At 59.0% G+C, this 57,115-nt stretch carries 52 protein-coding genes (1 of these 52 cut by a window edge); 31 read left to right on the top strand and 21 right to left on the bottom strand.

Going from position 1 to position 57,115, the window contains the following annotated elements:
* The 4 genes from livG to ACOZK9_RS16205 form a co-directional block, all read right to left on the bottom strand.
* Positions 1-27 carry the 5' portion of a high-affinity branched-chain amino acid ABC transporter ATP-binding protein LivG gene (gene livG / locus ACOZK9_RS16220; protein WP_058413612.1) on the bottom strand. It extends 741 nt beyond the left edge of the window, so the window shows 27 of its 768 coding nt (coding positions 1-27); its start codon is at positions 25-27; its stop codon lies beyond the left edge, outside the window.
* Positions 24-1,277, bottom strand: coding sequence for a high-affinity branched-chain amino acid ABC transporter permease LivM (locus tag ACOZK9_RS16215; RefSeq protein ID WP_058413611.1), 1,254 nt, complete (start codon positions 1,275-1,277; stop codon positions 24-26). Before ACOZK9_RS16215 ends, livG begins: the two co-directional genes overlap by 4 nt.
* Positions 1,274-2,197, bottom strand: a complete 924-nt coding sequence (gene livH / locus ACOZK9_RS16210) for a high-affinity branched-chain amino acid ABC transporter permease LivH (protein WP_016970385.1) — start codon at positions 2,195-2,197, stop codon at positions 1,274-1,276. The genes ACOZK9_RS16215 and livH overlap by 4 nt, the downstream gene beginning before the upstream one ends.
* A gap of 226 nt (positions 2,198-2,423) precedes the next feature.
* Positions 2,424-3,551 (bottom strand): branched-chain amino acid ABC transporter substrate-binding protein, encoded by a 1,128-nt coding sequence (locus ACOZK9_RS16205; RefSeq protein ID WP_058413610.1) that lies wholly within the window; start codon positions 3,549-3,551, stop codon positions 2,424-2,426.
* A gap of 353 nt (positions 3,552-3,904) precedes the next feature.
* On the opposite strand from ACOZK9_RS16205, the gene ACOZK9_RS16200 reads away from it, so the two are divergent.
* Positions 3,905-4,207, top strand: a complete 303-nt coding sequence (locus ACOZK9_RS16200; protein WP_058413609.1) for a DUF2288 domain-containing protein — start codon at positions 3,905-3,907, stop codon at positions 4,205-4,207.
* Between the two features lie 213 nt (positions 4,208-4,420).
* On the opposite strand, the gene ACOZK9_RS16195 is transcribed toward ACOZK9_RS16200, so the two are convergent.
* A complete protein-coding gene (locus tag ACOZK9_RS16195; protein WP_122250520.1) occupies positions 4,421-6,688 on the bottom strand; it encodes a putative bifunctional diguanylate cyclase/phosphodiesterase in 2,268 nt (755 codons plus the stop codon).
* A gap of 133 nt (positions 6,689-6,821) precedes the next feature.
* Positions 6,822-7,187 (bottom strand): YkgJ family cysteine cluster protein, encoded by a 366-nt coding sequence (locus ACOZK9_RS16190; RefSeq protein ID WP_058413607.1) that lies wholly within the window; start codon positions 7,185-7,187, stop codon positions 6,822-6,824.
* A 254-nt stretch (positions 7,188-7,441) separates the two neighbouring features.
* On the opposite strand from ACOZK9_RS16190, the gene ACOZK9_RS16185 reads away from it, so the two are divergent.
* The gene (locus ACOZK9_RS16185) at positions 7,442-8,788 is read left to right on the top strand and encodes a spinster family MFS transporter (RefSeq protein ID WP_058413606.1); all 1,347 of its coding nucleotides are present in this window, start codon (positions 7,442-7,444) and stop codon (positions 8,786-8,788) included.
* 171 nt (positions 8,789-8,959) lie between these two features.
* On the opposite strand, the gene rapA is transcribed toward ACOZK9_RS16185, so the two are convergent.
* Entirely contained in the window at positions 8,960-11,806 is a 2,847-nt protein-coding gene (gene rapA, locus ACOZK9_RS16180; protein ID WP_421556197.1) for an RNA polymerase-associated protein RapA, read from the bottom strand.
* Positions 11,807-12,025: 219 nt separating this feature from the next.
* On the opposite strand from rapA, the gene ACOZK9_RS16175 reads away from it, so the two are divergent.
* The 3 genes from ACOZK9_RS16175 to ccoM all read left to right on the top strand — a co-directional run bounded on the left by ACOZK9_RS16175 (position 12,026) and on the right by ccoM (position 12,894).
* On the top strand, positions 12,026-12,367 hold the full coding sequence (locus ACOZK9_RS16175; protein ID WP_058413604.1) for a hypothetical protein: 342 nt from the start codon (positions 12,026-12,028) through the stop codon (positions 12,365-12,367).
* A gap of 105 nt (positions 12,368-12,472) precedes the next feature.
* On the top strand, positions 12,473-12,634 hold the full coding sequence (locus tag ACOZK9_RS16170; protein WP_172979952.1) for a hypothetical protein: 162 nt from the start codon (positions 12,473-12,475) through the stop codon (positions 12,632-12,634).
* A gap of 143 nt (positions 12,635-12,777) precedes the next feature.
* Positions 12,778-12,894, top strand: coding sequence for a cytochrome c oxidase subunit CcoM (gene ccoM / locus ACOZK9_RS16165; RefSeq protein WP_058413603.1), 117 nt, complete (start codon positions 12,778-12,780; stop codon positions 12,892-12,894).
* A gap of 159 nt (positions 12,895-13,053) precedes the next feature.
* On the opposite strand, the gene ACOZK9_RS16160 is transcribed toward ccoM, so the two are convergent.
* Both ACOZK9_RS16160 and ACOZK9_RS16155 read right to left on the bottom strand, forming a co-directional pair.
* Positions 13,054-14,529: an inorganic phosphate transporter gene (locus ACOZK9_RS16160; protein ID WP_421556196.1), complete on the bottom strand. Its 1,476-nt coding sequence runs from the start codon at positions 14,527-14,529 to the stop codon at positions 13,054-13,056.
* A gap of 316 nt (positions 14,530-14,845) precedes the next feature.
* A complete protein-coding gene (locus tag ACOZK9_RS16155) occupies positions 14,846-15,040 on the bottom strand; it encodes a hypothetical protein (RefSeq protein WP_058413601.1) in 195 nt (64 codons plus the stop codon).
* A gap of 551 nt (positions 15,041-15,591) precedes the next feature.
* On the opposite strand from ACOZK9_RS16155, the gene pcaR reads away from it, so the two are divergent.
* From pcaR to pcaC, 11 genes are all read left to right on the top strand, one after another.
* On the top strand, positions 15,592-16,434 hold the full coding sequence (gene pcaR / locus ACOZK9_RS16150) for a pca regulon transcriptional regulator PcaR (RefSeq protein WP_058413600.1): 843 nt from the start codon (positions 15,592-15,594) through the stop codon (positions 16,432-16,434).
* A 147-nt stretch (positions 16,435-16,581) separates the two neighbouring features.
* Positions 16,582-17,922 (top strand): 4-hydroxybenzoate transporter PcaK, encoded by a 1,341-nt coding sequence (gene pcaK, locus ACOZK9_RS16145; RefSeq protein WP_152751221.1) that lies wholly within the window; start codon positions 16,582-16,584, stop codon positions 17,920-17,922.
* Between the two features lie 186 nt (positions 17,923-18,108).
* Positions 18,109-18,966 (top strand): CoA transferase subunit A, encoded by an 858-nt coding sequence (locus ACOZK9_RS16140; RefSeq protein ID WP_152751220.1) that lies wholly within the window; start codon positions 18,109-18,111, stop codon positions 18,964-18,966.
* A complete protein-coding gene (locus ACOZK9_RS16135) occupies positions 18,966-19,745 on the top strand; it encodes a CoA-transferase subunit beta (protein WP_122250522.1) in 780 nt (259 codons plus the stop codon). Before ACOZK9_RS16140 ends, ACOZK9_RS16135 begins: the two co-directional genes overlap by 1 nt.
* Entirely contained in the window at positions 19,742-20,944 is a 1,203-nt protein-coding gene (gene pcaF / locus ACOZK9_RS16130) for a 3-oxoadipyl-CoA thiolase (RefSeq protein WP_421556222.1), read from the top strand. Before ACOZK9_RS16135 ends, pcaF begins: the two co-directional genes overlap by 4 nt.
* Before the next feature lie 17 nt (positions 20,945-20,961).
* Entirely contained in the window at positions 20,962-21,666 is a 705-nt protein-coding gene (pcaH, locus tag ACOZK9_RS16125) for a protocatechuate 3,4-dioxygenase subunit beta (protein WP_058413595.1), read from the top strand.
* Between the two features lies 1 nt (position 21,667).
* On the top strand, positions 21,668-22,234 hold the full coding sequence (gene pcaG, locus ACOZK9_RS16120; protein WP_152751216.1) for a protocatechuate 3,4-dioxygenase subunit alpha: 567 nt from the start codon (positions 21,668-21,670) through the stop codon (positions 22,232-22,234).
* Between the two features lie 221 nt (positions 22,235-22,455).
* On the top strand, positions 22,456-23,751 hold the full coding sequence (locus tag ACOZK9_RS16115; RefSeq protein WP_099238535.1) for an MFS family transporter: 1,296 nt from the start codon (positions 22,456-22,458) through the stop codon (positions 23,749-23,751).
* Between the two features lie 10 nt (positions 23,752-23,761).
* Positions 23,762-25,126, top strand: a complete 1,365-nt coding sequence (locus ACOZK9_RS16110) for a 3-carboxy-cis,cis-muconate cycloisomerase (protein ID WP_421556195.1) — start codon at positions 23,762-23,764, stop codon at positions 25,124-25,126.
* Between the two features lie 26 nt (positions 25,127-25,152).
* Positions 25,153-25,944 (top strand): 3-oxoadipate enol-lactonase, encoded by a 792-nt coding sequence (gene pcaD / locus ACOZK9_RS16105; RefSeq protein WP_421556194.1) that lies wholly within the window; start codon positions 25,153-25,155, stop codon positions 25,942-25,944.
* Between the two features lie 82 nt (positions 25,945-26,026).
* Positions 26,027-26,419: a 4-carboxymuconolactone decarboxylase gene (pcaC, locus tag ACOZK9_RS16100; RefSeq protein ID WP_024073913.1), complete on the top strand. Its 393-nt coding sequence runs from the start codon at positions 26,027-26,029 to the stop codon at positions 26,417-26,419.
* A 3-nt stretch (positions 26,420-26,422) separates the two neighbouring features.
* Here the strand turns inward: pcaC and ACOZK9_RS16095 are convergent, their stop codons facing one another.
* The 5 genes from ACOZK9_RS16095 to ACOZK9_RS16075 form a co-directional block, all read right to left on the bottom strand.
* Positions 26,423-27,307 carry a polysaccharide deacetylase family protein gene (locus tag ACOZK9_RS16095; protein ID WP_421556193.1) on the bottom strand — a complete coding sequence of 295 codons (885 nt, stop codon included), beginning with the start codon at positions 27,305-27,307 and terminating at the stop codon, positions 26,423-26,425.
* Between the two features lie 285 nt (positions 27,308-27,592).
* Positions 27,593-28,843, bottom strand: a complete 1,251-nt coding sequence (locus ACOZK9_RS16090) for an OprD family porin (RefSeq protein ID WP_421556192.1) — start codon at positions 28,841-28,843, stop codon at positions 27,593-27,595.
* A 211-nt stretch (positions 28,844-29,054) separates the two neighbouring features.
* Entirely contained in the window at positions 29,055-30,512 is a 1,458-nt protein-coding gene (gene adeC / locus ACOZK9_RS16085; RefSeq protein WP_058413588.1) for an AdeC/AdeK/OprM family multidrug efflux complex outer membrane factor, read from the bottom strand.
* Positions 30,509-33,670 carry an efflux RND transporter permease subunit gene (locus ACOZK9_RS16080; protein WP_058413587.1) on the bottom strand — a complete coding sequence of 1,054 codons (3,162 nt, stop codon included), beginning with the start codon at positions 33,668-33,670 and terminating at the stop codon, positions 30,509-30,511. Before ACOZK9_RS16080 ends, adeC begins: the two co-directional genes overlap by 4 nt.
* 3 nt (positions 33,671-33,673) lie before the next feature.
* On the bottom strand, positions 33,674-34,825 hold the full coding sequence (locus tag ACOZK9_RS16075) for an efflux RND transporter periplasmic adaptor subunit (RefSeq protein WP_058413586.1): 1,152 nt from the start codon (positions 34,823-34,825) through the stop codon (positions 33,674-33,676).
* A 265-nt stretch (positions 34,826-35,090) separates the two neighbouring features.
* On the opposite strand from ACOZK9_RS16075, the gene ACOZK9_RS16070 reads away from it, so the two are divergent.
* The 8 genes from ACOZK9_RS16070 (at position 35,091) to ACOZK9_RS16035 (ending at position 43,773) form a co-directional block, all read left to right on the top strand.
* On the top strand, positions 35,091-35,723 hold the full coding sequence (locus ACOZK9_RS16070) for a TetR family transcriptional regulator (RefSeq protein WP_421556191.1): 633 nt from the start codon (positions 35,091-35,093) through the stop codon (positions 35,721-35,723).
* A gap of 341 nt (positions 35,724-36,064) precedes the next feature.
* On the top strand, positions 36,065-38,272 hold the full coding sequence (locus ACOZK9_RS16065) for a type VI secretion system Vgr family protein (RefSeq protein WP_421556190.1): 2,208 nt from the start codon (positions 36,065-36,067) through the stop codon (positions 38,270-38,272).
* Positions 38,269-39,267, top strand: coding sequence for a DUF2515 family protein (locus ACOZK9_RS16060; RefSeq protein ID WP_421556189.1), 999 nt, complete (start codon positions 38,269-38,271; stop codon positions 39,265-39,267). Before ACOZK9_RS16065 ends, ACOZK9_RS16060 begins: the two co-directional genes overlap by 4 nt.
* Entirely contained in the window at positions 39,264-40,145 is an 882-nt protein-coding gene (locus ACOZK9_RS16055) for a hypothetical protein (RefSeq protein WP_152747664.1), read from the top strand. The genes ACOZK9_RS16060 and ACOZK9_RS16055 overlap by 4 nt, the downstream gene beginning before the upstream one ends.
* Positions 40,146-40,490: 345 nt before the next feature.
* Positions 40,491-41,615 (top strand): type VI immunity family protein, encoded by a 1,125-nt coding sequence (locus tag ACOZK9_RS16050; protein ID WP_421556188.1) that lies wholly within the window; start codon positions 40,491-40,493, stop codon positions 41,613-41,615.
* A gap of 76 nt (positions 41,616-41,691) precedes the next feature.
* The gene (locus ACOZK9_RS27480; protein WP_478372201.1) at positions 41,692-41,925 is read left to right on the top strand and encodes a DUF2515 family protein; all 234 of its coding nucleotides are present in this window, start codon (positions 41,692-41,694) and stop codon (positions 41,923-41,925) included.
* Between the two features lie 101 nt (positions 41,926-42,026).
* Positions 42,027-42,803, top strand: a complete 777-nt coding sequence (locus ACOZK9_RS16040; RefSeq protein ID WP_421556187.1) for a hypothetical protein — start codon at positions 42,027-42,029, stop codon at positions 42,801-42,803.
* Between the two features lie 61 nt (positions 42,804-42,864).
* A complete protein-coding gene (locus tag ACOZK9_RS16035) occupies positions 42,865-43,773 on the top strand; it encodes a hypothetical protein (RefSeq protein ID WP_421556186.1) in 909 nt (302 codons plus the stop codon).
* A gap of 116 nt (positions 43,774-43,889) precedes the next feature.
* Here the strand turns inward: ACOZK9_RS16035 and ACOZK9_RS16030 are convergent, their stop codons facing one another.
* The 3 genes from ACOZK9_RS16030 to ACOZK9_RS16020 are packed head-to-tail and all read right to left on the bottom strand — an operon-like array spanning position 43,890 to position 46,483.
* Positions 43,890-44,945, bottom strand: a complete 1,056-nt coding sequence (locus ACOZK9_RS16030; RefSeq protein ID WP_058413580.1) for an alkene reductase — start codon at positions 44,943-44,945, stop codon at positions 43,890-43,892.
* A gap of 31 nt (positions 44,946-44,976) precedes the next feature.
* The gene (locus ACOZK9_RS16025) at positions 44,977-46,143 is read right to left on the bottom strand and encodes an MFS transporter (RefSeq protein WP_421556185.1); all 1,167 of its coding nucleotides are present in this window, start codon (positions 46,141-46,143) and stop codon (positions 44,977-44,979) included.
* Positions 46,144-46,156: 13 nt separating this feature from the next.
* Entirely contained in the window at positions 46,157-46,483 is a 327-nt protein-coding gene (locus ACOZK9_RS16020) for an ArsR/SmtB family transcription factor (protein ID WP_058413578.1), read from the bottom strand.
* A gap of 154 nt (positions 46,484-46,637) precedes the next feature.
* Here ACOZK9_RS16020 and ACOZK9_RS16015 point away from each other — a divergent pair, with 154 nt between their 5' ends.
* A complete protein-coding gene (locus ACOZK9_RS16015; protein ID WP_421556184.1) occupies positions 46,638-47,222 on the top strand; it encodes an acyl carrier protein phosphodiesterase in 585 nt (194 codons plus the stop codon).
* 124 nt (positions 47,223-47,346) lie between these two features.
* Here ACOZK9_RS16015 and ACOZK9_RS16010 read toward each other — a convergent pair whose 3' ends face one another.
* Complete coding sequence (locus ACOZK9_RS16010) at positions 47,347-48,138, bottom strand: lysophospholipid acyltransferase family protein (RefSeq protein ID WP_058413576.1); 792 nt, start codon at positions 48,136-48,138, stop codon at positions 47,347-47,349.
* Positions 48,138-48,893 carry an L-ornithine N(alpha)-acyltransferase gene (olsB, locus tag ACOZK9_RS16005; protein WP_099239735.1) on the bottom strand — a complete coding sequence of 252 codons (756 nt, stop codon included), beginning with the start codon at positions 48,891-48,893 and terminating at the stop codon, positions 48,138-48,140. Before olsB ends, ACOZK9_RS16010 begins: the two co-directional genes overlap by 1 nt.
* A 230-nt stretch (positions 48,894-49,123) precedes the next feature.
* Between olsB and ACOZK9_RS16000 the strand changes: the two genes are divergently transcribed.
* Together ACOZK9_RS16000 and ACOZK9_RS15995 are read left to right on the top strand one after the other, a co-directional pair.
* Positions 49,124-50,206, top strand: a complete 1,083-nt coding sequence (locus ACOZK9_RS16000; RefSeq protein ID WP_421556183.1) for a serine hydrolase domain-containing protein — start codon at positions 49,124-49,126, stop codon at positions 50,204-50,206.
* Positions 50,203-50,517, top strand: coding sequence for an amidase (locus ACOZK9_RS15995; RefSeq protein ID WP_421556182.1), 315 nt, complete (start codon positions 50,203-50,205; stop codon positions 50,515-50,517). Before ACOZK9_RS16000 ends, ACOZK9_RS15995 begins: the two co-directional genes overlap by 4 nt.
* A 181-nt stretch (positions 50,518-50,698) precedes the next feature.
* Here the strand turns inward: ACOZK9_RS15995 and ACOZK9_RS15990 are convergent, their stop codons facing one another.
* Complete coding sequence (locus tag ACOZK9_RS15990; RefSeq protein ID WP_058413572.1) at positions 50,699-50,992, bottom strand: DUF3077 domain-containing protein; 294 nt, start codon at positions 50,990-50,992, stop codon at positions 50,699-50,701.
* A 453-nt stretch (positions 50,993-51,445) separates the two neighbouring features.
* Positions 51,446-51,763: a hypothetical protein gene (locus ACOZK9_RS15985; RefSeq protein WP_421556181.1), complete on the bottom strand. Its 318-nt coding sequence runs from the start codon at positions 51,761-51,763 to the stop codon at positions 51,446-51,448.
* A gap of 319 nt (positions 51,764-52,082) precedes the next feature.
* Here ACOZK9_RS15985 and ACOZK9_RS15980 point away from each other — a divergent pair, with 319 nt between their 5' ends.
* The 4 genes from ACOZK9_RS15980 to ACOZK9_RS15965 all read left to right on the top strand — a co-directional run bounded on the left by ACOZK9_RS15980 (position 52,083) and on the right by ACOZK9_RS15965 (position 56,911).
* Complete coding sequence (locus ACOZK9_RS15980; protein WP_058413570.1) at positions 52,083-53,258, top strand: M20 aminoacylase family protein; 1,176 nt, start codon at positions 52,083-52,085, stop codon at positions 53,256-53,258.
* Between the two features lie 59 nt (positions 53,259-53,317).
* Complete coding sequence (locus tag ACOZK9_RS15975; RefSeq protein WP_152751115.1) at positions 53,318-54,628, top strand: citrate-proton symporter; 1,311 nt, start codon at positions 53,318-53,320, stop codon at positions 54,626-54,628.
* Positions 54,625-56,067, top strand: a complete 1,443-nt coding sequence (locus ACOZK9_RS15970) for an amidase (RefSeq protein ID WP_152751114.1) — start codon at positions 54,625-54,627, stop codon at positions 56,065-56,067. Before ACOZK9_RS15975 ends, ACOZK9_RS15970 begins: the two co-directional genes overlap by 4 nt.
* A gap of 64 nt (positions 56,068-56,131) precedes the next feature.
* The gene (locus ACOZK9_RS15965; protein WP_421556180.1) at positions 56,132-56,911 is read left to right on the top strand and encodes an IclR family transcriptional regulator; all 780 of its coding nucleotides are present in this window, start codon (positions 56,132-56,134) and stop codon (positions 56,909-56,911) included.
* Positions 56,912-57,115: the final 204 nt, after the last annotated feature.

Raw genomic sequence — 57,115 nt, 5'->3', positions numbered from 1 at the left:
GTCGACTTTCAGGATCTCGCGGCTCATTTGCGCAGCTCCATGTGGGGACGTTGCATGGGCAGCAGGCCTTGAGGACGCCAGATCATCATCAGCACCATCATGGCGCCGAACATCAACATGCGGTATTCGCTGAACTCACGCATCATTTCCGGCAACAGGATCATCACGATCGCCGCCAAAATCACGCCCAACTGCGAGCCCATGCCGCCCAGTACGACGATGGCGAGAATGATCGCCGACTCGATAAAGGTGAACGACTCCGGGGTCACCAGGCCTTGGCGAGCGGCAAAGAAGCTACCGGCAAAACCGGCAAACGCAGCGCCCAGGGTGAATGCAGACAGCTTGATGATGGTCGGGTTGAGGCCCAGCGCCCGGCAGGCGATTTCATCTTCGCGCAACGCTTCCCACGCACGGCCGATCGGCATGCGCAGCAAACGGTTGATCACGAACAGCGCCGCCAGCGCCAGCAACAGCGCCACCAGGTAAAGGAACACCACTTTGCTCACCGGGTTGTAGTCGATCCCGAAGTACTCGTGGAAGGTCTGCATGCCTTCGGCCGCAGTGCGGTCGAACGACAGCCCGAAGAACGTAGGCTTGGGGATGCTGCTGATGCCGTTGGGGCCGCCGGTGATGTCGGTGAGGTTACGCAGGAACAGACGGATGATTTCACCGAAGCCCAGCGTCACGATCGCCAAATAGTCACCGCGCAAGCGCAGCACCGGAAAGCCCAACAGGAAGCCGAACGTGGCCGCCGCCATGCCCGCCAGCGGCAGGCAAATCCAGAAGCTCCAACCGAGGTAGTGCGAGAGCAGCGCGTAGGTGTAGGCACCCACGGCGTAGAAGCCCACGTAACCGAGGTCGAGCAAGCCGGCCAGGCCTACCACGATGTTCAGGCCAAGGCCCAGCAACACGTAGATCAATATCAAGGTGGCGATGTCGACGGCGCCGCGCGAACCGAAGAACGGCCAGATCAGCGCGGCCACGATCAGGCCGATGATGATGTAGCGCTGGGTGCGCGGCAGGGTCAAAAATTGGCTGACCTTGGGCGACACCAACGGCGCACGGTTGCCTTTGAACAGGGCACCAACTTGCTGGGTGAACAGCACGCGCAGGAACATCAGCACCGAGCACAGGGCAATGATGGTCAGGGTCACGGGACCGGTGCCATGCACTTCCAGGTTAATGCCGACAATGCTCAGCTTGAGGCCGAGTACCGGGAAGGCCACGGCCCACACCAGCAAGGCGCTGAATAACGCCGATTTAAGATACTTGCTCATACTTTCTCAACCTCCGGACGGCCCAGAATGCCGGTCGGACGGAATAACAGCACCAGAACCAACAGGCCGAACGCCACGACGTCCTTGTACTGGTCGCCGAAAATATCGGCACCAAAGGCTTCGGCCACACCCAGCACCAGCCCTCCGAGCATGGCGCCCGGAATACTTCCGATACCGCCCAAAACCGCTGCGGTAAAGGCCTTGAGGCCTACCAGGAAACCGGCGTTGGGGTTGATCACGCCGTATTGCATGCTCAGCAATACCGCCGCAACGGCTGCCAGCGCGGCACCGATCACGAAGGTCAGGGCGATGATGTTGTTGGTGTTGATGCCCAGCAGGTTGGCCATCTTGATGTCTTCGGCGCAGGCCCGGCAGGCACGCCCCAGACGGGAGCGCGAGATAAACAGGGTCAAGCCAAGCATGGCCACCAGGGTGACCACGAAGACCAGAATCTGCATGTACGAAATCAGCACTTCTTGTGCGCCGCCTGGGCCGAAGGAGATGCTCCCCGGAATCAGGTTGGGAATGGACTTGTCCTTGGAGTCCTGGGACAGCAGTACGGTGTTCTGCAGGAAAATCGACATGCCGATAGCGGAAATCAGCGGGATCAAACGGTTGCTGCCACGCAAGGGGCGGTAGGCAACCCGCTCGATACTGTAGCCGTAGGCACTGGTTACAACGATCGACGCGATAAACGCGGCGGTCATTAACAGCGGCAGGGAATGGATACCCAGCATGGCCAGCCCGGCAAGGGCGATGAAGGCCACGTAGGAACCAATCATGTACACCTCGCCATGGGCGAAGTTAATCATTCCAATGATGCCGTACACCATGGTGTAGCCGATGGCTATTAAGGCATAGGTGCTGCCAATGGTCAGGCCATTAACCAGCTGTTGGAAAAAATGATAGATCTCAGGCATTACAGCGCTCCTAAAAACCCGATACGCATTTCACTGGTGGAGTCATTTCCGGCTTGGTGCCCTGTTCTGTGAGCAGGTTGCACAAAGCGTTGGCCAGCGAACCGCTGGTGACGGTTTTAAGATTTTCAGGTGAGCCAGCGCCCGGATCGCGGGTGTCAGGCCCATAAACCTCGTAAAACAAAGCCCACTGCTCTCGCAGTGGGCTTGTTGACCAGTAACGCCTGGCTTACTGAGGGGAAACTTCGGTTTTTGGCTTGCCGAAGTGCCATTCGTAGACCACGAACTTAAAGTCTTTCAGGTCGCCCTTGGCGTCGAAGCTGAGTTCGCCAGTTGGGGTGCTGAAAGTGCCTGCGTGGATGGCGGCGGCAACTTTGGCGGTGTCTTCAGACTTCGCAGCCGTGATACCGGCGGCGATGACTTCAACAGCCGAGTAGGCCGGGAACACGAACGGACCGGTTGGGTCCTGCTTGTTCTTGGCGAACTCTTCAACGATGGCTTTGTTGGCGGGTTCGGTGTCGAACGACTTCGGCAGGGTGACCAGCAAGCCTTCGGAAGCGCCTTGGGCGATTTGCGAGATGGAGTCGTTGCCGACGCCTTCCGGGCCCATGAACTTGGCATTCAGGCCTTTTTCTTTGGATTGACGCAGGATCAGGCCCAGCTCTGGGTGGTAGCCGCCGTAGTAAACGAAGTCGACGTTGGCTTGCTTGAGCTTCTGAATGACCGAGGAGAAGTCCTTGTCGCCGGCGTTCAGACCTTCGAAGACGGCAACTTTCACGCCTTTCTTCTCAAGGGTCTGTTTAACGGCGGTGGCGATGCCTTCACCGTATTGCTGTTTGTCGTGCAGTACCGCGACGATCTTCGGCTTCACGTGGTCGGCGATGTAGTTGCCGGCGGCTGGGCCTTGGGCGCTGTCGAGGCCGATGGTGCGGAAGATCAGCTTGTAGCCACGGGCGGTGATTTCCGGGCTGGTGGCTGCCGGGGTAATCATGATGATGCCTTCGTCTTCGTAGATGTCCGACGCTGGCTGAGTGGAGCTGGAGCAGAGGTGACCGACCACGAACTTGACGCCGTCGTTGACCACTTTGTTGGCCACGGCCACGGCTTGTTTAGGGTCGCAAGCGTCGTCGTATTCCTTGGCTTCGAGCATTTTGCCATCCACGCCGCCCTTGGCGTTGATGTCGGCGATTGCTTGCTTGGCACCCATGAACTGCATGTCGCCGTATTGCGTTACAGGACCGGTTTTAGGGCCGGCAATGCCGATCTTGATGGTGTCGGCTGCGAACGAATGGCCGGCAACCCCAGCCAGGACCATAGCGGCAAACAATTTGGAAATCTGCTTAGTAGCCTTATTCATAATGCTCCACTCATGCTGTTGTATTTTTTATAGTTCCAGCGGCCTTGTGAGCTGCAGAACCGGATCAGATAGATCGGACATCCCCCCGGCAGTGCTTTGGCAACTGTACCGGTACAGTGTAGAGCGCCGGTTGATCGCTTGAAAAGCTGGCTGCCAGGGGCAAAACCCGGGGGTGTCGCTTAAATGAAAGAAAGAGACAGAATTGCGGCGGGGTGATGCCAGAGTTTCGGGCAATCCTTGGCGTTGCTGACACTTTCAATCGATGACTCATTTGCAACTGGGTTTTTCAGCCTGCCTTTTTATACGAAAGACTCGACGTTATGATTGCGCCACTTTTACTCAGGCGAATTCCCATGACGCAAGAACCTAGCACCCTCTATGCCAAGCTGCTCGGTGAAACCGCCGAAATTTCCTGGAAGGAGCTTGAGCCGTTCTTTGCCAAGGGTGCCCTATTGTGGGTCGACGCCGGGCTGGATTTGATCGAAGCGGCTGAAGCAATGGCCGAGGATAACCGCGACAAAGTAGCGGGGTGGCTGGCTGCGGGCAGCCTTGGGGAAGTGTCTGCGACGCGGGCATTGGACTGGGTGGCGCGCGATCCGAGCTTATGGGCAGTGGTGGTTTCGCCCTGGATTCTGATCCAGGAAAGGGCGGCCTAGGAAATTACCGCACGAAAAAGGTGCGTGTTTTGCCGGGTTAAAGTGGGTAGCGGAGTAACCGCTGATGCGATGATGGCATCTCGCCGTAGAGAAAGGTCACAGCTAAGGGTGACGTGCGCGTCAGCGGCACAGTTTCAGGTTCGGCGCGACGGCGCGCGCAATTGTTTCTAGCTGTGTATTTGGCCGGGCTCTAACGAGGCGGCCAAGCATGGGCTAACGAATCGGCCTGACGATAGAGGGCGAGGCGCTGCGGGGTGGCGCCACTTCTTTCGGCGCGGGCATTTCCTTGTTGTTGCTGTCGGCGCTGAGCGCGTGAAGCGGGTTGCGCATCTGGATGCCCTGAATCACGCCAATGATTTCGCTGACTTGTACTGCCGGGCTTAGCAAGTAGCCTTGAATAAAATCACAGCCGAGCTTGAGCAGCATTTCAAATTGCACCTGGGTTTCGACGCCTTCGGTGACAACTTGCAAGTGCAGCGTGTGCGCCATGCCGATAATCGCCTGGACAATCTCGATGTCAGCAGTGGACTTGGGGATGTCCTGAATAAACGAGCGGTCGACTTTCAAGGTGTTAAGCGGCAGTCGCTTCAGGTAGGCCAGCGACGAATAGCCGGTGCCGAAGTCATCAATCGCCAGTGATACACCCAAGGCGCGAATTTGCCGCAACAGCGCGAGGGTGCTGCTGATATTGCCCATCAGCGCATTTTCGGTGACTTCCAGTTCGAGGCGGTGGGGCGCAATCGAGGCGAAGCGCAACGCATCTTCGATCTCATCCGCCAGTTCGTCACGGGCCATGTTCAGGGCCGAGCAGTTCACCGCCATGGTCAGCTCCGTGTAGCCCCGGTCCGACAGCAGGCTCAAATCGTGGCAGGCCTGGCGCAGTACCCAACTGTCCAGTTCGGCAATTAACCCGTTGCTCTCGGCGATGCCGATAAACCGGTCCGGGGTCAGCAGCCCGTGCCGCGGGTGCTGCCAGCGCACCAGGGCTTCAAGCCGGGTGACCTTGCCGAGCTTCATGTCGAAGATCGGCTGGTAAAACAACACCAGCTCATCGTTGGCGCGCAGGGCGGCGCGCAGGTCCTCTTCGAGTTGCAGTTCGAGGAAGGCACGGGTTTTCAGGTTGGAGCTGAAGAAGTTCAGGCTGTTACGCCCGCAGTCCTTGGACTGATACAACGCCAGGTCGGCGGTTTTCAGCAGTTCTTCGCAGGTCAGGCCGTCGTCGGGAAACAGGCTGATGCCGATGCTGGTGGTCATCACCATGCGTCGGCCAGCCAACTCGATCGGCTCTTTCATTTTTTGCATGATGCGTTGCGCCAAGTGGCGCGCTTCGTCGCGGTGATGAATGCTGATCAGGATGCAGAATTCATCCCCGCCAAACCGCGCGACCACATCCTCATGGCTGCGTACCGAGCCCTTGATATGCCCGGCCAGCACTGTGAGCAACTGGTCGCCGGCATCATGCCCGAGGCTGTCATTGATGCGCTTGAAATGGTCGATGTCGAGGAAAATCACCGCCATCATGCCGTTGCTTTTGGCTTTTTCTGCGACTTTTTCGGCAAACACCTGGTTGAAGCCGCGACGGTTGAGCAAGCTGGTCAGCGCGTCGTAATGCGCCACCTGTTGCAACGAGGCGCGCGCTTGGTCCAGCTCGTTAAGCAGCGCGTTGACCCGGCGCAAGTCGCGCTCTTTATGCTGCAGTTTTTTGTCTGCGAGTGCCGCGCTGATGCTGCTGCCGATCACCAGCAAGGTAATGACCGCCACCGACAGGCCAAGTTGAATCGGGTTATTGTCCACCGGCAAGCCAAAGTCGGCGCCCGCAGGCACCAGCATTTGCATGCTGGCCATGCCGGTGAAGTGCATGCTCAGGATGCCGGCGCCGAGCACCAGGCTGGCGGCGTATTTGAGCAATTGATGAAACACGCCCGCCCCGTTGCGCAGGTAGCACGACAGCAACAACGCCGCCAGGCTGGCGCCGATGGCAATGCCAATCGAGACCAGGAACAGCCCCGACTCGAAATACACCTGGGCTTGCGAGCGCATGGCCGACATGCCGACGTAGTGCATCAACGCAATGCCGAGCCCCATCCATACCGACGCCAATACGTACTTGTCTAACCGCAAGTGGGCGTGACTGAGGGTTTTCATGGCGAACAGCGAGGCAATCAGGGCGATCATCAGCGAGACGAACGTCATGATCAGTTCGTAGTGAATCGCGATAGGCGCCTGAAAGGCCAGCATGCTGATGAAGTGAGTTGACCAGATACCGCCCGCCAGGCAACCGGCACCCAGCCATCGCCAGTGGCGCCGTGCGGTAGGGTCTTCGACATGGCCGACGCGCTCAGCCATGTCCAGTGTGCCAAACCCGGCTGCGCAGGCAACCAGGTAGGCAAGCAACACCAGAAAGGGGTTATGAGTGCAATTGAGTAACAATTGCCCGCTTTCCGGCAGGTCGGTAAAAAAATGCAGACCCAGCCATTCCATAGCATGTCCCGAGGTTGCGTCACCGCCTGCAGCAATGACCTACGAGTTCGAGTATAGAGACCTCGCCGGATTTGTCAGCGGTAATGGCACTTCGCTCAGAATGATTTTGGCATGTATGGCATAGCATTTTGTACTAAGCGCTGATGGGCAAGACCAATTCGAAAGGCGCGTCCAATGGCGGCAAGCCAAAGGCGGCGCGTGCGGCATCGCAGTCGGTGTTCTGCTCACCCTGGCTCCACGACGCATCAAACTCGCGGCACGGGCTGGAGCGTTGCTCATAGATCGTGCAACGGGTGCCCTTGCCGACTTCACCTTCAAGGCTGCAGCAACGCGCGGGTTTCTGGTCGGTACCGATCATCGCCACACGCGTGGGGTTGATCTGCACCACCAGGTCATCCGGCACGGTGCCGCCCGATGAGGCGCACTCTCCCCAGAAGAAAGACACACGAAAGTATGAACAGCAGGCACCGCAACTCAGACACGGACTGACTTCGGACATGGGCGTCATCGATAAGAAAAGCAGGATGGGGGGACTGCGGGAAGGCTCGCCATTCTATCCGTGCCATGGCGCTTGGGAAGAGGGGCAAGCACTTATATTTTGCGTAGGCTAAGTCCGATTGTGACGGGTGAAATTACGCCCTATCAGCTTTACGAATCATTACAGACAAGCGGACCCCGCCTGACTATGTTGCAGGTACCTGAGCAGGATGCAGCGGGCATCACAGCTCTCATAACAATAAAAGAGACGGACCCATGCAGAACTCGACCCAAGCGGCGAATGCCTGGCGCATTCTGTTCCTGCTGTTCCTCGCCAACCTGTTCAATTTTTTCGACCGCACCATTCCTGCGATCATCATCGAGCCAATCCGCATGGAGTGGCACCTGAGCGACTTCCAGCTCGGCATCATCGGCACCGCCTTCACGCTCGTCTACGCCATTGCCGGCTTGCCCCTCGGGCGCTTGGCCGATACCGGCTCGCGCAGCAAGTTGATGGGCTGGGGACTGTTTGCCTGGAGCGGGTTAACCGCCGTCAACGGACTGGTCGGCAGTTTCTGGACCTTTTTGCTGGTGCGCATGGGTATCGGGATTGGCGAGGCGAGTTACGCACCGGCAGCCAACTCGCTGATCGGCGACCTGTTTCCCGCACACCGGCGCGCCCGGGCGATGGGCATTTTCATGCTGGGTTTGCCGTTGGGCCTGTTGCTGGCGTTCTTCACCATTGGCTGGATGGTCAAGGCGTTCGACAGTTGGCGCGCCCCCTTCTTCATCGCCGCCGTGCCGGGGATGATCCTTGCGGTGTTCATGTTTTATATCAAGGAGCCCAAGCGCGGCGCGGCGGAAACCGTGCACGTCTCGCAGGCACGCGTCGACCGCCCGATCCGCCGCGTGCTGGCGGTGCCGACCTTCCTTTGGCTGGTACTCGCCGGTTTGTGTTTCAACTTCGCCACCTACGCCTGCAACTCGTTCCTGGTGCCGATGCTGCAGCGCTACTTTTTGATGCCATTGCAGGACGCGGCGGTTGCCACCGGGGTAATCGTCGGCTTGACCGGCCTGGTGGGCCTGACGCTGGGCGGCTGGGTTGCCGACAAAATCCATCAGCGGGTGGCCAATGGTCGGCTGTTGTTTGCGGCGTGCAGCCTGATCATCTCCACCGTGACTACCGCGTGGGCCTTGCATGCCGGGCGCATCGAGATTGGGGTATTTGTTGCGCTGTTCAGTGTCGGCTGGCTGTTTGCTTATAACTTCTACACCTGCGTGTACACGGCGATTCAGGACGTGGTCGAGCCGCGCTTAAGGGCCACGGCGATGGCGCTGTTTTTTGCCGGGCTGTACTTGCTGGGCGGTGGCATGGGGCCAATTGTGGTGGGCGGCCTGTCGGATCACTTTGCCCACGCGGCGATGTATGCCGATGGGGCTGCGCAGATGACCGAAGCGTATAAGGCGGTGGGGCTGCACGACGCCATGTACCTGATTCCCGTGGCGCTGTTTTTGACCCTGCTGTTCCTGTTCCAGGCATCGCGGTGTTTCGTGCGCGATGCCAAGAGGATGAAGGATGGGTTGGGAGTGGTGCAGGTGCCGGGTTCTGCGGCGATTGCTTGAATTCGGGTTGACCCCATCGGGAGCAAGCCCCCCTCCCACAAATGACCCAGCCAGGTTCAGATGTGGGAGGGGGCTTGCTCCCGATGGGGCCATCAAAGACACCACACTTCCCACGTGCATAAAAAAGGCCCGCAGTACGCGGGCCTTGTTTTTAGCCGGGCAGGGCGGTGATCAACCCGCCACCAGCACCCGAATGGCTTCCAGACGCAGCGCCGCCTTGTCGAGCATGGCCAGGCCTTGCTCGCGTTGCTGGCGCAGGGCAACCAGTTCGCTGTCGCGCACGGTCGGGTTGACCGCTTGCAGCGCGGTCAAGCGCGCCAGCTCTTCGTCGGTGTCTGCCGCCAGACGGCGCTTGGCCTCGGCCACACGCTCGGCATGGCGCGGGGTGATCTTCTCTTCGCCGGCATTGATGCGCGGCGTCAGTTGATCGCGCTGGGCCTGGATAAACTTGTTGGCGCTGGCGCGCGGCACGCTTTCGAGCTGATCGTTGAGGGTTTCAAACGACACACGGCCCGACAGGTCATTGCCATTCGTATCCAGCAGGCAGCGCAAGGCGGCTGGCGGCAGGTAACGGCCCAGTTGCAGCGAACGCGGTGCGACCACTTCGCTGACGTAAAGCAGTTCCAGCAACACAGTGCCTGGCTTGAGCGCCTTGTTTTTGATCAGCGCCACGGCGGTGTTGCCCATCGAACCGGACAGCACCAGGTCCATGCCGCCCTGCACCATCGGGTGTTCCCAGGTGATGAACTGCATGTCTTCGCGCGACAGCGCCTGGTTACGGTCGTAGGTGATGGTCACCCCTTCGTCGTCGCCCAGCGGGAAGCTGGCGTCGAGCATTTTTTCGCTCGGCTTGAGGATCAGCGCGTTTTCCGAATGGTCTTCGCTGTCGATGCCGAACGCGTCGAACAGGGTTTCCATGTAGATCGGCAGGGCGAATTGATCGTCTTGCTCAAGGATGTCTTCAACCAGCGCATCACCTTCGCCCGCGCCGCCGGAATTGAGTTCCAGCAGGCGGTCGCGGCCGGTGTGCAGCTCCTGTTCCAGGCGCTCGCGCTCGGCACGGGCCTCGTCGATCAGGGCTTGCCACTCGCCGTCGTCGGCATTTTCGAGCAGCGGCAGCAGGCGCGGGCCGAACGTGTGCTGCAAGGCGTTGCCGGTCGGGCAGGTGTTGAGGAACGCGTTCAGCGCTTCGTGATACCACTGGAACAGACGCTCTTGCGGGCTGGTTTCCAGGTAAGGCACGTGCAATTCGATCACATGTTTCTGGCCGATCCGGTCCAGACGACCGATGCGCTGTTCCAGCAGGTCGGGGTGCGCTGGCAGGTCGAACAGCACCAAATGGTGGGAGAACTGGAAGTTGCGGCCTTCACTGCCGATTTCCGAGCAGATCAGCACTTGGGCGCCAAATTCTTCATCGGCAAAGTACGCGGCGGCGCGGTCACGCTCGAGGATATTCATACCCTCGTGGAACACCGTGGCCGGGATGCCCGAGCGCACGCGCAGCGCGTCTTCCAGGTCCATGGCGGTTTCGGCGTGGGCGCAGATCACCAGTACTTTGGTGCGCTTGAGCATTTTAAGCTGGTCGATCAGCCACTCAACCCGTGGGTCGAAGCGCCACCAGCGGTTTTCTTCGTCGACGTCCGGCTGCGCCTGAAAGCTGACTTCCGGGTACAGCTCGGCGTGTTCGCCCAGCGGCAATTCGAGGTATTCGTCCGGGTTCGGCAGCGGGTAGGCGTGCAGCTTGCGCTCCGGGAAGCCTTGCACGGCGGCGCGGGTGTTGCGAAACAGTACGCGGCCGGTGCCGTGGCGGTCGAGCAGCTCACGCACCAGGCGCGCGCTGGCTTCGGTGTCGCCATCGTTGACGGCGGTGAGCAATGCTTCACCCTCATCGCCAAGGAAACCCTGGATGGTTTTGTGTGCGGTCGGTGACAGGCGGCCCTTGTCCAGCAGCTCCTGCACGGCTTCGGCCACCGGGCGATAATTTTCGCTTTCGGCGCGGAAGGCTTTTACGTCATGGAAGCGGTTCGGGTCGAGCAGGCGCAGGCGCGCGAAGTGGCTGTCCTGGCCGAGTTGTTCCGGGGTGGCGGTCAGCAGCAGCACGCCCGGGATGACTTCGGCGAGTTGTTCGACCAGCGAATATTCCGCGCTGGCTTTTTCTTCGTGCCACACCAAATGGTGGGCTTCATCGACCACCAGCAAGTCCCAACCGGCGGCAAACAGCGCGTCCTGGGCTTTTTCGTCGTCGACCAACCACTCCAGCGCCACCAGGGCGAGCTGGGTGTCTTCGAACGGGTTGGTGGCATCGCTTTCGATAAAACGTTCTTCGTCGAACAGCGCCACTTGCAGGTTGAAGCGGCGGCGCATCTCAACCAGCCACTGGTGCTGCAGGTTTTCCGGCACCAGGATCAGCACGCGGTTGGCGCGGCCCGAGAGCAACTGGCGATGGATCACCAGGCCGGCTTCAATGGTCTTGCCCAGGCCCACTTCGTCAGCCAGCAACACCCGCGGCGCGATGCGGTCAGCGACTTCGCGGGCGATGTGCAATTGGTGCGCAATCGGTTGTGCACGCACGCCACCCAAGCCCCACAGCGCGGACTGCAACTGGCGGCTGGTATGTTCCAGCGTGTGGTAACGCAGCGAGAACCAGGCCAGCGGGTCGATTTGCCCGGCGAACAGGCGGTCGCTGGCCAAGCGGAACTGGATGAAGTTGGAGAGTTGGGTTTCCGGCAGCGTGACCTGCTCGTTCTGCCCATTGAGGCCGTGGTAAACCAGCAAGCCGTCGACGTCGTCGACTTCCTGTACGGTCATTTTCCAGCCTTCGAAATGGGTGATGCTGTCACCCGGCGAAAACCTCACGCGAGTGAGGGGCGCATTCCGTAGCGCATACTGGCGAGTGTCGCCAGTGGCCGGATAGAGCACGGTCAACAAGCGGCCGTCCTGTGCCAGAACGGTGCCTAACCCCAGCTCTGCTTCGCTGTCACTAATCCAGCGTTGCCCCGGTTGATACTGCTGCGCCATGCTGCCTGACTCCCGCCGTGAAAAAGCCGACTATCTTAACGGAACAAGACCCGTAGCCAAAGGACTCTGACAAAAACTACCCTGTTTGTACGGCAGTTCGTAAGCTGGATCGACGGGTGGCGGGCACTGACGAGTGTCGACTCGGTCACAGCTTGGCGACTCTGTGCTCAAGTCGCCCAGTTAACCGCCGACAGCCTGTTGATCAGGAGAGTAATTATTATGCTGCCACCCATGCTGCCCGTCAGTGTTGTACCGGTCACGTCGCAACTTGACCCGGTGCGCCAGAAGCCGGATATCCCGCCCGTGGTGCCAGTACAACCAGGCTCCAACGAAAGTACCATTGACTTGAAAAATGGCGACGCCGAGCAGTCGACGTATCTTCTTCGCGAAGAACAACGCCGCCAGCAAGAACAGCAGAAACGCCGTCGCGAAGCCGAAGAAGACCCCGAGCAGCACTTGGCGATTCCCGGCGATGTGCTAAACGCCGATAACACCGTGCCGGTGGTGCCGCTGATCGAAGATGCGCCGCGCCAGGGCTTGTGGGTGGACGTCGAGGTTTAACCGCTCTGAGGCGCCTCTACGGTCGAGGATTTTCACCCGCGCATTTGCCGTTGGGCGGGGCAGGCCGCATTATTGAGTTATTCCCGCCACAAACTAAGCCAAGCCATGAGTGATGACGACAAGCTGATCGACCTGAATGCCGAACGTGCCAAACGTGTGCATGACCTGAATGACAAGCGCTTGAACGAGGTGCGCCAGGCGTTTGAGCAAGCGATGCCGCTTGGCAGCCTTAAGAAAAAGTCGAAGAAAAAGCCGAAAAAGCGTTGAAACAACCTGCATCTGTTGATGCAGGTCAGTTATCGCCCTTCTTTACGCCCCGTTGCGGGCGACATTGATCCCCGTCAATTTTTCAATCTGCGTTCTCCATTAACTTAGCCCTATCGCAACAGGGCACGAGCAGGAGGCCGGTCATGTTCTTCGATAACGTGGTATTTGCCGGGGTACTGACTGTCAGCCTCATGCTGATGTTTTTTGTAGGGTTTGGAGTTTTTATCTGGAAGGACGCTAACAAGCGCAAACAACCGTAAGTCTTTCTGGTTATGTGAGCACGCAAGGCATTTTGGGCAACTTCGGTTGCCCTTTTTTTTGCCTGTTTTTTAGTCGGGTATGGCCAGGCGCTTAACTGACAGGCAAAAAAAAGGCGCGATCCTCATTGAGGTCGCACCTTGTTTTTCAGCCGTAGTCTGTCAACTGCCCAATGCCTTGGACGCCAGCCAGAACAACCCGGCCGACAGGCCAACGGTTGCCGGCAGGGTCAACACCCACGCCATCAGAATGGTCTTCACGGTGCCACCTTGCAGCCCGCTCTTGTTGGCCACCATGGTCCCGGCAACACCCGACGACAGCACGTGCGTCGTGGACACCGGCAGGCTGAAGATGTTGGCCAGGCCAATCATGCTCGCGGTCGTGATCTGCGCCGACATGCCCTGCGCATAGGTCATGCCCTGCTTGCCGATCTTCTCGCCAATCGTCAGTACCACACGCTTCCAGCCGACCATGGTGCCCAGGCCCAAGGCCAGTGCAACGGCAAGGATCACCCAGAACGGTGCGTATTCAGTGGTGGCGGTCAGGTCTTTACGCAGCTTGTCGAGGTCGGCCTTGTCACGCGCATCCAGGCCCGGCAGCTTGCTGACTTTTTTCGCGGTGTCGTCCAGGCAGAGCAGGTAACGACGCACTTCGATGCGCTGATCCGACGTCAGGGAATGGTAGTCGGAGACGCCTTTCAAGGTGTCGACCAGTGCATTGATGGTCGGCTCGGTCTGCTGCGGATTGCAGCGGAACTTGCCCGGCAAGTCGTCTTTCACGCTTTTGCCCAGCGCCAGAAACTCGCCGAGGCTTGCGTTGTTACGCTCATAGAACTGACTCAAGTGCACGGTAGCGTCGCGGGTACGTTCGATCTGGTAGGTGGTGGTGCCCAGGTCGAGTACGAACTGCGCGGGCACAATACCGATCAGCACCAGCATGATCAGGCCGATGCCTTTTTGACCATCGTTGGAGCCGTGCACGAAGCTGACCGCCATCGCCGAAATCACCAGTACCAAGCGGTTCCAGAACGGCGGGTGCTTCTTGTCGTCAAGCTTGCGGCGCTGGTCCGGCGTCTTGTGCATCTTCGACAGCGGGCGCCACCATTTCAGGGCGAGCAGCACCAGGGCCGCGACCAGGAAACCGGCCACCGGCGAGAACACCAGGGACGCACCGATATCGACGGCTTTCTGCCAGTTAACACCGTCAGCCAGCGGAATGTCGTTGATCAGGGCATTCGCCAGGCCAACACCGAGGATCGAGCCGATCAGCGTGTGAGAACTGGAGGCCGGGATACCGAAGTACCAGGTGCCCAGGTTCCAGGTGATCGCCGCTGCCAACAATGAGAAGACCATAGCCAAACCATGGCCGGTGTTCACATTGATCAGCAACTCAACCGGCAGCAAATGCACGATGGCGTAGGCGACACCGACACCACCGAGCAACACGCCGAGGAAGTTGAACACCCCGGAGAAGAACACGGCCAGGTGCGGCGGCATGGCTTTGGTATAGATGACTGTGGCCACCGCGTTAGCGGTGTCATGAAAGCCATTGATGAACTCGAAGGCGAGGACAAAGGCCAGGGCGAGCAACAGGCTCACTAGAACCCACGCATCCAGTCCGCTGAATAAATCGATCATGAAGGTTTTCTGACCCGGTCGTAAGGGGGCGCGATTATGCCAGAAAACCTCGGTAATCGATGCACTAGCTGCTCATCGGTAACAATCTTCACTGAAAAAAACGTGACAAGAGGACCGCATCCCAAGGTTTTCGGGGGTTTGGCAAGTCTTTGATTTATAAAGCACAGCGCCAGGAAGGCGAGGTTTTATGACGCAATTGTGACGTTTGAAACATTTGTACGAAATTTCGCTTGGGGCGGTAGGGTGTTTAAAGAACCCTGCTGGCAACGCGCCAGCAGTGGTTGCAAAACCGCATGCCGAACCCGCGTGTTGAGGATTAGTCGGTCTTGAGTTCCTGCTCGATTTTTTGGATTTCCTGGGCAAAGGCCTGGTCGAGCAAGCTGGCTCGCTTGCGCCAAGGCTTGCGCTCGGGCTCTGGCTGAGCGGCGTAGGTGGTGACTTCCCCGCCGTAAACGTCCTTGTAACGTTGCTCCTGGCGCTCAAGTTCCGCGCGCAGTTCGTCTTTCGTCACAGTATTACCTAATTCAGTTGAGTGTATTTGATGTGCAGCGTCATGCCTGAAAGTCGCCCTCGGGGCATTTCAAGTTGAACGCTGTAGCCGTTCAAGTTTGGAAGCAGGGCCAAAAGGTCATGTCGTTTAATCGAATGCTTGTGACTGACATGCCGGCCGTTTGCACGTCTGGCGAGCTCCACTCCCGATAATCATACCGGGCTGACCTCTACACACGCTGCATTATAGCGGCGCATTTGAATAACACTATCATGATTAACTTAAAAAACGTCAATCTCGCGTGAGGGTTTTGTTACATACAGAAGCAAGTAGTTACGCAGAACGCCGGCACAAGTTCCGTCGACATTCTAAATGTGCGCGTGAGTGCATAAAGTTTATAGCGCCATCAGGCAATTCTAAAACTTGGCTGTGGGCGGTAAATTGCGATAATCGACTGATCGTCCGATAATCGCCCAATGTCGCAGGCCCGCGCCTTGTACATCCCGACCTGCGCGGCTTGTAATAGCGGCCAACCCTCCCGGCGGTTGAAAACAAGAGAAAGGAACCCCTGAATGAACGATCAATTGCGCAACTCCTTCGCGTCAGTAGCGCCGCCGATCGTGGCGTCACCGGCCAAGCGCATCCAGGCGTTTACCGGTGACCCGGACTTCATGACTTCTCTGGCGCGTGGCCTGGCCGTGGTGCAGGCGTTCCAGGAACGCAAGCGGCACCTGACCATCGCGCAGATCAGCCACCGCACCGAAATCCCCCGCGCCGCCGTGCGACGTTGCCTGCATACCTTGATCAAACTCGGCTACGCAACCACCGACGGGCGCACCTATTCGTTGTTGCCCAAGGTGCTGACGCTGGGGCACGCCTATTTATCGTCCACGCCATTGGCCGTATCGGCCCAGCCGTATCTGGACCGCATGAGTGAGCAGCTGCACGAAGCCTGCAACATGGCGACCCTGGAGGGCGATGACATCTTGTATATCGCCCGTTCAGCCACCACCCAGCGCCTGATTTCGGTGGACTTGTCGGTAGGCGGGCGGTTACCGGCGTATTGCACGTCCATGGGCCGTATCCTGCTGGCGGCGCTGGATGACGCCTCGCTGCAGGACTACCTTGACCACGCCGACCTGCCGACCAAAACCAGCCGCACGTTGACCACGCCCCAAGCGCTGTTCGAGTGCCTGCAACAAGTGCGTCAGCAGGGCTGGTGCGTGGTCGATCAGGAACTCGAACAAGGCCTGCGTTCCATCGCGGTGCCGGTGTACGACGCCTCCGGCCAAGTGCTCGCCGCGCTCAACGTCAGCACTCACGCCGCCAGGGTCAGCCGCAGCGAATTGGAGCAACGTTTCCTGCCGAGCATGCTCAGTGCCAGCCGCGAGCTGAGTGCGCAACTGTTTGCCTAAGCTGTTCGGTGACCGCACAGATCCACGCGTGATCAATTGACGATGTTCCGCCTGGCTTATTAAGGTGCGGCAGCGCTATCAGCGTTGCCCCAATAATAATGACGACTTCAAGTCGTTGGCCCGCCCATCGGTGTGGAAATAACAATAATGAGTCAGCCCTCTGTCGGTACTAACCTGGACGTACAGTCCTTTATCAATGCCCAGCCGCTGTCACGCTACCAGTGGCGCGTGGTGATCCTGTGTTTCCTGATCGTTTTTCTCGATGGCCTCGACACCGCTGCCATGGGCTTTATCGCGCCCGCGCTGTCGCAGGATTGGGGCATCGATCGCGCCAGCCTCGGCCCGGTGATGAGCGCCGCGTTGATCGGCATGGTTTTCGGCGCACTCGGCTCTGGCCCGCTGGCCGACCGGTTCGGTCGCAAAGTGGTGTTGGTGGGCGCGGTGCTGGTGTTTGGTGCCTTCAGCCTGGCGTCGGCCTACAGCGCTAATGTTGACCAGTTGCTGGTGTTGCGCTTCCTCACCGGGCTGGGCCTGGGCGCCGGTATGCCCAACGCCACCACGCTGCTGTCCGAATACACCCCCGAGCGCCACAAGTCGTTGCTGGTGACCAGCATGTTCTGCGGCTTCAACCTGGGCATGGCCGGTGGCGGGTTTATCTCGGCCAAGCTGATCCCGGCGTTCGGCTGGCATAGCTTGCTGCTGATCGGCGGCATTCTGCCGTTGATGCTGGCGGTGGTATTGCTGGTGTGGTTGCCGGAGTCGGCGCGTTACTTGGTGGTGCGCAATCGTGGCACCGACAAAGTGCGCAAGGCGCTGTCGCCCATCGAGCCCGTCAGCGTTGCCCAAGCCAGCAGTTTCAGCGTGCCCGAGCAAACAACCGTCAAGGCGCGCAACGTGTTCGCAGTGATTTTCTCCGGCACCTACAGCGCCGGCACCTTGTTGTTGTGGCTCACCTATTTCATGGGCCTGGTGATTGTTTACCTGCTGACCAGTTGGCTGCCGACCCTGATGCGTGACAGCGGTGCGAGCATGCAGCAGGCCGCGTTTATCGGCGCATTGTTCCAGTTGGGCGGCGTGTTAAGTGCCGTCGGCGTGGGCTGGGCCATGGACCGCTTCAATCCGCACAAGGTCATCGGCACTTTTTACCTGTTGGCCGGGGTATTTGCCTACGCGGTCGGGCAGAGCCTGGGCAACATCACCGTGCTCGCGACGCTGGTGCTGATCGCCGGCATGTGCGTCAACGGTGCGCAGTCGGCGATGCCGTCCCTTGCTGCGCGTTTTTACCCGACCCAGGGCCGCGCCACTGGCGTGTCGTGGATGCTCGGCATCGGCCGCTTCGGCGCCATCCTCGGTGCCTGGATGGGCGCGACCTTGCTTGGCCTCGGCTGGAACTTTGAACAGGTGCTGACCGCGCTGGTGGTGCCGGCAGCGCTGGCCACCGCAGCGGTTGTGATCAAAGGCATGGTCAGCCACGCCGACGCCACCTGAGGGCTGGTGCGGGAGAGGGCTTGCTCCCTCGCGCATTTAAACCAGATTCGCACCGAGGATTATCCGTTCGATAATCGAACGCTGAGTCGATTATCGGATTGTTTGGCCCATTTGCCCGGCTTAACCTTGGTTCACTTCGGCGCCACCTCAGCGCCTTTTTCGATCCACACCGGGAGCCCGAACCCCATGGCTGAAATTCTTGCGCTGCGTGACGCGGTGAAGCAATTGGTGAACGACGGCGATACCGTCGCACTCGAAGGCTTCACCCATTTGATCCCTACGGCAGCGGGTCATGAAATCATTCGTCAGGGCAAGAAAGACCTGACGCTGGTGCGTATGACGCCTGACCTGATCTACGACCAGTTGATCGGTGCCGGGTGCGCCCGCAAGCTGATTTTCTCGTGGGGCGGCAACCCCGGCGTCGGCTCCTTGCATCGCCTGCGCGACGCGGTCGAGAAGCAATGGCCGCAGCCGCTGGAAATCGAAGAACACAGCCACGCCGACCTTGCCAATGCCTACGTCGCTGGCGCTTCGGGCCTGCCATTCGCGGTGCTGCGGGCCTACGCAGGCTCCGACCTGCCGAAGGTCAACCCGCTGATCAAAACCGTGACCTGCCCGTTCACCGGCGAAGTGCTCGCGGCGGTGCCCTCGGTGCGCCCGGACATCAGCGTGATCCACGCGCAAAAGGCCGACCGCAAGGGCAACGTGTTGCTCTGGGGCATTCTGGGGGTGCAGAAGGAAGCGGCATTGGCCGCCAAGCGTTGCATCGTCACCGTCGAAGAAATCGTCGACGACCTCAACGCGCCGATGAACAGTTGCGTGCTGCCGACGTGGGCCTTGACTGCGGTGTGCCATGTGCCCGGCGGCGCGCACCCGTCCTACGCACACGGTTACAACGAGCGCGATAACCGCTTCTACCAGGCGTGGGACCCGATCGCTCGTGACCGTGAGACCTTTACCGCCTGGATCGACGAGTACATCCACGGCACCGCCGACTTCAGTGAATTCCAGGCCAAGCTGGCCACCGCGCAGGAGGCCCAGTAATGGCTTACTCGACCAATGAAATGATGACCGTGGCCGCCGCGCGCCGCCTCAAAAACGGCGCGGTGTGCTTCGTCGGCATCGGCCTGCCGTCCAAAGCCGCCAACCTCGCGCGCCTGACCTCGTCGCCGGACGTGGTGCTGATCTACGAGTCTGGCCCGATTGGCGCCAAGCCCTCGGTGCTGCCGCTGTCCATCGGCGACGGCGAATTGGCGGAAACCGCCGACACCGTCGTGCCCACCGGCGAGATTTTTCGCTACTGGCTGCAAGGCGGGCGCATCGATGTGGGGTTTCTCGGCGCCGCTCAAGTCGACCGTTTCGGCAATATCAACACCACCGTGGTCGGCGATTATCACCAGCCTAAAGTGCGCTTGCCGGGTGCTGGCGGCGCACCGGAGATCGCCGGTTCCGCCAAGAGCGTGCTGATTATTCTCAAGCAATCGTCGCGCTCGTTTGTCGACAAGCTGGATTTCATCACCTCCGTCGGCCACGGCGAAGGCGGCGATTCACGCAAACGCCTGGGCCTGCCGGGTGCAGGTCCCGTAGGGATTATTACCGACCTGTGCATCATGGAGCCGGAAGAGGGCACTCATGAGTTCGTCGTCACCGCGCTGCACCCAGGCGTCACACGCGAGCAAGTGGTGGCGGCCACCGGTTGGGCGATTCGTTTTGCCGAGCAACTGACCACCACGGCCGAGCCCACCGACATCGAACTGACGGCCCTGCGTGATCTTGAAGCACGCACTGCCGCCGCCCATGGCCAAGCCCCCGGAGAAGCCTGATGCGCGAGGTATTTATCTGTGATGCGATTCGCACGCCCATCGGCCGCTTTGGCGGTGGCCTCTGCAGCGTGCGCGCCGATGACTTGGCGGCCCTGCCGATCAAGGCATTGATCGAGCGCAACCCCTCGGTGGATTGGCGCGCAGTCGACGAAGTGTTCCTCGGCTGCGCCAACCAGGCCGGTGAAGACAACCGCAACGTCGCACGCATGGCGCTGTTGCTCGCCGGCCTGCCGGAAAGCGTGCCGGGTGTGACCCTCAACCGTTTGTGCGCTTCGGGCATGGACGCCATCGGCACTGCGTTTCGCGCCATCGCCAGCGGCGAAATGGAGCTGGCGATTGCCGGTGGCGTCGAGTCGATGTCCCGCGCGCCGTTCGTTATGGGCAAAGCCGACGCGGCGTTTTCACGCAACATGAAGCTGGAAGACACCACCATCGGCTGGCGTTTTATCAACCCGTTGATGAAGGCCCAATACGGTGTGGACGCCATGCCGCAAACCGCCGATAACGTCGCCGATGACTTCAAGGTATCGCGCGCCGACCAGGACGCTTTTGCCCTGCGCAGCCAGCAACGCACCGCCGCTGCGCAAGCCGCCGGGTTCTTCGCCGAAGAGATCGTGCCGGTACGGGTGGCGCATAAAAAAGGCGAAACCCTGGTCGATCAGGATGAGCACCCAAGAGACACCACACTGGAGGCCCTGAGCAAACTCAAACCGGTGAACGGCTCGGACAAAACGGTGACCGCCGGCAATGCCTCCGGTGTGAACGACGGCGCGGCGGCGCTGATTCTGGCGTCTGCCGACGCGGTAAAAAAACATGGCCTGACCGCCCGCGCCCGCGTGTTGGGCATGGCCAGCGCCGCTGTCGCACCGCGGGTAATGGGGATTGGCCCGGTGCCGGCGGTACGCAAATTGGTGGAGCGTCTGGGCTTGGCGATCAGTGACTTTGATGTGATCGAACTCAACGAAGCATTCGCCAGCCAAGGCCTGGCGGTGCTGCGCGAGCTGGGCATCGCCGATGATGCGCCGCAGGTCAACCCGAACGGCGGTGCTATCGCCCTTGGCCATCCGTTGGGCATGAGCGGCGCGCGGCTGGTGTTGACAGCTCTGCATCAGTTGGAAAAAACCGGCGGCCGCAAAGGCCTGGCGACGATGTGTGTGGGCGTCGGCCAAGGCTTGGCCTTGGCGATTGAACGGATCTAACAAGAGAGGATTGCTGCATGAGTGACAAGCCCGGATACCGGCGCCCGCAAGCGGGCACTCAACCTGATTACCTGCACCCGGCCTACCAGTCGACGAACCTGCGTTCGCCCTCCCAGCCGTTGGTGTTTCTGCCGCATTCGTTGTCGGAAATCACCGGCCCGAGCATCGGCGCCGAGCGGATTGCCGATAAAGACAACGACCTGACGGCCCAGCACGAAGGCGAGCCGCAGGGCGAGCGCATCATCATTCATGGTCGTGTGCTGGATGAAAACGGCCTGCCGCTGCCGGGTATTCTGGTGGAGATCTGGCAAGCCAACGCCGCCGGTCGCTACAACCACCAGCGCGACCTGCACGATGCGCCGCTGGACCCGAACTTTACCGGCACCGGCCGCACCGTCACCGACGCCGACGGTTGGTATCAATTCCAGACCATCAAGCCCGGCGCCTACCCGTGGGGCAACCACCACAACGCGTGGCGCCCGGCGCATATCCATTTTTCGCTGTTCGGCCCGAGTGTGCTGACGCGCTTGGTCACGCAGATGTATTTTCCCGGCGATCCGCTGCTGGAGTACGACCCGATCTACAACTGCGTACCGGACACCTCGGCCAAGCAGCGCCTGATCGCGCGTTTCGACCTGGAAAAAACCATTCCTTCCTATGCCCTCGGCTACCGCTGGGACATCGTCCTGCGCGGCCGCGACGCCACGCCGATGGAGAAATGAGATGACCCTTAATGCGACCACGTCCCACACCGTTGGGCCGTATTACCACATCGGCCTGACTTGGCTGAACCGCGAAGACCTGACCGTACCGGCGACTCTTGGTGAGCGCGTGGCGATCAGCGGGCAAGTGCGCGACGGCAACGGTGATGTCGTCAACGACGCGATGCTCGAAGTCTGGCAGGCGAATGCCGCCGGCAAGTACGACCACCCTGAAGACGAGCAAGACAAAGCCTGCGACCCGAACTTCGAAGGCTTCGGCCGGGTGCCGGTGGACGCCGAAGGGCGTTTTCGCTTTACCACGATCAAGCCGGGCAGCGTGCCGGGGTTGAAAGGCACGACCCAGGCGCCGCACCTGGTGGTGTTGGTGTTTGCCCGTGGGCTGGTGAAACACTTGCTGACGCGGATTTATTTCGACGGTGAGGCGTTGAATGGTGATGACCCATTGCTGGCGTGTGTACCGGCAGCGCGGCGCAGCACCTTGATTGCCCGGCAGGATGCGGCAGGTGTGCACCAGTGGGATGTGGTGTTGCAGGGCACAGACAAGGAGACCGTGTTTTTCGACTATTGAGTTGGTTTGAGATCGCATCGGGAGCAAGCCCCCTCCCACATTTGAATGCATTCCCAGCTCCACATGCAGGAAGGCCTGGTGAATGTGAGCAGGTCAAAATGTGGGAGGGGGCTTGCTCCCGATGAGGCCCTCTCAGGCAACCCATAGCCAAAAGTCTGCTTGCGGAACGTGGTTGTTGCAAAGTATGTCTAGGCTATAACCGTTCCCTCAGAGTAAAAAAAATGACAACAACAACCAGTCACTACACCGGAGAAGAGCGCCGAAAACGAATTTTTGCGATTGTCGGTGCGTCCTCCGGCAACCTCGTCGAATGGTTCGACTTCTACGTCTACGCGTTCTGCGCGATTTACTTCGCCCCGGCATTTTTTCCGTCGGACAACCCTACGGTGCAACTGCTCAACACCGCCGGTGTGTTCGCCGCCGGTTTCTTGATGCGGCCTATCGGCGGCTGGCTGTTTGGCCGGGTGGCCGACAAGCACGGGCGCAAAAACTCGATGATGATCTCGGTGCTGATGATGTGCGCCGGGTCCCTGGTCATCGCCTTTTTGCCGACCTACAAAGACATTGGCGCCTGGGCACCGGCCTTGCTGCTGGCCGCGCGCTTGTTCCAGGGCCTGTCGGTGGGCGGCGAATACGGCACCACCGCCACCTACATGAGCGAAGTCGCGCTCAAGGGCCAGCGCGGCTTCTTCGCCTCGTTCCAATACGTCACCCTGATCGGCGGCCAGTTGCTGGCGGTGCTGGTGGTCGTGATCCTGCAACAGTTTCTCAGCGAAGACGAACTGCGCGCCTGGGGCTGGCGGATTCCGTTCGTGATCGGTGCGATTGCGGCGGTGATCTCGCTGTTGCTGCGCCGTACCCTGAAGGAAACCACCAGCAAGGAAACGCGCCAGGACAAGGACGCCGGCAGCATTGCCGCGCTGTTCCGTGACCACAAGACAGCGTTCATCACTGTGCTCGGCTACACCGCCGGTGGCTCGCTGATTTTTTACACGTTTACCACCTACATGCAGAAATACCTGGTGAACACCGCCGGGATGCACGCCAAGACCGCCAGCTACATCATGACCGGCGCGCTATTCCTCTACATGTGCATGCAACCGCTGTTCGGCATGCTGGCGGACAAGATCGGCCGACGTAACTCGATGCTGTGGTTCGGCGCGCTGGGCACCCTGTGCACGGTGCCGATTTTGCTCAGCCTGAAAACCGTCAGCAGCCCGTTCCTGGCCTTTGTGCTGATCACCCTGGCCTTGGCCATCGTCAGTTTCTACACCTCGATCAGCGGCTTGGTGAAGGCGGAAATGTTCCCGCCGCAAGTGCGCGCACTCGGTGTGGGCCTGGCGTACGCGGTGGCCAATGCGATTTTTGGCGGCTCGGCGGAATACGTGGCGTTGGGCCTTAAATCCCTGGGCATGGAAAACACCTTTTACTGGTACGTCACGGCGATGATGGCGGTGGCGTTCCTGTTCAGTTTGCGCCTGCCCAAGCAGGCGGCTTATTTGCACCACGATCTGTAAGGGATGAGTTATGACGCTGCGCACGAGCAATCAGCTGTTCGACGCTTACTTCACGGCTGACAGCATGGCCGAAGTGTTCTGCGACCAAGGGCGCCTGCAGGGCATGCTGGATTTCGAGGCCGCGCTGGCACGCGCCGAGGCCAAAGTCGGATTGATCCCGCAGGCCGCCGTCGCACCGATCGCCCAAGCCTGCCTTGCGTCTTTGTACGACGTGGATGCGCTTGGCGAGGCGATTGCCACGGCCGGCAACTCGGCGATTCCACTGGTGAAGGCGCTCGGCAAGCTGATTGCCAGTGAAGACGTCGACGCCGAGCGCTACGTGCATGTGGGCGCCACCAGCCAGGATGTGATGGACACTGGCCTTGTTCTGCAACTGCGGCGCGCGATTGAGCTGATCGACACTGACCTGGCGCAATTGGGCGACGTACTTGCGGCGCAGGCCCAGCGTTATGCGAGCGTGCCACTGGCTGGTCGCACGTGGTTGCAGCACGCCACGCCGGTGACCTTGGGGATGAAAATCGCCGGTTGGCTGGGGGCCGTGACGCGCAGCCGCCAGCGCCTGGCCGAGTTGAAGCCACGCGTGCTGGTCGTGCAATTTGGCGGTGCGTCCGGAACCCTCGCAGCGCTCGGCGAACAGGCGATGCCGGTGGCTGAGGCGCTGGCGGCGGAGCTGCAACTGGGCATGCCCGAGCAACCCTGGCACACCCAGCGTGATCGGTTGGTGGAGTTCGCCAGCGTGCTTGGCTTGATCGCCGGCAGCCTGGGCAAAGTCGGCCGCGATATAAGCCTGCTGATGCAGACCGAAGCGGCGGAAGTCTTTGAGCCGTCAGCACCGGGCAAAGGCGGTTCCTCGACCATGCCGCACAAACGCAACCCGGTGGGCGCCGCCGTGTTGATCAGCGCCGCCACGCGCGTGCCGGGCCTGGTCGCCACGATGTTCAGCGCCATGCCCCAGGAGCACGAGCGCAGCCTGGGCCTGTGGCATGCCGAATGGGAAACCCTGCCGCAGATTTGCCGGCTGGTGTCCGGCGCCTTGCACCAGGCGTTGCTGGTGAGTGAAGGCCTGGAAGTCGACCCCGAGCGCATGGCACACAACCTTGATTTGACCCAAGGCCTGGTGCTGGCCGAAGCCGTCAGCATCGTGCTTGCCCAACGCCTGGGCCGCGAAACCGCGCACCATCTGTTGGAACAGTGCTGCAAGCGTGCGGTCGCAGAAGGGCGGCATCTGCGCGCGGTACTGGCGGACGAACCGCAGGTGTGTGCCGAGCTGTCGCCGGCTGAACTGGACCGCCTGCTGGACCCGGCCCACTATTTGGGCCAGGCGCGTACGTGGGTCACTCGCGCGGTGGCCGAACACTTTGCATTGACCGCCTGACTGCCTGACGCCAAAAGGAGACCGCTGTGGCATTTATACAACTCGCCGAGGGCGAACTGCACTACCAACTGAATGGGCCTGTGGATGCGCCAGTGTTGGTGCTGTCCAACTCGTTGGGCACTGACTTGCATATGTGGGACATCCAGATCCCGGCCTTCACCGAGCATTTTCGCGTGCTGCGGTTCGACACCCGTGGCCACGGCAAATCCTTGGTGACCGACGGGCCGTACAGCATTGAGCAACTCGGGTATGACGTGATCGCGCTGCTGGATGCCTTGGGCATTCAGCGTGCGCATTTTTGCGGGCTGTCCATGGGCGGCTTGATCGGCCAATGGCTGGGCATCAACGCGGGTGAGCGCCTGCACCGGCTGGTGATCTGCAACAGCGCTGCCAAAATCGGCACGCCCGAGGTCTGGAACCCGCGCATTGAAACGGTTCTGCGCGACGGCGCGGCCGCCATGGTCGCACTGCGCGATGCGTCGATTGCGCGCTGGTTCACCGCCGATTTCGCTGCGGCGAATCCGCATCAGGCCAAGCAGATTACCGACATGCTCGCGGCCACAAATCCCCAAGGCTATGCGGCCAACTGCGCAGCGGTACGCGACGCGGATTTCCGCGAGCAATTGTCATCGATCAAAGCGCCGACCCTGGTGATCGCCGGCAGTGAAGACGCGGTCACGCCGCCCTCCGGTAGCCACCTTATTCAGGCTCAAGTGCAGGGCGCCGAGTACGCTGAGTTTTATGCGGCGCACTTGTCGAGCGTCCAGGCCGGCGCTGCGTTCAGCCAGCGCGTGCTGGAGTTTTTGCTGGCGCGTTGACCCGCCTGAACCTGTGGCGAGGGGCTTGCTCGCCACAAGGTTGTTCCGGTTTTTTTGTTGCCCGGTTTGTTAAGGAGTTTTTGTGGACGAGAAACAACGTTATGCCGACGGCCTGCAAGTGCGCCGCGAAGTGCTGGGCGACGCGCATGTCGACCGCAGCCTGAATGCCCTGACCGAGTTCAATAGCGAGTTTCAGGAAATGATCACCCGCCACGCCTGGGGTGACATCTGGACCCGCCCCGGCCTGCCTCGGCATACCCGCAGCCTGATCACCATCGCCATGCTGATCGGGATGAACCGCAGCGAAGAACTCAAGCTGCACCTGCGTGCGGCCGCCAGCAATGGCGTAACCCGCGCCGAGATCAAGGAAGTGCTGATGCAAAGCGCGATTTACTGCGGGATTCCGGCGGCGAACGCGACGTTTCACCTCGCCGAGTCAGTGTGGGACGAGCTGGGTGTTGAGTCCCGCGAATAGGGCTTAGCGCGAGTCGGCATCCCACACCCAGTTCCACACACCCGGCAGATGCACCGGTTCATTCACATCCTTCACCGTGCGCGCCAGCGCCGCGCGCTCCAGTGCGGCGTGGTCGGTGTAGAACGGTTCGGTGGCGGTTTTGATGCCGTTGATGCGGGCGCTGTCCATCAGGATTTGCAGGTATTCCTGTAAATGCCGCGCGGTGTAGCGGTTGATGTCGTGGAAGGTCACCACCACCGGTATCACGCCATCCACCGTCGGCAACTCGCCCAGCGCGATGTGCTCGCGGACCACCGACAGTTGCCGATACAAATTGGCGCGGCGCCGCGGGCTGCCGTTGAAACCCCAGATTTTGCCGTCATTCGCACTCAGGTCGGTGAGCAGCACCTGCATGCCGTGGCGCTGGTAAGCGGCGAAGGTGCGCTTGTCGTAGTTCCAGAAGGGTGGGCGCACCAGCACAGGCGAGGTGCCGGTGATCGCGGCAATATGCGCTGCACCCACGGTGAGCGTGCGTTCCAGCTCGGCGTCATTCAGCCAGCGGTGGTTGGTGTGAAACGCCGTGGCGGTGTGGAAGGCGAGGATATGGCCAGCGGCGTATTCACGCTGCAGGGTCTTTTGGCCGCGAGGGCTGCCGCCGGAACGCGAGCCTTCAGTCTGCACGAAGAACACCGCCTTGATGCCCGGCAATACCGGGTTGTGCGCCAGGTCGGCGACCACCGAACGTGTTGGGTTGTTGTAGCCTGACGCGCTGGGACCGTCATCGAAGGTCAATAGAAACCGGATCGGTGCTTGGGCCTGCAGGCGTTGTTCGGTCTGCGCTGTCAGGGCGATGGGCGCGCCGATGCAGCCGCTGAGCAGGATCGACAGAATGACAATGAGGTAGTTCATGGCGGCCTGGGCTAAGAAAGGTTGATCCGCGTCGATGAGCTCCCTGCGCCGACCGAAAGGCGCGAGAACAATACAGCATGATCGTGCCCGCCTTCACGGCTAAAGCGTGCCGATAGTCTTAAAGGCGCAGGTTTAGGTTTGTTTCTGGGCTTTATCTGAGACCGAACGCGTTCAACTGTGGCAGCGGGCGTGCTCGCGATGCGGGCACCTTGGCCCATCAGGCACACCGGGTTGATGCCATCGCGAGCAAGCCCGCTGCCACAAAAGCGCTGTTGATCTGGCCGTTTACAGCAGGCTGACGGGGTAGCTGACGATCAAGCGGTTTTCATCGAATTCATTGTTGCTGTAGTCGCGGCGCATGCTCGAATTGCGCAAGCGCACGGTTAAATTCTTCAGCGCGCCGCTCTGCACCGTGTAGCCCAATTCACTCTCGCGGCCCCATTCCTTGCCGTCGGTGACGGTGCCCGTGTGCACGTTGCTGCCGCTGATATAGCGGTTCATCAGCGTCAGGCCGGGGACGCCGAGGGCGGCGAAGTTGTAGTCGTGGCGCACTTGCCAGGATTTTTCCTCGGCGTTGTCGTAGCTGGAATTGTAACTGTCGTTGGCCAAGGTGCCGCCGCTGGTGCCGTTAACGCGCATCCACGCGCTGTTGCCGGTGAGCTTTTGCAGGCCGACATAGAAGGTGTTGCCGCCGTACTTGGCGGAAAACAGGCCGGACCAGGTCTTGTTGTCCAGGCTGCCGGCGCGGGCGCTGCCGTCGTCCGTGCCGTAAAAGAACCCGAGGTTGGCGCCCAAGGTCCAGTCGCCCACGGGCTGGCTGTGGATCAGGTTGACGAACTGCTGGCGGTAGATGTCCTTGAGCTGGGCATTCCACAAGCCGATTTGGGTGCGCTTGTCGTTGAACGCGTATTCGCCACCCTGGAAGTTAAAGCGGTCGGAGGTAAACGCGGGTTTACCGAACATCGACAGCTCGTTCATGCTGCTGTCGTCGCGTGGGCTGTTGGCGCGAAACTGACCGCCATAAAGGGTCAGGCCGGCAATTTCCCTGGAGGTGATTTGCCCGCCGCGCAGGGTTTGCGGCAAGGAGCGGCCATCGTCCGAACGCAGAATGGGCAGCACCGGCATCCATTCGCCGACCTTGACGTCGGTCTTGGACATACGCGCCTTGAACGCCACGCCCAAGCGCCCGAATTCATCGGCAGGGCGACCGTCGTGGTCCAGCGGCAGTAACTGTGTACCGCCCGTGCCGCGCCCGCCATCGAGCTTCAACGAATACAGGCCCAGCACATCCACACCGAACCCTAGCGTGCCCTGAGTGAAACCGGACTTGGCATCCAGGATGAAACTTTGCGTCCACTCCTGCGCGCCGCCCTGGGCCTTGGTCGGGTTGGTGTAATTGCGGTTGAAGAAGAAATTGCGCAGGTTGAGAGTGGCGCTGGCGTCTTCAAGAAAGCCGTGTTCTTCGGCAATGACGGGCAAGGCAAAACTGGCGACGGCGGTGGCCAGCAACAGTTGGCGCGGGTGCAAGGTGTTCATGGCGTTGAACCTATTGTTATTGGGGTTATGCAGGTGCGGGCCATGGTGCGCGGCGCTGCAGGCGCGATGAAAGTGGGGCAGGGCGGGTTGTGGGCGATGATCGAACGAATTTGTGCTGCGCTCGGCCCAACAGCTTCAGGTGTTCCGGTAATCAGCGCGCATAAAAAAACCGCTTCCGGTGAGGGAAGCGGTTTGTTTTACAGCGCTACGATCAGAACAACTTCAGCGGCGGAGCCTGTTCTTTCAACGGCTCGTGCTGCGTGGTCTGCTCGTTCCAGCCACCGCCGAGGGCCTTGTACAGGTTGACCTCTGCGGTCAACTGCGCCAGACGGTCGGTGATCAGCGATTGCTGGGCACTGAACAGTTGGCGCTGGGCGTCGAGGAACGTCAGGTTGCTGTCGACACCAATGCGGTAGCGGCGCTCGGCCAGGCGGTAGTAATCCTGGTTGGCTGCGACGAAGCCGCGCTGGGCGTCCAACTGCTGCTTGTAGGTTTCACGCGCGGCGAGGCCGTCGGAAACTTCCTGGAAGCCGGTCTGGATCGCCTTCTCGTAGTTCGCCACGTTGATCTCTTTCTGGATCTTCGAGTAGTCCAGGCTTGCGCGCAGGCTACCGGCATTGAAGATCGGGATGTTGATCTGCGGAGCAAACGACCAGGTACCCGAACCGCCTTTGAACAGGCCGCCCAAGTTTGGGCTGGCAGTACCGGCGCTGGCAGTCAGGCTGATGCTCGGGAAGAACGCTGCACGCGCAGCGCCGATATTGGCGTTGGCGGCTTTGAGGTTGTACTCGGCCTGCACAATGTCGGGACGACGTTGCAGCAGGTCCGAAGGCAACCCGGCAGGGACTTCGCTGAGCAGGTCATCGGCCAGCGGCTTGCTGGCGATATTCGCCGGCAGGCCGGTACCCAGCAGCAGCGTCAGGCTGTTTTCGTCCTGCGCCACCTGGCGCGTATAACGCGCCAGTGCCACGCGGGCGTTTTCTACCGAGGTACGCGCCTGGCTGAGGTCGAGGGCCGAGGCCACGCCGACTTCGTTGCTGCGCGAGGTCAGTTTGAAGCTCTGCTCGTAGGCGCCCAAGGTGTCTTGGGTCAGCTTGAGCAGTTCCTTGTCGGCCTGCCAGGTCAGGTAGGCGTTGGCCACACTGGCCACCAGGCTGATCTGGGTGCTGCGACGCGCTTCTTCAGTGGCGAAGTACTTTTGCAGCGCTTCTTCACTCAGGCTGCGCACGCGGCCGAACAGGTCCAGCTCGTACGAGCTGATCCCCAAACCGGCCGAATATTGGCTACCGATAGTTGCTTCGCCGGTCTGCGACAGCCTGGCCGGGGTGCGCGAACGGGTGCCGCTGCCGGTGGCCGAGACTGCCGGGAACAGGTCGGCGCGCTGGATCTGGTACTGCGCCGCGTAAGCGTCGATGTTCAAGGCCGCAACACGCAGGTCACGGTTGTTCACCAGTGCGGTCTGGATCAGCTGTTGCAGGGCAGGGTCATGGAAAAACTGCTTCCAGCCCTGTTCGGCAGCGGCCTGGCCCGGCGCCTGGGCCGACGAATACGCCGGCCCCTGCGGGAACTGGGCAGCCACCGGCGCCTCGGGGCGCTGATAGTCAGGTATCAGCGAGCAGCCACTGAGCACGAAGGCGGTGACGGCTAGGGAAAGTAGCGACTTGCTCATTGGCCAGCCTCTTTAGGAGTTTCAGTAGTCACCGTCTTTTTACGCGCGCCAATCGACGACACGGTTGCGAAGAACAGTGGCACCCAGAAGATCGCCAGGACGGTGGCGGTGATCATACCGCCAATCACGCCAGTACCGATTGCGTGTTGGCTGCCTGAGCCGGCACCCGACGAGATCGCCAGTGGCAATACGCCGAGGATGAACGCCATGGAGGTCATGATGATCGGCCGCAAACGCATGCGGGACGCCTCGATGGCCGCCTCGACGACGCCTTTGCCTTGCTCATGCAGCTCCTTGGCGAACTCGACAATCAGAATGGCGTTTTTCGCCGCCAGGCCCACCGTCACCAACAAGCCCACCTGGAAGAACACGTCGTTGGACAGGCCACGCATGCTGGTAGCGATCAACGCACCGACAACCCCAAGTGGCACCACCAACACGACAGCGATCGGGATCGACCAGCTTTCGTACAGCGCTGCCAGGCAGAGGAACACCACCAACAGCGACAAGGCGTACAGCGCAGGCGCCTGAGAACCGGACAAACGTTCTTCGTACGACAGGCCCGTCCAGGCGTAACCGACACCCGCCGGCAATTGTTTGGCGAGACGTTCGACTTCGGCCATGGCGTCACCGGTACTGTAGCCCGGCGCCGGCGTACCGAGGATTTCCATCGCCGCTACACCGTTATACCGCGAGAGCTTGGGCGAGCCGAAGATCCACTTGCCGGAGGCGATGGCCGACAACGGCACCATCTTCCCGGAGTCGCTGCGCACGTACCATTTGTTCAGGTCTTCGGGCGACATGCGGCTGGCGGCTTCACCCTGTACGTAAACCTTCTTCACCCGACCACGGTCGATGAAGTCGTTGACGTAGCTGCCACCCAGGGCAATCGCCAGGGTCTGGTTGATGTTCGACAGCGTAATGCCCTGCGCACTGGCCTTTTCGTCATCGACGGTGAGCTCGTACTGCGGCTCATCGTTCACCCCGTTAGGGCGCACGCCGGCGAGGATTTTGCTCTGCGAGGCCATGCCGAGGAACTGGTTACGTGCTTCCATCAGCTTGTCATGGCCGACACCGCCCTGGTCTTGCAGGAACACGTCGAAACCGGTGGCGTTACCCAACTCCAGTACCGACGGCGGCACGATGGCAAACACCATGGCGTCCTTGAACGTCTGCATGAAGTAGCCTTGCGCACGCTTGGCAATCTCAAATACCGACGTCGAGGCGTCACGTTCATCCCACGACTTGAGCATCACGAATGCCAGGCCGGAACTCTGGCCACGGCCGGCGAAGTTAAAGCCGTTCACGGTAAACACCGATTTCACGCCCTTGCCTTCACCTGGCTCGCCTTCCTTGTCATTGAGCAGGTAGATACGCATGTCGTCGATGACTTTTTGCGTACGCTCAGCCGTCGAACCCACCGGCGTCTGCACCTGGGCAAAAATCACGCCCTGGTCTTCATCGGGCAGGAACGCCGCCGGGATCCGCATGAACAGCCAGATCATGCCGGCGAAGATCAGCAGGTACACCAAAAACGCCGGGATCTTGTGCTTGATCATGTTGCCCACGCCGCGCTCGTAGCTGAGTACGCCACGGTCGAAGGTGCGGTTGAACCAGCCGAAGAAACCACGCTTGGGTTGGCCGTGTTTTTCAGGGTCGATCGGCTTGAGCATGGTGGCGCACAAGGCCGGGGTGAAGATCAGCGCAACCAGTACCGACAGCGCCATGGCCGAAACGATGGTGATGGAGAACTGTTTGTAGATCACACCGGTGGAACCACCGAAGAATGCCATCGGCAGCAGTACCGCCGACAGTACCAGGGCAATACCCACCAGGGCGCCCTGAATCTGGCCCATGGATTTGACCGTCGCCTCTTTCGGCGACAGGTGTTCCTCAGCCATTACCCGTTCGACGTTTTCCACCACCACGATGGCATCGTCCACCAGCAAGCCGATGGCCAAAATCATGCCGAACATGGTCAGGGTGTTAATGGTGAAACCGAACGCGGCCAGAATCCCGAATGTACCCAGCAATACCACCGGAACGGTCATGGTGGTGATGATGGTGGCACGGAAGTTCTGCAGGAACAGGAACATCACCAGGAACACCAGCACGATCGCTTCGATCAGGGTGTGCACTACACCAGAGATCGATTCGGTGACCACCGGCGTGGTGTCATACGGCACTACTGCCTTCATGCCTGGCGGAAAGAACGGTTCCAGCGATTTCACGGTTTCGCGAATGGCTTTGGCGGTGTCCAGGGCGTTGGCACCGGAGGCCAGCTTGATCGCCATACCGGAAGCCGGGTTGCCGTTGAACTGCGCGCTGATGCTGTAGGTCTGGCCGCCCAGTTCAATACGCGCGACGTCTTTGAGGCGAACCTGCGAGCCGTCGGTATTGACCTTCATCAGGATGTTGCCGAACTGTTCGGCTGTTTGCAGGCGGGTCTTGCCGATGATGGTGGCGTTCAACTGCGTGCCGGGCAGGGCAGGCAAACCGCCCAATTGGCCGGTCGCTACCTGCACGTTCTGCGCGGAGATCGCCGAGCTCACATCAACGGGCGTCAGTTGGTAATTGTTCAGCTTGGCCGGGTCGAGCCAGATACGCATGGCGTACTGCGAACCGAAGACCTGGAAGTCACCTACACCCGCTGTCCGCGAGATCGGGTCCTGAATGTTCGACACGATGTAGTTGGACAGGTCGTCCTTGGTCATGCTGCCGTCTTCCGACACCAGACCAATCACCATCAGGAAGTTCTTCACCGACTTGGTCACGCGGATGCCCTGCTGCTGCACTTCTTGCGGCAGCAGCGGGGTCGCCAGGTTCAGCTTGTTCTGCACCTGAACCTGGGCGATGTCCGGGTTGGTACCCTGGTTGAACGTCACGGTGATGGTCATGCTGCCGTCGGAGTTACTGTCCGAGGAAACATAACGCAGGTTATCGATACCGTTGAGCTGTTGCTCGATCACCTGCACCACAGTGTCCTGCACGGTTTGTGCGGACGCGCCTGGGTAGGTCACCTGGATGTCGATGGCGGTTGGCGCAATGGCCGGGTATTGGTTGATCGGCAGCTTCAGGATCGAGAGTGCCCCGACCAGCATGATCACCAGGGCAATTACCCAGGCGAAAATGGGACGGTCGATAAAAAATTTCGACATGGGTTACTCCCCTTTGCCAGGAGCGGCAGCGGCAGCAGGAGCAGCGGTATCGGCAGGCTTGGCGTTCGCAGCATCCTTGACTGTGACCTGGGCGCCAGGCTTGACGTACTGCAAGCCTTCGGTGATCACACGGTCACCGGCGTTCAAGCCTTTTTCCACCAGCCAGTAGGCGCCGTAAGTACGGTTGGCCACCAGTTCACGCTGTTCTACCTTGTTGTCGGCGTTGACGATCAGCGCCGTGGGTGTGCCCTTGAGGTCGCGGGTCACGCCTTGTTGCGGCGCCAGGATCGCCTTGCTGTTCACACCGGCTTGCAACTGGGCGTGCACGAACATGCCCGGCAGCAGGGTGTGGTCAGGGTTGGGGAACACGGCGCGCAGGGTCACGGAGCCAGTGGTCTGGTCGACCGACACTTCAGAGAACTCCAGCTTGCCGTCCTGGCCGTAGTCCGTGCCGTCTTCCAGGGTCAGTTTGACCTTGGCTGCGTTGGCGCCGGCTTTCTCCAGTTGGCCGCTTGCCAGGTCACGGCGCAGTTTGAGCATTTCAGCCGAGGACTGCGTGACGTCGACGTAGATCGGGTCCAGTTGCTGGATCACCGCCATGGAATCGGTCTGGCCGTTGCTGACCAGCGCGCCTTCGGTGACCGACGAACGGCCAATACGCCCGGAAATCGGCGCGTACACCTTGGTGTAACGCACGTTGATTTGAGCAGTTTGAACGTTGGCTTCGGCGGTCATGCGGTTAGCGACGGCGGTGTCGTATTCCTGACGGCTCACGGCTTGCTCATCGACCAACTGCTTGTAGCGGTCGGTAATCGATTTGGTCTGGGTCAGCGTCGCTTGTGAGCTTTTCAGGGTCGCTTCATACACCGACGGGTCGATCTGATAAAGCTGCTGGCCTTCCTTCACATCGGCGCCTTCTTTGAACAGGCGCTTGAGAATGATGCCGTTGACCTGCGGCCGGACTTCCGCGATGCGGTAGGCGGTGGTGCGCCCCGGCAGCTCGGAGGTCAGGGTGAAGGCTTGCGGTTGAATGGTGACCACGCCGACCTGAGGGGTTTGGGCGGGCGGAGCCGCTTCTTCCTTTTTACATCCGCTGAGCAGCGATGCCAGGGCGACGGCAGTGACCAGAGCGGTAACAGCTGGCTTAAGTTGCATGAAGATCCTCGGGTCAGGCGCGCAGAGTGCGCACAAGAAGTGTGGAAGGGTAAAAAACAAGCCGTGAGTGGATAAGTAGCTTGCTACGCAATATACTTACGTTCATGGTTGTTTGTAAACTCTTGACAGGTTTTGCGCAATGTAGACAAAGCAATGCCCAAAGCCTCGATTTTAGTAAGTTCGGCGCCCATGACGGTGTCGTCCCACAATTATTCAGATGATGGTCCAGCACCATCCACAGTGTCCTGATTGAGGTTTTACTGCCATGGTTCGTCGTACCAAAGAGGAAGCTCAGGAAACGCGCAGCCAGATTCTCGACGCCGCCGAGCAGGCTTTTTATGACCGCGGGGTCGCGCGGACCACGCTGGCGGACATCGCCGCGTTGGCCGGTGTGACGCGCGGCGCTATTTATTGGCATTTCAGCAATAAGTCCGATTTGTTGCAGGCACTGCTCGACACGCTGCACGAACCCCTGGATGAATTGGCCCGGGCGAGTGAGAGCGAGGATGAAGTCGACCCGCTTGGCTGCATGCGTAAGCTGCTGATTCATTTGTTTCATCAAGTTGCTCTGGACCCGAAAACCCGGCGCATCAACGAGATTTTGTTTCATAAGTGCGAGTTCACCGATGAAATGTGTGACATGCGTCGCCAGCGCCAAACTCACAGCCTGGAATGCAACCTGCGTATCGGTCTGACATTGCGTAACGCGGTCCATCGCGGGCAACTTCCAGAAAATCTCGACCCAGCCCGTGCTGCGGTGTGCATGCACGCCTATATCAACGGGCTGATTGGCCAATGGCTGCTGGTACCCGAGAGTTTTCAACTGCATCAGGAGGCTGAACGCTGGGTGGACGCAGGGCTGGACATGCTGCGCCTGAGCCTTGGGCTGCGCAATTGAGACAAAATGCGTAATTGCGTCTATTTGTGTCAGCAGTAAAGACTAGACACAGTCGATGTTCCGTTCACCTGATGGATGGGGTGACTTTATACGGGCTGGCGGGCGGTTGATAGGTAGTCGCCTAAGTATTTTGTAGCAGTTTTGTTGCAGCGGTGTGAAGGAATGTTACTCAGGGCGTCTCTATCTAAAATAATGACGGAGACGAACCGCCAGATGTGCGCTGTGTGGGAAGCCTCCCAACTGAAAGTAGGCCAGGTCTGGTTGCCGTCTACTTTCGTTGAGATGAGCAGTTTAATGCTTCATTATCGGACCCTGCTTACTCAAAGGAAGGGATCCGACGCATGCTGGACGCAAACGCCACCCACATTGTTCTTAGCCTTGAGGGTGTTTCGGACGACCTGCAAGTCCTCGGGTTTGTAGGGCGCGAAGCCCTCAACCAGCCGTTCTGTTTCGACATCGAACTGGTCAGCTCGCGCCCCGACCTGAAACTTGAAGAGCTGCTGCACACGCCCGGCCACCTGACCTTCGGCGCAACCGGGGCAGGCATCATCCACGGCCTGGTCTACCGTATCGAGCAGGGCGATTCGGGTAAAACCCTGACCCGCTACAGCATCAGCCTGGTACCGCAACTCGCCTACTTGCAGCACAGCCAAGACCAGCGAATTTTCCAGCAACTGTCGGTGCCGAAGATCATCGCCCAGGTGTTGGAAGCGCACGGCATTTTGGCCGACGCTTACCGTTTCCAACTGGGCGCCACCTACCCGGACCGCGACTACTGCGTGCAGTACGAAGAATCCGACCTGCATTTCATCCAGCGCCTGTGTGAAGAGGAAGGTATTCACTTTCATTTCCAGCACAGCGCCAGCGGCCACCAACTGGTGTTCGGTGATGACCAAACGGTGTTCCGCAAACTGGCGCCGGTGAATTACCAGCAAGACTCCGGCATGGCCGCTGAAACGCCCGTGGTCAAACGCTTCAGCCTGCGCCTGGAAACCCGTACCAGCCAGGTCAGCCGCCTGGACTACAACTTTGAAAAACCGCGCCAATTGCCTCAAGGCTCGGCCCGCACCGACGCCTCGCCCGAACTTGAAGACTACGATTACCCCGGCCGTTTCACCGACGGCGCACGCGGCAAGCAGTTAGCGACGCGCGCACTGCAGCGCCATCGCAGCGACTACATCCTGGTTGAAGGCAAAGCTGATGAACCGACCTTGATGAGTGGTCACTTCCTCAGCCTTGCTGAGCACCCGCGCACTGAATGGAACGACCTCTGGCTGCTGTTGGAGGTTTTGCACGAGGGCAAGCAACCACAAGTGCTGGGCGAAAACATCACCAGCGACGTTACTGATAACAAGGATGACTTTCACCAGGGCTACCGCAACAGCTTCCTCGCCACACCGTGGGACGCGCACTATCGCCCGGCGCTGGCGCATAAAAAACCGCTGGGCATGCCCAGCCAGACCGCTGTTGTCACCGGGCCAGCCGGCGAAGGAATCCACTGCGACCCCTACGGCCGCGTCAAAGTTCAATTTCACTGGGACCGCGAAGGCCAGGCCGATGCCCACACCAGTTGCTGGCTACGCGTTGCCACCGGCTGGGCCGGCAACGCCTACGGCGGCATCGCCATTCCACGCATCGGCATGGAGGTGCTGGTCACCTTCCTTGAAGGCGACCCCGACCAACCGCTGATTACCGGCTGCCTCTACCACAAAGAAAACCGCGTGCCCTACGACCTGCCGGCCCATAAAACCCGCAGCACCTTCAAAACCCTCAGCTCGCCGGGTGGCAAGGGCTACAACGAACTGCGTATCGAAGATAAAAAAGGCGCCGAGCAAATCTACCTGCACGCCCAGCGCGATTGGGATGAAAACATCGAACACGACCAAAAAATCCGCGTGGGCAATGAGCGCCACGACACGGTCGAGGCCAACGTGTTCAGCGAATTCAAGGTCGAGGAACACCGCATCACGTCCCTGGATCGCAAGACCGAAGTGCGCGCAGATGACCACCTCACCGTCGGCGCAACCCGGCATATAAAAGCAGGCACCGCGCTGTTTGTGGACGCAGGAACGGAAATTCACTACCACGCCGGCGAAAAAGTCATCCTCGATGCAGGCATGGAGCTGACGGCCAAGGCGGGTGGGAGTTTTATCAAAGTCGACGCGGGTGGGGTGACCGTCAGTGGTGCCCAAGTGCTGGTTAATTCAGGCGGTGGCGCGGGTACTGGCTCAGGCCTGAATATTCTCGGCCCGTTGATCCCCGTGATCGTCGACCAGGCGCGCGCAGGCGGGTTGCTCAAATCCCGAGTCAGCGAGCATTACAACGAACAACTGAAATTCGTCACCCGCAGTGGCAAACCCATCAAGTCCGTCAAGACGGCACTTATCCTGCCCTCCGAAACCGCACCGCAACTCGTCAAAAGCGACGCCAGCGGCCTGACCAAGCGAGTCAAAACCGACGCCGAAGAACCGGTCAAGGCCCACCTGCTATGGGATGGATTGATCGTGCCAGCCGGTGCAGATGACTACGAGGCAAGTAGAAAAAAATGAGCGCTCAACCGATTACTACGTTCAACACCAACACCCAGGAAGGCTCGGTGCACGAAGTCGTCCTGGGCTGCGACAAACTCTGGGCCATGGGCCAGGAAGAAGCCATCCGCCGTTTGAGTGACCGGCGCTCTCCCACGTCCAACAATTACGAGTTGGTCGCCGACTTCAGCGCGCGTGCCGCGCGGATTGCGGCGGCCTATGCGAGTTTTTATCTGGAGCAGGGCGAGGACGGGAAGCCGGAGCTGAAGGGACGATTTTACTGGATGGGGCTGGCGGCGTTTGCGAGTAAGCAGGTGAGGTGCGGGTTGGATTTTATTCCGAATGATCCTTATTTGTTTATGACGCCGCTGATGGCCCAGCCGGCGTTGCGTATTGGGAAGAATTTTTTAGGGGAAGGTAACTTCTGGCTATTTCAAGATATTTTTGTATGGCACTGGTTTTATCGTAAGTACCCGGATCAATTTGAAGAGTGCGCACCGGAACGTGATGTGGGGAGTTTTGAGGGGCAGATCAAGGCAAGTGTTGAAAGTTTGCCTTGGGCGGATGACGCGCTTCCGATATTGAAGGGTTTGCGCGTTACGAAATTTATTACACAAGCTTTTATTGAAATTCAAAAAGTAGAAACGCTACCTTCTGGACCCCAACAATTAAAAATGAGATTTTTATCTCTAATTTCTATAGCTGATCACGAGCAAAGATTGATTTTGCAACCCCTGATTTACGACCATCCACGCTTTCAGGAGACGTTAGAAATGCAGGCATCATTTGAGTGGGCACCCTTTGTCCCTGTCAGGGTTGCGGCTTTTAGTGCTGCTTGCGATGTCGAACAACCGGAGCTTAAAGTTCGAATGACCGAGGGGGAATTATATGATGAAAGTGATCGTATGGTTTTTATTTCAGATATTGCAGCGCAGTATGATTTTTTAATGCAGACTAAAACTGATTACATGGAAGGCGAGATGCGCGCCATCTCTAAGTGGGCGAATGCGCGATGAAGTCGCTCTGGTTTATAATCGTCTTAATTTTTTTAAGCGGATGTAACGACGGTGAGTCAAAAGTGATAGTTAATAATTTGGATGTGGAGCTGGCTATTCATGCGCCGGTCAAAGAAGCTATAGCTAATAGTGCAGTAAAATTTTCTAAAGAGTGCATGGGAAACCTAGGTTTATGTTGGTATAAAATTAGAAGGTCAGCAAACGAAAAGAATCTTCCCAGTGTCACTATACAGAGCGCAGGCAGTAAGCTGGCTTTTAAGCATGCAACCGGTGTGACAGTAGTAGTAGACGATGAGGTTGGGGAGTATATTGAAAATATTGGTGTTACTTTGCGAGCGTTGCCTGACAATAGTACGCATGAGCAAAATAGAGATTTTATAATTAATCTTATCAAAGATATTAATGCGGCAGGCTGGCAGCGTTTCTATCTTCCTGAAGAACCGCGAATTTCTGGCTCGCAGGCTGCGAAGATAGACGCTCCTGGTGAAGTATTGGGCCACCCGGTATTAAATCATCCATGGTTAGATCCCGACTATAAGATTGATATCGACCATTGGTTAAAGTCGGGCCCTATGTATAATTGGTATTTTCACCATAACGATGAGTACCTTAACTTAATGGTCTGGCGCCGGGACTCCAAAGATGACCCGGATAAAACGGGAACCTATCTTATTACTTTGGAGTTCAAATCAGAAAGAGAGTTCTGGGTTGCCGGCATCTCCGACAAGCAGGACAGGGCTAACTGGAAAGCCTTATTGCCAAAACGAATTGATGAGTATCACGCATTACGTTTGGCACTCGAAAAACAAGCCCGTGAGGCAGGTATTGAGATTGATGAAACGTATCAAGATCCACCGATTAACGCTTTGCGCAAATAAGTTTCGTGAGTGGGTGAGCGAAACGGGGGGTCAGGTTATTCGCTGGACCGATGAACAGCTAAGAGCCGCATGAAAACAAGTCCAGCATTACACAGATATAACGCTAGATATGCTTAGGGAAATCGACTGGGTGCAAGTTTTGATTGAGTTGGGGATAGCCGCTGCCTCAGTGGTGATAGCATTTGCGATTGGTGCAGCTGTCGTAGCCGCGGGTGTTCCGGCGACTGTGATGGTTGCTCTATTGGCTATTTTCCGGCTGGCTCAGCTTTCTTGGGCATTGTTAGCCAATATTCTGGGTGGCGCAGCTGTTACGACAGCAGTTGTAGCCCAATAGAAGAGACCACAATGAACGCATTAGAAAAATTGACTCATCAAGCCCCAGATCTGACTTTCGAGCTGCCAGATAATACACCCGTCATTAGGTTGGGTTTGATCGCGACTGTGTATTTTAGGGAAGGCTATTTACTTGAAAACAAGAAAAAAGTCATGGAGTGTTTCGAGCGTTTTAACGAGGAGTTTGGCCAGTATCTGAAGGGGCAGTTTGATGGTCGTTACAAAAAGCTTACAGGCGAAGGGTTCAAAAAAAAAATTCTGAAAATTCTTGGAGCTAATCCAAACGAACAGTATGAGTGGCGCATAAGTAGTGCGCAAACGGTGAAAGAGGCCGCAGAGTACAGCCTTTCGGCATTAAATTCTTTTGAAATTCATGGCGACAAGAAGCGCTCTTATCTGAAAATAACTTTGCCATGGTCTTTTTTGCAAGAACCTGACGGTGCTTCTCGCTATCAGAATTGGCTGATTTACCTGTGTAATCAAGTGAAAGCTGATCATGGTTATGGTGGCCTTTCCAGCGTTTTACCTTATGATTTTGATAGCTATATGCCAATGGAATTTGAGTTGGCTCAGCGGTTCGCCGGGCTCGAAGTGGACTCGATGGTGTTTAACCTTAAGCGAGAGCTGCTAAATCATATCAAGGGTGTGAACTGGTATACGGTGCTTGGAACGCAGTTTGTAGAGCGTCTTGGGGGCCAAGACCTGCTGCGCAAGGCTCTCAGCGGTCGTGGCGATATAGAGATAGTGAGTTACGACGATGGACTGATCATCCGTGCGGGTGACCTTCCTCAGTTGGGCGCAGTAAGCGAACCGCTTCCTCCTGCATATGTAGCGGTCAATCGGGTGGTGAAACCGTTGCGTATCCCCAATCCAGATCAACTGCATAGCTACTCGCCTTATGGAAACTGCTTCGAAGAGGAAAGTACTGCCCGCTGGTACGCTCGCTTCGACCAGGATGATATTCAGTCAAAGGCACCGGGACGGCTTGAAGCCGGTCAGCCATGCAGCGTGTCTGGGTATTGGTTCAGTCCTGCTCAATCCGACTCCCGACGTTATTTCAACAAGGGTGAAATTTTGCCGAGTTTCAGTGGCTCGGCTTGGGGCGCAACGCTTTGGTATTGGTCGGGTGAGAATTAGGATAGCAGCAGTTGCGGCAGATCCTCTCGAACGCCTGCGGCCAAGCCGGCGTTTTGTATCCGCTCTAAACGCGGCCATGAACCGCTACGCGGTCGTGAGCACAGCGCGCGCCGCTCGGATTGCGGCGGCCTATGCGAGTTTTTATCTGGAGCAGGGCGAGGACGGGAAGCCGGAGCTGAAGGGACGATTTTACTGGATGGGGCTGGCGGCATTTGCGAGTAAGCAGAGAAGTCATTTGTTAATTCAGAATGAAACCGATTATATAGGGCGCGAGATGCGCGCAATCTCTATATGGGCGAATGCGCGATGAAGTCACTCTGGTTCATAGTCATTTTTATTTTTTTAAATGGATGTAACGACCGCGAGTCGACTGTGACAGTCCATAACGCCAATGTGGAGTTAGCGCTGCACGTGTCTGCTCAAGAAACCATAGCCAATAGCGCGGAAAAATTTTCTAAAGAATGCATGAAAAACCTAGGTTTATGTTGGTATAGAATCGGAAGCTCAGCAAACGAAAAAGATCTTCCCAGTGTTACTATAAAGAGTGCAGACCGTACGCTTGGTTTTCAAAATGTGACCGGTGTGACGGTCGTGGTAGACGATCAGGTTGGGAAGGATATTGAAAATATTGATGTTACTTTAAGAGCGTTGCCGGACAATAGTACTCATGAGCAAAATAGAGACTTTATATATAAAATCATTGAAAATATTAAATCGTCTGGCTGGAAGCACTATTACTCTCCTGGTGATCCGCGTATTTCGGGCTCGAATTCCAGCAATATAGACTCTCCGCGCAAAGTGCTGGGGCATTACGTGTCAAGCCATCCTTGGTTTGATCCTGATTACGTAATCGATATGGATCGTTGGCGTGAAGTCAGTTCTTTTTATAGTTGGTATTTTTACAGTGAGGGTGATTATTTAACGTTGAAGGCGTGGCGTCGTAACTCCAATGATGATCCTGCTACGAGAGGCACCTATCTCATTACTATGGAGTTCAAGACCGAGAGGGAATTCTGGCTATCAGAGTTCAGCGGGAATAAAGACAGGGCTAACTGGAAAGAGTTGTTGCCTGCACGATTAAAAAAATATAAAGATTCACGCCGTGTCATTGAAGACGAGGCTCGCGCCAGCGGTATGGAAATTGATGAGAGCTATCAGGATCCACCCATTCACGCGTTAAGCAAATGAGTTTGGATGAAGGGTCGAACGGTGCAGGCGACTTAGATGCATTGGAAAAAGGAAATGAGGTATGGATGATGGCAATTTGGCCAAGCGACCGATGAAAGTATACTTAACCATTTTTTTATTTTTTCTTGTCGCTTGCGAAAAAAAGGAGCCACCTATGACTGGCAAAGATTCATTTATTGAAGTGGCTCTTCACGCACCTATAAAGGCAGTTTTGGACGGTAGTACTCAGCCTTTTTCACAGGAATGCATGAAGCATCTTAAACTCTGCTGGTATAAGTTTGAAAAGTCGGCAAATGATAAAAACCTTCCAGGCGTCACTATAAAAAACTCCGATAGCACTCTCGTTATCCCGAAAGTTACCAGTGTTACGATAGTTATCGACGATAGGGTTGGTGACAACATTGAAGGTGTCGATATCTCTTTAAGAGGTCTTCCAGATAACAGCACTCACCAGCAAAATATAGACTTTATTTATCAGCTAATCGAAAATTTACTCTCGTCGGGGTGGAAGCATTATTATTTTCTTGGTGATCCACGTATTTCGGGGGCTGAAGCGCGCAAGGTAGATGTTCCCGGGCGTGTGCTGGGGGAATATGTGTCAAGCCACCCTTGGCTTGACCCACACTACAAGCCCGACTTTAATCAGTGGATGAAGATAGGCGCATTTTATGATTGGTATTTTTACAATAATAACACTTATTTAAACTTGAAGGCGTGGCGGCATGATTCTAAGGATAATCCTGCTGAAACAGGCACATATCTAATTACTATGGGGTTTGCAACCGAACGGGAGTATTGGGTCTCCGGCTTTACAGAGGATAAAGACAAGGCGCATTGGAAAGAATTACTGCCAGGAGAGCTTGAAGTTTCGAAGAAAAGACGTTTGCGATTAGAAAAAAAAGCTCGCGCCGCAGGCATCGAAATTGACGAGACCTATCAAGATCCACCGATTAACGCTTTGCGCAAATAAGTTTCGTTGAGCGCCTTCACTAAAATCAACCCCAAAAAAAATGCCCGCATCTCTCGACACGGACATCTTTCACTTAGGCCAGTAAATTACCTCTACCGCCCCCTCATCACTACAAATCAGAGCGCCAGCGTTGGGTAGTCGATATAACCAACCGGCCCCTTGGCATAGAACGTTTCCGGGTGCGCTTCGTTCAACGGTGCATCAGCCTTCAAACGTGCAGGCAAATCCGGGTTGGCGATAAACGGAACACCAAAGGCCACGGCGTCAGCCTTGCCGGCAGCGAGCCAGGCGTTGGCGCTGTCTTTGGTGAAGCGTTCGTTGGCGATGTACGGGCCGCCGAAGGCTTTTTTCAGTTGTGGGCCGAGGCTGTCGCCGGCTTCTTTCTCACGCGAGCAGATGAACGCGATGCCACGTTTGCCCAGTTCGCTGGCGACGTAGGTGAAGGTTTCCGCCGGGTTGGCGTCGCCCATGTCGTGTGCATCGGCGCGCGGTGCCAGGTGCACACCGACGCGGCCGGCGCCCCAGACTTCGATGGCGGCGTCGGTGACTTCCAGCAGCAAGCGTGCACGGTTTTCCAGGGAGCCGCCGTACTGGTCGGTGCGCTGGTTGGTGCTGGTTTGCAGGAACTGGTCGAGCAGGTAGCCGTTGGCGCCGTGGATTTCCACGCCGTCGAAGCCTGCGGCCTTGGCGTTTTCAGCGCCTACGCGGTAAGCGTCGACGATGTCGGCTATTTCAGCGGTTTCCAGGGCGCGCGGGGTAGGGTAGTCGGCCAGTGGGCGAACCAGGCTGACGTGGCCGTCGGCTTTGATCGCGCTCGGTGCTACCGGGGTTTCGCCGTCGAGGTAGGACTCGTGGGAGATGCGGCCGACGTGCCACAGTTGCAGGAAGATTTTGCCGCCTGCGCCGTGAACGGCCTTGGTTACGTTTGCCCAACCGCGTACCTGGTCGTTGGACCAGATGCCTGGGGTGTCCGGGTAGCCGACGCCCAGTGGGGTTACGGACGTGGCTTCGCTGAGGATCAGGCCAGCGGACGCGCGTTGTACGTAGTACTCGGCCATCATCGCATTAGGCACGCGACCGGCATCGGCGCGGCAGCGGGTCAGCGGCGCCATGATGATGCGGTTCGACAGTTCGAGGTCGCCCAGTTTGATCGGATCGAAAATAGTCGTCATGGGATAACACCCTTCTCTTTAAGTGGATTGATCAGTTGGTCGCAGGGGCCAGGTCGGCATCGCCGCTCTGACGGAAAGTAATCAGGGTCACCAGCAGGGCGAGGACAGCCAGGCCCGCGGCTGCCAGTGGCACGCTGGTCAGGCCGAAACCGTGGGCGATCACGCTGCCGCCAACCCACGCGCCGAGGGCGTTGCCGATGTTGAAGGCGCCGATGTTCAGGGTCGACACCAGGTTTGGCGCCGCTTTGCCGAAGGTCACCACGTTGATTTGCAGCGCCGGTACGGCGGCGAACGAGGCGGTGGCCCACAGGAACAGGGTGATTTCTGTGGGGATCAGCGCAACGCTGGTCCAGGTCAGTGCGGTGGAGATCACCGCCATGCTGATAAACACGCCGATCAAAGTGGCCGCCAGGCGCTTGTCCGCCAGCTTGCCGCCGATGATGTTGCCCACGGTGAGGCCGAGGCCGATCAGCAGCAGGGTCCAGGTCACGCCTGTGGGCGATACGCCGGTGACATCGCCCAGCAACGGCGCGACGTAGGTAAACAGGGTGAACATCGAGGCGGCGAACAATGCGGTCATGCTCAGCGATAACCAGATGCCGGCGCCTTTGAGGGCGGCCAGTTCGGCGCGCATGTCGAGTTTTTCTTCGTCACGTTTGGCCGGCAGAAAGCGGATCAGGCCGATCAGCGCCACAATGCCAATCACGGTGACTGCCCAGAACGTCGAGCGCCAACCGGCTTCCTGGCCCAAGGCCGTGCCCAGTGGCACGCCGAGCACATTGGCCAGGGTCAAGCCGGTGAACATCAAGGCCACCGCCGACGCGCGTTTGTTGGCGGGCACCAGGTTGGCGGCAACCACCGAACCGATACCGAAGAACGCGCCGTGGCACAGCGCGGTGACCACGCGCGCAAACATCAGCACGTTGTAGTCGCTGGCCAGTGCACAGAGCAGGTTGCCGACAATAAAGATGCCCATCAACGCCACCAGTGCGGCCTTGCGTGGCAGCTTGGCGGTGGCCAGTGCCATGAACGGCGCGCCGATGGCCACGCCCAAGGCGTAGCCGGTGACCAGCCAGCCGGCGCCGGGAATCGACACGCCCAAGTCCGCCGCCACATCGGGCAGCAAGCCCATGATGACGAACTCGGTGGTGCCGATGGCGAAGGCGCTCAGGGCCAGTATGAGTAGCGAGAGGGGCATTTGCGTTTCCTTGTTACAGCGGTGTGCTGGTTTGGGCGCTAAGTTCAGCGATGAACGCTGCGAGGAAGGCTTGGATCACCTCCTCATTGCGCTTGAAAAAGTGCCACTGCCCGGTTTTCTGGCTGCTGATCAAGCCCGCGCGTTGCAAGGTCGCCAGATGGGCCGACACGGTCGACTGCGACAAGCCGCAGCGCTGGTCGATTTGCCCGGCGCAGATGCCGTATTCGTGGTTGTGCAGTTGCTCGGGGAACTGCACTTTCGGGTCTTTCAGCCAGTTGAGAATGTCTCGCCGTACTGGGTGCGCCAGGGCTTTTATTATTTCGTCGAGGTCAATGGACATGGCGGTTGCTCGGTGTCGTAAAGCGTTATATCGCGATGAGGCGAACTTTAAATCGGTGTATCCCGATATACCAATATGATTTTGCTCTTAGGCCCGTCTAAATCGGTATATCGGGTTATAACGATACGTTGGCGGCAGTGATAGACTGCGCGCCATGAATTATCTCGCACATCTGCATCTCGGCGGCCAACTCCCTGCCCAACTGCTCGGCAGCCTGTATGGCGACTTCGTCAAAGGTCGCTTGCAGGGCCAGTTCAGCCCGCAAATCGAGTCGGCGATTCAGTTGCATCGCTCAATCGACCGTTTCACCGACAGCCACCCGCTGGTGGGGCAGGCGTTGTCACGTTTCAGCCTCACCCGCAGGCGCTATGCCGGGATTGTGCTCGATGTGTTTTTCGACCACTGCCTGGCGCGCGATTGGGCGATGTATGCCGACCAGCCTTTGGAGCGCTTTACCGCGCAGGTATACCGCGTGCTGGCGGCCGAACCCGAGTTGCCGGGGCGCTTGGCGCACATTGCACCGTTTATGGCGGCGGATGACTGGTTGGGTTCTTACGCTGAGTTTGCGGTGATGGCGCCGGTGTTGCGCGGCATCTCGCGACGGCTGACACAGCCTGAGGCGTTGGGCTATGCCATGCAGGAATTGCAAGCGTTGTATGAGCCGCTGAGTGAGGACTTCCGGGTGTTCTATCCCGAGTTGCAGAAATTTGTACAGTCCCAACTGACGACTGAGATATAAATGTGGGAGGGGGCTTGCGCCCGATGGCGCTGTGTCAGTCAGCTCATCTGTAACTGATACACCGCCATCGGGAGCAAGCCCCCTCCCACATTCCACATTTGAACTGCGTTTACTTCACACCCAGCTAAGCGGCGTACGCGGGCCGTGCACCCGCTTGCTCGGTCTCCGGCAGCGGCCCAAACAGCGCCTTTTGCACCGCCTGTTGGGCCTGATACGCCAGCGCTGCGCGTTCCTGCCCGGCGCAGGCAATTGGCTTGAGCACATGAATTTCCACATCGCCCTGGTCGTGGCCGAACAGCCGCATCAGGTGCGAGAGCAAATCGTCATCGCCAATGAACGGTGCCAGCGGGTCGACCTGGCCGTCGCGCAAATAACGAATCGCCACCGGTTGCAGCGACACATCGGCATCAATCGCGCTGGCCAGCAAACGCCCGTGAAAAGTGCGCAGGCTGCGCCCGTCGGTGGTGGTGCCTTCGGGGAACATCAGCAGCGGGTGCTGTTGCTCCAGGTGACGGGTCATCTGCTTGCGGATCAATTGGCTGTCGCCCGAACCACGGCGGATAAACAGGCTACCGGCCTTGGCCGCCAGCCAGCCAGCCACCGGCCAGGTGCGCACTTCGGCCTTGGACAGAAACGACAGCGGCGCGACGGCGCCGAGCAGGGGAATGTCGGTCCAGGACACGTGATTGCTGACCCACAGCATCGGCGTTTGCGGCAACTCACCGTGCACCGTCACGCGAAAGGGCAGGGCATTGGTCAGCCGCGCCATGAAAAACCGCGACCAACGCTGGCGCCGCACCATCGAGTTGGCCACGCCCATACGCTCGAACAGCCCAAACACACTGGCCATGCTCAACCCCAGCGCCACCACCAGCAGCACGCGGGCAATGCGCCCGTACACGCGCAAGCGGTCCATTACATGGCCGCCTTGAAGTGGCGAGCGTAACGCGGGCACAGCTCGTCGCGCTTGAGCAGGATGAACACGTCGGCTACCTGAAAATCCTCATCCCAGCACGGTTCGCCGCAAATCTTCGCGCCCAGGCGCATGTACGCCTTGAGCAGCGGCGGCATTTCGGCGATCACGTTGGACGGCAGGTCCAGCGCCGGCAGCGGTTTTTTCGGTTCGGCGCGCAGGTGTTCGTTGCACAGGTAGCGTTCGCGCAGGCGCTGCATGATCGCGTGGGCCTGGATGCCGCCGTCGTGCATCGGGATGCTCGCGCAACCCATCAGGTAGCTGTAGCCGCCTTGATTGAGCACTTCGGCCAACTCGCCCCATAACACCGCGATGGTGCCACCGTTGCGGTAGGCCGGGTCGACGCAGGTGCGGCCGATTTCGAGGATTGGGCCTTGCAGATGCAGCAGGCCGTGCAGGCTGAATTCTTCTTCGCTGTAGAACCGGCCCAAGGTGCTGGCCGCTTGGTGGTCGAGCAAACGGGTGGTGGCGACCAATCGACCGCTGTTCAAATCCCGCACGCCGATGTGGCTGCAGTGAACATCATAGTCATCCATGTCCAGACCCCGTTCCGCGCCTTTCAGCTTGGCGTTGAGTTCGCCGCTGAACACGTTGAACCGCAGGGCCTGGGCTTCCTGCAAAGCGTCTGCGCCAATCAGGCGTTCGGCTTGCAGACGGCGTTCATTGCCGGTGTTGCTGATGCGGGCGATCTGAGTCATGGCGAATCTCCGAGTGCCAGCCACGTTTCGGCCGGTCGACTTGTTTGTCCAAACTCAGGCTATGTAGGCTCGGTGTCAGCTCCATGAAGCTCCGGTGACGCTTAGATGACAGGGGGATGGGAAGCGTCTGCCCGTTGTAAGAAGATCAAAATGTGCGAGCAGGCTTGTAGCAAAAGCTTCACTTACCTCGGTTAGGCTCGCTTTCTTGAATACCGCTTGAGTTTGCGTCCATGGTCAAAGGCCTGTTGTTCGCCGCGCTGTTGTCAGTCACCGTCACCGCCCATGCCGAAACCTGGCCTGACAAGGAGTGGGTCAGCGCCAAACCGCTCGAAGGCCCAGCTGTCGAAGCCCTCAACAGCTACGCCTTCGCGCCGCGCGACGACGCTACCCGTAAAGGCGTGCGCACCGATGCGCTGGTGGTGATCCGCGATGGCCAAATCATCTACGAACACTACGCCGCGCCCACCACCGCCAGCACCCCGCACCTGACCTGGTCGGTCAGCAAAAGCCTGATGGCCACCGTGCTCGGCGTGGCCTATGGCGAAAACCGTTTCAAACTCACCGACCCGGCTGCACGCTTCTACCCGCCGATGAAGCAGCACCCCAACGTCACCATGGCCGACCTGCTGCACTGGGCCTCGGGTCTGGATTGGCAGGAAGACTACGAATACGCCCCGCTGAATTCCTCGGTGGTGGCGATGCTCTACACCCGTGGCCGCGCGAACATGGCCGAGTTCGCCGCCCACACCGGTACTGCCGCCGAGCCTGGGCAAGCCTTCCGTTATTCCAGCGGCGACAGCAATATCGTGTCCGCCACTCTCAAAGGCATACTCGGCCACCAGGCCTACCTGAGCTACCCGTGGGATGCGCTGTTCACGCCGCTGGGCATTCGCAACGCCACCTGGGAAACCGACGCCGATGAAACCTTCGTCGCCTCGTCCTACGCCTACCTCACCGCCCGCGATTTAGCGCGCGTAGGGCTGCTGATGGCGCGCGACGGTCGGTGGGGGGACAAGCAATTGCTGCCCAAAGAATGGGTCGACTTCAATCGCCAGCCGTTCGCCAACTACAAAGCCGGCCAGGACGAAGCCGTACCCGGTGGCCAATGGTGGCTGAACCGCGAAGTGCAAGGCGCCGCCCGCCCGTGGCCAGACGCCCCCGCCGACACCTTCGCCGCCTTGGGCCACTGGGGCCAGGCGCTGTTTGTGATGCCGGATGAACACTTGGTGATTGTGCGTTACGGCGATGACCGCGACGGCAGCTACCAGCACAACGAACTGCTCAAACGCGTACTCGCAGCGGTGCAACCATGATCCGTCGTCGACCGTTTACCAGCGTGTTTCTCCTGCTCTTGCTCGCGTTGCTGGGCTGGGTCTGGTACGAGCGCGTCAACCTGCAAGCCTTCCCCGACATCATCGCGGCCTACACCGCCAAGGAATATTGCTCGTGCCGGTACGTCGAGAACAATCCTGCCGAGTATTGCCTGGGGTATGTGAAGCAGTACGTGCCGACCAGTGCGTTTATCGATAAACCGCAGATCAGTGAAGTCACCGCAAGCGGGTTGGGGCGCACGCATACGGCGCGGTGGCTAGGTAATCGCCAAGGCTGCCGCCTGAATCCCTGACACGCGTTATATCCCCTATGGGAGCTGGCTTGCCTGCGATGGCGGCGGCACAGGCGACAGTGATGTTGACTGACCTGCCGCTATCGCAGGCAAGCCAGCTCCCACATTGGATTTGCATTAATCATTGGAAATGAGAGAAGTCCAAGCCGGCGCCCGATGCACTGCACCGGGCGCGAACGACTTACTGCGAGGTTGGGCTGCCAGGCTGCAATGCCAGCAGCAGGTCATCGATGATAGCTTTACCCATCTCACCCAGGTAATGCGAGGCGAATGCAAACTTCTCCGCCTTGGGGTCCATGGCAGCTTCAAGCGCGAGCATTTTTGCGTAATAAAGTACGTGCGAGGCGTGTTCAAGGGCTTCCACAAGCGGAACCCCCGCGTTGACGCGGAACACTTTCAAATGGCTTTTGTTCTCTCCGCAGTCTGCGAAGGTCACGGCGCCGATGGTTTCGGCTGAGGGTATTTCGTACGGCATGAGCTTGCTCCTCTGGTACAACCAATAAGAGCTTCTTTTCTCGGGATTCCACGCCCGGTCGCTGATGAGCAGCGACAGGGGGAGATTAACGTGATGGTCTCCGGGCTGCAACCCGCGGAGTGAGTAGGATCTTTCCGGCTGAAACGAGGGCTTTTCGATGCAGGTCTTCGTCACCCTGCTCGAAACAAGAAACGTTGATGCAGTTTGGCCAACGTCGAGTGGGGAGCTGCAAAAAAGCGTTTTGGAAAATTTTTCCAAAAAATGGGAGAGAAGCAACGCCCTGACAGAGCGACGATTTATTAAATGTCCCCGCTCGCATGAACATTATTAATGAAATCGCCGCTTTGTTTCTGTGCCTGGCGTTTCGTAAGGAAGTTTAAAAGCTCACTGTCGAATATGTAATTGTATTTGGTGGGGGGAGAACTCTATTTTTATTTTTGATGGATTTTAATTCTATTGTAATTTTTTAACATGCTTATTTATAAAGTCTTTTTCGCGCTCTATTTCCTCTGGGGACAGACTTTTTTGCACGATCTCTTGGCAGTATGCATCGAGCTTTTTAGCCTGATCCCTGGTTAATTGAGGCCCGAGTTTGTTTTTGCACATAATGTAATGTGAGTTTTCTATGTTTTCTTCTGTTTGCTCGAACGCTGCCGCGTGAGCAGGGTGGGAAGTTCCAGCGCTGACTATTAATAAAAATACTGCGATGAGGAACAATGGGAGTCGTGCTGCCAGGCTGACACCAAATGATGTAGCTGTTTTTACGTTCATAAAGTAAGTTTCCTGCAGAGGTTAATTACGCAGCTTTAATTTTAGATGTTGCACTTGCATACTTGGGGGCGGGGGGATAAATGTAACCTGTTAAAAATGACAGTTTTTTAGTCCTGTTTGCTTTAGACCTTAAAACTAAAAGTTATAATTTTCCGACATAACATTTTTTCAGAGGGGCAATGTCGTTAGTCAGGGTTAACGGTTGCCCTCAGGTTCCACCCAGTGGAACCACCTTTGATTGTCCTCCTGCCCACATCGCGGTTAGCTGGCGGTGTGTCGCAAACAAGAACGGGAACACCCGCCTGTGAGGAGAATCACCATGCGCCCACACCAGCACATACTGGATTGGCTCAGCGACGTCGACAGCGACTTGCGTGCCGTGCGTCAAGACATTCACGCCCACCCCGAACTCGGCTTTGAAGAGAACCGCACGTCAGCGCTTGTCGCCAAAGCCCTGAAGGGCTGGGGTTACGCGGTGCACACCGGCATCGGCAAAACCGGCGTGGTCGGCGTGCTGCGCAATGGCAGCAGCGCGCGCACCCTCGGCATCCGCGCCGACATGGACGCCCTGCCCATCATCGAAAACACCGGCGCGGCCTACACCAGTCAGCACGCCGGCTGCATGCACGCTTGCGGGCATGACGGCCACACCAGCATGCTGCTCGGTGCTGCGCGCTACCTGGCGGCGACGCGGCAATTCGACGGTACGTTGAACCTGATTTTCCAGCCCGCCGAAGAAGGCCAGGGGGGGGCCGAGGCCATGCTGGCTGACGGTTTGCTGGAGCGTTTTCCGTGTGATGGGCTGTTTGGCATGCACAATATGCCGGGCTTGCCGGCGGGGCATCTGGGCTTGAGAGCCGGGCCGATGATGGCGTCGCAGGACTTGCTCACGGTGACCCTTGAAGGCGTCGGCGGCCACGGCTCCATGCCGCATTTAGCGGTGGACCCGCTGGTCGCAGCCGCGAGCATGGTCATGGCCTTGCAGACGGTGGTGGCGCGCAACATCGACACTCAGGAAGCCGCCGTGGTCACGGTCGGCGCCCTGCAAGCAGGGCTAGCGGCCAACGTGATTCCCCAGCAAGCCCTGTTGCGCCTGAGCCTGCGTGCGCTCAACCCCACGGTGCGCGAGCAAATGCTGGAACGGGTCAACGCAATCATCCAAACCCAGGCTGCCAGCTTTGGCTGCACGGTACAGGTCGAACATCGCCCAGCCTACCCGGTGCTGGTCAATCATCCCGAAGAAACCGAGTTCGCGCGCCAGGTCGGCGTCGCCTTGCTTGGCGCCGATGCAGTGGACGGCAACACCCGCACGCTGATGGGCAGCGAAGATTTTGCCTGGATGCTGCAACGCTGCCCCGGCAGTTACCTGTTTATCGGCAATGGCCTCTCGCGGCCGATGGTGCACAACCCCGCCTATGACTTTAACGACGACATCCTGCTGACCGGCGCCGCCTATTGGGGCGCGCTGGCCGAGAGCTGGCTCAAGCCTGCCTGACGACCTTGCTTTTTCTGCCGCTGAACCCTTGCCCTTATCGGTTGAATGGAGTGTTCCTCATGCAGCGTTCAAAACCCGGCGCCTCGCGCACCCGGCAGGTGGTGGCGGCCGTGATCGGCAATGCGCTGGAATGGTATGACTTCATCGTTTACGGCTTTTTGGCCAGCATCATCGCCCGGCAGTTTTTCCCGTCGGAGGATGAACACGCCTCGCTGTTGATGGCCTTGGCCACCTTTGGCGTGGGCTTTTTCATGCGGCCGGTGGGCGGCATTCTGTTGGGGATTTACGCTGACCGCAAAGGCCGCAAGGCGGCGATGCAGTTGATTATCCGGCTGATGACCGTGTCCATCGCACTGATCGCCTTCGCGCCCAATTACGCCGCCATCGGCATGGGCGCACCATTGCTGATCGTGGTGGCGCGCATGCTTCAGGGCTTTGCCACCGGTGGCGAATACGCGAGCGCCACGGCGTTCCTGGTGGAAAGCGCGCCGGCCCATCGCAAGGGCTTGTATGGTTCGTGGCAGTTGGTGGGGCAGTGCCTGGCGGTGTTTGGCGGCGCGGCAATGGTGGCGCTGGTGACGCATTTTTTATCGCCGCAAACCGTGGATTTGTGGGGCTGGCGCGTGCCGTTTGTGCTGGGCCTGCTGATTGGCCCGGTGGGGCTGTGGATGCGCCGGCACATGGAAGACCCGCAGGAATTTATCGACGCACGCAAGCAGGCCACCGGCCCGGCGCCGAGCCTGATGAGGGTGATACGCGAGCATCGGCGCAGCATCTTGGTGTCGATGGGCCTGGCCTGCGGCGCGACGGTGTCGTTCTACGTGGTGCTGGTGAACATGCCGACCTTTGCCCACAAGAGCCTCGGCTTGCCGCTGAAGCAAGTACTGATGGTGCAGATGTTTGCGGTGGCGCTGATGACGGTGGTGATTCCGCTGTCCGGCCTGCTGTCGGACCGGCTGGGGCGGCGGCCGGTATTGATGGCCTTCACCCTGGCGTTTTTTGTGATGGTCTACCCGTTGTACGTGTGGGTGGCCGTGGCGCCGTCCATCGAACGCTTGCTGGTGATGCAAGTGATGCTGTGCACGGCCATCGGCGGTTTTTTCGGCCCGGCGCCGACGGCATTGGCTGAACAGTTTCCTATCGAGGTGCGCTCGACCGGCATTTCGGTCGCCTATAACGTAGCGGTGATGGTGTTCGGCGGCTTTGCGCCATTGATCGTGACCTGGTTGACCCAAGTGCTTGGTACGCCGGTGGCGCCGGCGTTTTACGTAGTGTTCGCTTGCGTGCTGACGCTGCTCGGCACTTACTGCATGCATGAGGCACCGCGGGCGAAGAAACCGCTGCCGTTTTCAAGTGAGGTGAAGCCTTGAGCATTGTTGATTGGGATGCCACGCAGCTGTCGCGAGCGATCCATGCGCGGCAGGTGTCGTGTGAAGAAGTGATGCAGGCGTACCTGGCGCAGATCCAGCGGTTTAACCCACGCGTGAATGCGCTGGTGTCGCTGCGCGATGCCGATGACGTAATGGCTGAGGCTCGCGCGTGTGACCGCGAATTGGCCCAAGGCCTATCGCGCGGTTGGATGCATGGCATGCCCCAGGCAATCAAGGACCTGGCGGCCACCAAGGGCCTGCGCACCACCTTGGGCTCGCCGTTGTTTGCCGAGCACGTACCCACCGAAGATGCCATCAGCGTGGCGCGCGTACGGGCCAGCGGCGCGATCATCATCGGCAAGAGCAACGTGCCGGAGTTCGGCCTCGGCTCGCAGACCTACAACAGCCTGTTCGGCACCACCGGCAACGCGTATGACCCACGCCTGGCCGCCGGCGGCAGCAGTGGCGGGGCGGCAGTAGCGCTGGCGCTGCGCATGCTGCCGGTGGCCGATGGCAGCGACATGATGGGTTCGCTGCGCAACCCGGCGGCCTTCAATAATGTGTTCGGCCTGCGCCCGTCACACGGCCGCGTGCCCCATGGGCCGATGCCGGAACTGTTCGTGCAGCAACTGGGCACCGAAGGCCCGATGGGCCGCAGTGTCACGGATGTGGCGCGGTTGTTGAGCATTCAGGCGGGTTACGACCCACGCGTGCCGCTGTCCTCCAGGGGTGATCCGACGGTCTTTGGGCAACCCTTGCAGCGCGACTTCAAGGGCGCGCGCCTCGGCTGGCTGGGGGATTACAACGGCTACCTGGCGATGGACGAAGGCGTGCTGAGCCTGTGCGAATCCGCCCTTGATGATTTCGCCGCGCTGGGCTGCGAATTGGAAAGCTGCCAGCCCGAGTTTTGCATGGCGCGCCTATGGCGCAGTTGGCTGGTGCACCGCCATTGGCTGGTACACGGCAACCTCGGCGCGGCCTACGCCAACCCGCAAAAGCGCGCGTTGCTCAAACCCGAAGCGCAATGGGAAGTGGAGGGCGGCCTGGGCTTGAGTGCGCAGCAGGTGTATCAGGCCTCGGTGGATCGCAGCGAGTGGTACCGCGCGGTGGCCAAGCTGTTCGACCGTTACGACTTCCTGTTGCTGCCCACCGCCCAAGTGTTCCCTTTCGATGCAGAACACGCGTGGCCACGCCTCGTGGGTGGGCGCGAAATGGACACTTATCACCGCTGGATGGAAGTGGTGATCGGCCCGACGCTGGCAGGTTTGCCGAGCATCAGCATCCCGGTGGGTTTCAACCCACAGGGCCTGCCCATGGGCGTGCAGATCATCGGCCCGGCGCAGGCCGACCGGGCGGTGCTGCAATTGGCTTACGCGCATGAACAGTTGACGCAATGGGTGCAACGCCGGCCGCCGGCGTGCCTTGAATCGGCCGGTTAGCGCGCGACCGGGCGTGTATCTTGCTGCGAACAATGATCATCCCCCGGCAACAAGGAGATCGAACATGGGCAGCAACGCCGAGACAGGAACTGTACGCTCGGTTGAGCGCGCACTGGCAATCGTCGAGTTGCTCGGTGAGCACCAGGCACTTGGGTTGGAGGAGCTGCATTATTTGACGTGCCTGCCCAAGGCCACTGTGTCGCGGATGTTGCTGACCCTGCACGATCAGGGCTGGGTCTATCGCGGCCTGAGTGATCGCCGCTATCGGCTGCGTGCCCAACGTTTGTTCGGCGACACTCAGCAGCGCGGCAAGCGCCAGGTCGTGGAAAGCGCTGCCCCTTGGCTGCTTGAACTCAGCGAGCGCACGGGGTTGGTGGTGGATTTATCCTGCTTCGACGGTGAGCACCTGGAAGTCATGGAAAGCGCGATCCCCAGGGTGCAGCGCAAGTTGTACCCCAATAACTGCCAGATCGTCGGCCAGCATGCCAGCCTGTTTCACTCGGCGATGGGCAAGGCGTGCCTCACGTATTTACCGGCGCACGAGGTGCAACGCCTGGCGCACCGCGATCTGGTGGCGGCAGACGAGCAGTACCATACCTGCGCGCAAACCCAACATCGAGGCTTCGGCCAACGCACTGAGGGCTATTGGGAATACCCAATGCGCCTGCCGTTCCTGATTCGCGCCGTGGCGTTGCCGATACGCGTTCGGGGGCACCTGGTCGGCAGCATGGCGTTGCACTGGCCGATGCATCAGGCACCGGTGGAGCGGGTGTTGAACTTGCACATGGTCAGCCTGGAAGAAACGGTGTGCGAAGTGCAGCGGTCGTTGGCGTGCCTGCAATAACAGCGCAACAGTAACCAAAACGCTCTCGCCCCACTCGGTGCCAAAATCACGATCAAAATCACAAGCCGAACTCGGTCAAACTGTGGGAGATTCTATGGTTTTGGGGAAGCCTCCAAAACCGCTTTCGACTGGTATTCGCTCAGGTTTTTCATGAGAGAAAACGCGATGCGAGCCAGCTTGCGGGCGATGATGACCAGGGCCTGA

The sequence above is a fragment of the Pseudomonas kitaguniensis genome, assembly GCF_049199985.1.
In the GTDB taxonomy this organism is placed as follows: Bacteria; Pseudomonadota; Gammaproteobacteria; order Pseudomonadales; family Pseudomonadaceae; genus Aquipseudomonas; species Aquipseudomonas kitaguniensis.
The sequence above is the reverse complement of the archived record's forward strand: the minus strand, read 5'-3'. Positions and strand labels throughout refer to the sequence as shown.

Bases quoted from the DNA above. Each gene is read 5' to 3' on its own strand.
- ACOZK9_RS16035 (WP_421556186.1), top strand. From the start codon at position 42,865: ATGGATGATGGCAATTTGGCCAAGCGACCGATGAAAGTATACTTAACC.
- ACOZK9_RS16195 (WP_122250520.1), bottom strand. From the start codon at position 6,688: ATGGAATGGCTGGGTCTGCATTTTTTTACCGACCTGCCGGAAAGCGGG.
- ccoM (WP_058413603.1), top strand. From the start codon at position 12,778: ATGTTCTTCGATAACGTGGTATTTGCCGGGGTACTGACTGTCAGCCTC.
- ACOZK9_RS15985 (WP_421556181.1), bottom strand. From the start codon at position 51,763: ATGAACGTAAAAACAGCTACATCATTTGGTGTCAGCCTGGCAGCACGA.
- pcaG (WP_152751216.1), top strand. From the start codon at position 21,668: ATGACCCTTAATGCGACCACGTCCCACACCGTTGGGCCGTATTACCAC.
- ACOZK9_RS16055 (WP_152747664.1), top strand. From the start codon at position 39,264: ATGAAGTCGCTCTGGTTTATAATCGTCTTAATTTTTTTAAGCGGATGT.
- rapA (WP_421556197.1), bottom strand. From the start codon at position 11,806: ATGGCGCAGCAGTATCAACCGGGGCAACGCTGGATTAGTGACAGCGAA.
- ACOZK9_RS16030 (WP_058413580.1), bottom strand. From the start codon at position 44,945: ATGACGACTATTTTCGATCCGATCAAACTGGGCGACCTCGAACTGTCG.
- ACOZK9_RS16175 (WP_058413604.1), top strand. From the start codon at position 12,026: ATGCTGCCACCCATGCTGCCCGTCAGTGTTGTACCGGTCACGTCGCAA.
- olsB (WP_099239735.1), bottom strand. From the start codon at position 48,893: ATGACTCAGATCGCCCGCATCAGCAACACCGGCAATGAACGCCGTCTG.
- ACOZK9_RS16080 (WP_058413587.1), bottom strand. From the start codon at position 33,670: ATGTCGAAATTTTTTATCGACCGTCCCATTTTCGCCTGGGTAATTGCC.
- ACOZK9_RS15980 (WP_058413570.1), top strand. From the start codon at position 52,083: ATGCGCCCACACCAGCACATACTGGATTGGCTCAGCGACGTCGACAGC.
- pcaK (WP_152751221.1), top strand. From the start codon at position 16,582: ATGAGTCAGCCCTCTGTCGGTACTAACCTGGACGTACAGTCCTTTATC.
- ACOZK9_RS16185 (WP_058413606.1), top strand. From the start codon at position 7,442: ATGCAGAACTCGACCCAAGCGGCGAATGCCTGGCGCATTCTGTTCCTG.
- ACOZK9_RS15965 (WP_421556180.1), top strand. From the start codon at position 56,132: ATGGGCAGCAACGCCGAGACAGGAACTGTACGCTCGGTTGAGCGCGCA.
- ACOZK9_RS16000 (WP_421556183.1), top strand. From the start codon at position 49,124: ATGGTCAAAGGCCTGTTGTTCGCCGCGCTGTTGTCAGTCACCGTCACC.
- pcaR (WP_058413600.1), top strand. From the start codon at position 15,592: ATGAACGATCAATTGCGCAACTCCTTCGCGTCAGTAGCGCCGCCGATC.
- ACOZK9_RS16170 (WP_172979952.1), top strand. From the start codon at position 12,473: ATGAGTGATGACGACAAGCTGATCGACCTGAATGCCGAACGTGCCAAA.
- ACOZK9_RS16115 (WP_099238535.1), top strand. From the start codon at position 22,456: ATGACAACAACAACCAGTCACTACACCGGAGAAGAGCGCCGAAAACGA.
- livH (WP_016970385.1), bottom strand. From the start codon at position 2,197: ATGCCTGAGATCTATCATTTTTTCCAACAGCTGGTTAATGGCCTGACC.
- ACOZK9_RS16140 (WP_152751220.1), top strand. From the start codon at position 18,109: ATGGCTGAAATTCTTGCGCTGCGTGACGCGGTGAAGCAATTGGTGAAC.
- ACOZK9_RS27480 (WP_478372201.1), top strand. From the start codon at position 41,692: ATGAACCGCTACGCGGTCGTGAGCACAGCGCGCGCCGCTCGGATTGCG.
- ACOZK9_RS16215 (WP_058413611.1), bottom strand. From the start codon at position 1,277: ATGAGCAAGTATCTTAAATCGGCGTTATTCAGCGCCTTGCTGGTGTGG.
- ACOZK9_RS16160 (WP_421556196.1), bottom strand. From the start codon at position 14,529: ATGATCGATTTATTCAGCGGACTGGATGCGTGGGTTCTAGTGAGCCTG.
- ACOZK9_RS16095 (WP_421556193.1), bottom strand. From the start codon at position 27,307: ATGAACTACCTCATTGTCATTCTGTCGATCCTGCTCAGCGGCTGCATC.
- ACOZK9_RS16190 (WP_058413607.1), bottom strand. From the start codon at position 7,187: ATGTCCGAAGTCAGTCCGTGTCTGAGTTGCGGTGCCTGCTGTTCATAC.
- ACOZK9_RS16015 (WP_421556184.1), top strand. From the start codon at position 46,638: ATGAATTATCTCGCACATCTGCATCTCGGCGGCCAACTCCCTGCCCAA.
- ACOZK9_RS16065 (WP_421556190.1), top strand. From the start codon at position 36,065: ATGCTGGACGCAAACGCCACCCACATTGTTCTTAGCCTTGAGGGTGTT.
- ACOZK9_RS15995 (WP_421556182.1), top strand. From the start codon at position 50,203: ATGATCCGTCGTCGACCGTTTACCAGCGTGTTTCTCCTGCTCTTGCTC.
- ACOZK9_RS16110 (WP_421556195.1), top strand. From the start codon at position 23,762: ATGACGCTGCGCACGAGCAATCAGCTGTTCGACGCTTACTTCACGGCT.
- ACOZK9_RS16090 (WP_421556192.1), bottom strand. From the start codon at position 28,843: ATGAACACCTTGCACCCGCGCCAACTGTTGCTGGCCACCGCCGTCGCC.
- ACOZK9_RS16075 (WP_058413586.1), bottom strand. From the start codon at position 34,825: ATGCAACTTAAGCCAGCTGTTACCGCTCTGGTCACTGCCGTCGCCCTG.
- ACOZK9_RS15975 (WP_152751115.1), top strand. From the start codon at position 53,318: ATGCAGCGTTCAAAACCCGGCGCCTCGCGCACCCGGCAGGTGGTGGCG.
- ACOZK9_RS16200 (WP_058413609.1), top strand. From the start codon at position 3,905: ATGACGCAAGAACCTAGCACCCTCTATGCCAAGCTGCTCGGTGAAACC.
- ACOZK9_RS16020 (WP_058413578.1), bottom strand. From the start codon at position 46,483: ATGTCCATTGACCTCGACGAAATAATAAAAGCCCTGGCGCACCCAGTA.
- ACOZK9_RS16010 (WP_058413576.1), bottom strand. From the start codon at position 48,138: ATGGACCGCTTGCGCGTGTACGGGCGCATTGCCCGCGTGCTGCTGGTG.
- ACOZK9_RS16060 (WP_421556189.1), top strand. From the start codon at position 38,269: ATGAGCGCTCAACCGATTACTACGTTCAACACCAACACCCAGGAAGGC.
- ACOZK9_RS15990 (WP_058413572.1), bottom strand. From the start codon at position 50,992: ATGCCGTACGAAATACCCTCAGCCGAAACCATCGGCGCCGTGACCTTC.
- ACOZK9_RS16135 (WP_122250522.1), top strand. From the start codon at position 18,966: ATGGCTTACTCGACCAATGAAATGATGACCGTGGCCGCCGCGCGCCGC.
- pcaH (WP_058413595.1), top strand. From the start codon at position 20,962: ATGAGTGACAAGCCCGGATACCGGCGCCCGCAAGCGGGCACTCAACCT.
- ACOZK9_RS16025 (WP_421556185.1), bottom strand. From the start codon at position 46,143: ATGCCCCTCTCGCTACTCATACTGGCCCTGAGCGCCTTCGCCATCGGC.
- ACOZK9_RS16050 (WP_421556188.1), top strand. From the start codon at position 40,491: ATGAACGCATTAGAAAAATTGACTCATCAAGCCCCAGATCTGACTTTC.
- ACOZK9_RS16070 (WP_421556191.1), top strand. From the start codon at position 35,091: ATGGTTCGTCGTACCAAAGAGGAAGCTCAGGAAACGCGCAGCCAGATT.
- adeC (WP_058413588.1), bottom strand. From the start codon at position 30,512: ATGAGCAAGTCGCTACTTTCCCTAGCCGTCACCGCCTTCGTGCTCAGT.
- ACOZK9_RS16205 (WP_058413610.1), bottom strand. From the start codon at position 3,551: ATGAATAAGGCTACTAAGCAGATTTCCAAATTGTTTGCCGCTATGGTC.